The organism is Pseudomonas sp. BF-R-30 (genome assembly GCF_019956175.1).
GTDB lineage: Bacteria > Pseudomonadota > Gammaproteobacteria > Pseudomonadales > Pseudomonadaceae > Aquipseudomonas > Aquipseudomonas jessenii.
Map to the genome: position 1 here is coordinate 1 of NZ_JAHBDE010000005.1, position 57,248 is coordinate 57,248.

Below are 57,248 nucleotides of genomic sequence, written 5' to 3' on the forward strand. Positions count from 1 at the left end.
AAAGCGGTGTGTCAGTCAAAGCTGATGTCGACTGATGTACCGCTTTCGCGAGCAAGCCCGCTCCCACATTTGGTCGGTGCCGCTTGTTGTTAAGCAGTTTTCCAGGTGATTTCTTCTTCACCATCGGCGCTGATGCGGATCCAGCGGTCCGCCGTCTCTTCACCTTCTTCCTCGACCCAGGTGCCCGGTGCACAACGCACTTCCACGTTGAGCGCGGCAAACGCGGCGCGGGCGCAGGCGATGTCGTCGTCCCATGGGGTCTGGTCGCTTTCCAGATACAGGCTGTTCCATTTGCCGACGGCTTTTGGCAGCCAGGTCACTGGCACGTTGCCAGCCTTGCACTTGTAGGTCTGGCCCTTCTGGACCCAATCGGTGCACGGACCCAATGCCGCACCGAGCCAGGCGGCAATGGCTTTGTGGTCGACGTCGGCGTCTTTCAGGTAAATCTCGATATCGGGTTGGCGCATGGATGTCCTCACTGCGGGTCTGAAAAATCCATTCGCGGATTTAGCCGGTCTTGAGCATTTGCCCGAGACCAAAAATTAAGGTTATTGAAGTACGAAATAATCGTAGCGCATCGACACGGTGACCTCGAACGGCTCGGCCTGTTCGATAACGGCAGCACGGCGCTCGGCACTGGCGCGCCAGCCATGGGGCGTCATGGCCAGCAGGTTCGCCCGGTCCTGACCGCTTTGCAGCGTCAGTTTGAATTCCAGGGTTTCGCTGTGGGCCAGCGCCATGCCTTCCGGCACCAGGGCCAGGTGCTTGTCGTCAGTGTATTCACGGACTTCGTCGTACAGCCGCTCACGCAGTTCCATCAGGTGGCCGCTGGTCGGCCCGACTTTCATCAGGCCGCCGCCAACACTGAGCAGGCGCTTGGCTTCTTCCCAATCCAGCGGGCTGAAGACGCTGGCCAGGAACTGGCAACTGCCGGAAGCCAACGGCACCCGCGCCATGCTGGCGATCAACCAGGTCAGCTGCGGGTTGCGTTTGCAGGCGCGTTTGACCGCTTCGCGGGAGATGTCCAGGGCATAACCTTCGGCATCTGGCAGGGCCTCGGCGATTTGCGCGGTGTAGTAACCCTCGCCACAACCGATGTCCAGCCAGTGCTGTGGTGCTACACCTGCCGCCAGCTCCGCCAGACGCTTGGCCACCGGGGCGTAGTGCCCGGCGTTCAAGAAGTCGCGACGGGCTTCGACCATTGCCTGGTTATCCCCAGGGTCACGGCTGTTCTTGTGCTGCACCGGCAACAGGTTCAAGTAACCCTGGCGCGCACGGTCGAAACGATGCCCGGCGGGGCAGGCCACGCCGTTGTCCACCGCATTGAGCGGCTCACTGCAGATCGGGCACGCAAGCATCAGGCGAGCAACTTGATCAGGGTCTGGTAGTAGATTTCGGTCAGTACGTCGAGATCGGCTGCCAGCACGCGTTCGTTGACCTGGTGGATGGTCGCGTTGACCGGGCCCAGCTCAACAACCTGGGTACCCATGGTTGCGATGAAACGGCCGTCGGAGGTACCACCGCTGGTGGACGCCTTGGTTTCACGACCGGTGATGTCCTTGATGCTCGACGATACCGCGTCGAGCAGCGCGCCAGGTTCGGTGAGGAACGGCAGGCCGGACAGCGCCCAGTCGATGTGCCAGTCCAGGCCATGCTTGTCGAGGATGTCGGCGACGCGCTTTTGCAGGCCTTCGACCGTCGATTCGGTGGAGAAACGGAAGTTGAACACCGCCACCAGGTCACCCGGGATCACGTTGGTCGCACCGGTGCCGGAGTTGACGTTGGAGATCTGGAAACTGGTGGGCGGGAAGAAATCGTTACCGTGATCCCAGTGCTCGGCAGCCAGTTCGGCCAGGGCCGGGGCAGCGAGGTGGATCGGGTTCTTGGCCAGGTGCGGGTAGGCCACGTGGCCTTGCACACCGCGCACGGTCAGCTTGGCGCCGAGGGAGCCGCGACGACCGTTCTTGACCACGTCACCCACCAGGGTGGTGCTCGACGGTTCGCCGACGATGCACCAGTCCAGACGTTCCTTGCGCGCAGCGAGGCGTTCGACCACGGCCTTGGTGCCGTGATGCGCCGGGCCTTCTTCGTCGCTGGTGATCAGGAAGGCGACTTTGCCCTTGTGATTCGGGTAGTCGGTGACAAAACGCTCGGAGGCGACGGTCATGGCGGCGAGGCTGCCTTTCATGTCGGCGGCGCCACGGCCGCAGAGCATGCCGTGTTCGTCGATCAGCGCGTTGAACGGTTCGATCTGCCAGGCCGCCACCGGGCCGGTCGGGACCACGTCGGTGTGGCCGGCGAAGCACAGCACCGGACCGTCGTCCTGGCCGTGTGTGGCCCAGAAGTTATCTACATCTTCGATGCGCATCGGTTCCAGGGTGAAACCGGCATCGCCCAGGCGCTGCATCATCTGCTTCTGGCAATCGGCGTCGATCGGCGTCACGGACGGACGGCGGATCAGGTCGATGGCGAGTTGGAGGGTCGGCGAAAGGTCGGCGTGGGCCGTCATGGAAAACTCCGGAATCATTAGATATGGGCTTTGGCTTTTAATGTGGGAGCGGGCTTGCTCGCGAATGCGGTGTGTCAGTCAACATACTCCTCGACTGTTACAACGCATTCGCGAGCAAGCCCGCTCCCACAGAAATTGTGTGCGGTCAGTACGACCTGTATCACGCCAAGCCCTGCAAAATGGCGCTTATCTTAAAGCAAAACGGCGACCATTGGCCGCCGTTTAGTGCATCCGCGCAGATTTAGACGACAGGTGCCGTTTCAGGCTCGGCGGCCGGTTTCGGCAGCGACGACAGGAACGCCATGATCAGCGCCGCGACGTACGGCAGCGACTGCACCAGCAGCATGGTGACCCAGAAGCGCATGTCGTTGCTCGGCATGCCGTTCACCAGGTAGATCCCCAGGGCCGCGCTCCACAACAGCAGCATGATGAACATCTCTTCCCGGGCTTCGGAAATCGCCACCCAGAAGCCGTGGTTGTCGGCATTCTTCGGCGTACGGAAGAACGGAATGCTGCTGGTGAAGAAGCCGTACAGCACCGCTTTGGCGATGGTGTGGGACAACGCCAGACCGGCCAGCGCCGCGCAGAAGGCGTCCTTCAGATTCACCCCGACCGCACGACGGTAGAGGAAGATGATCTTGGCGACCTTGAACACGAACAACGCCAATGGCGGGATTGCGAAGATCAGCAGCGGCGGATCGACCCGTTGCGGCACGATGATCATCGCCGCCGACCACAACAGCGCGCCGACGGTGAAGAAGATGTTCATGCCGTCCGCCACCCATGGCAACCAGCCCGCGAGGAAGTGGTAGCGCTGGCCACGGGTCAGCTCGGTGTCCTTGCCGCGCAGCAGGCTGGCGGTGTGGCGCTTGATGATCTGGATCGCTCCGTAGGCCCAGCGGAAACGCTGTTTCTTGAAGTCGATGAAGGTATCGGGCATCAGGCCCTTGCCGTAGCTGGTGTGGTAGTACGCTGCCGACAGGCCTTTTTCGAATACCCGCAGGCCCAGTTCGGCGTCTTCGCAGATGCACCAGTCGGCCCAGCCCAGTTCTTCGAGCACCGAGCGACGGGTCATGGTCATGGTGCCGTGCTGGATGATCGCGTCGCGGTCGTTGCGGGTGACCATGCCGATGTGGAAGAAGCCTTTGTATTCCGCGTAGCAGAGCTTCTTGAAGGTGCTTTCGTTCTGGTCGCGGTAATCCTGCGGCGACTGCACCACGGCGATTTTCGGGTCGGCGAAGTGCGGCACCATGTGCTTGAGCCAGTTCGGGTGCACGCAGTAATCGGAGTCGATCACCGCGATCACTTCGGCGTCCTTGGCGGTGTGCGGGATCAGGTAGTTCAGCGCACCGCCCTTGAAGCCGGCCAGTGGTGCCACGTGGAAGAACTTGAAGCGCGGGCCGAGGGTTTCGCAATAATCGCGCACCGGCTCCCAGACCGCCGGGTCCTTGGTGTTGTTGTCGATGATCAGGACTTCGAAGTCCGGATAGTCGAGGTTGGCCAGGGCGTTGAGGGTCTGTTTGACCATCTCCGGCGGCTCGTTGTAGCAGGGCACGTGAATCGACACTTTCGGGCGGTAGCTGGAGTCGCCTTCCACCGGCAGGAACTCGCGCCGGCGCTTGTGCACCCACACCGCTTCGGCCAGTTCATGGGCTTCGGTCAGCAGCACGATAAACACCCCGAGCGCACCGAGGGCGAGCAAGAAGCCCACCGTCAGGCTGAACCAGGTGCTGTATTGCTGGCTGTAGTCGTAACCGATCCACACCAGCACCGAACCACACAGGAACGCAATGAAGGTCAGGAAGGTACGGCCACGCTGGCGCAGGGCCGAGCCGTCGATCATCAGCAGGGTCAGCGACAACAGCGCCAATACCACCGAACCAATGGCCAACACGCGCCATTGCGGAATCGCCACCACCGGGCCTTCGAAGTTGAACTTCTGCTGGCGCGCGGCGTTGAACACGCCCCAGTAGGCGCCGACGGAACCTTCGTCGCTGGCTTTCCACGGCTGGTCAAACGCTTCGATCACGAAGTAGTTGAAGCCCTGGCGATTGAGCTTGTTGACCAGGGTTCGCAGATAAATCGCCTGGTCCGCCGGGGAGGCGTCGGCGCCACCACGCATGCGGCCGTTGCTCGGCCAGCCCACCTCGGACAGCAGCAGTGGTTTTTTCGGGAACATCTTTTTCAGGTCGCGGGCGCGGTCGAGGACGAACTGCCCGGCCTTGTCCATCGGGACGAATTCCCAGTAAGGCAGGACGTGCGCGGCAATCAGGTCGACGTGCTTGGCCAGTTCCGGGTGTTCTTCCCACACGTGCCACTGTTCGGACGTGGTCACCGGCACTTTCACGGCGGCACGCACGCGATCGAGCATGACGCTGAGTTCCTGGGCGGTGATTTCCTTGCGGTAAATGGCCTCGTTGCCGACCACCACGCGAACCACGCTGCGCGAGGAGTTGGCGATTTCAATGGCGCGGGTGATTTCCCGTTCGTTGCGTTCCAGGTCCGGGCTGATCCAGATCCCTAGGGTCACCCGCAAGCCGAACTCTTCCGCCAGCTTCGGGATGTTCTGCAGCGTGCCATCGACCGAGTAGATGCGGATGTTGTCCGTCAGCTTGCTCATGATCTCCAGGTCGCGACGCATTTGATCGTCGGTCGGGAACTGGTCTTTCTGCGGGAACTGGCCCTGCTGGAATGGCGAGTACGAGAAGCCGGAGATCTGTTCAGGCCAGTTGGGGGCGGTGACCGGGCGGTTGATCAGCGCCCAGAAGCCGGTAAACAAGGCTGCGATGGCGAGCACCACGACCAGGTTGAGTCCAAATTTACGCGATGACATAGTTATTTCGGGTTCCAAAGACTGTGGAACGAAGGAACGGTTGGCGGTCGCCAAGGGGCGCGCATCCTACACCGGGCATTCTCTGGTCGTACAGCGGACAGGGAATTGCCGGACATTGGGCAATCCAAGTCGGTTTAAGTTCTTTCTTTAGAGCGTGTAGGACGAATCTTTGTTCGATTTAGTTTTCGTGGATGTTGCCCGTTCATAGCGCAATGATGCTCTTGGGCGTCGACGGCCCTATAATGCGCGCCGGTTTTTGGGGTAATGGTCATGAGTACAGAAGATCCGCGGTTTGCTGGCATCGCCCGCTTGTATGGCATCGAAGGCCTTGAGCGTCTGAAAGCGGCCCATGTGGCGATCGTGGGCGTCGGTGGCGTCGGTTCCTGGGCGGCGGAAGCCATGGCCCGTTGTGGCGTTGGCGAAATTTCGCTGTTCGACCTCGATGATGTCTGCGTCAGCAACGCCAACCGCCAGTTGCACGCGCTGGACAGCACGGTGGGCAAGCCCAAGGTCGAGGTGATGGCCGAGCGTCTGCGCGGGATCAACCCGGACTGCACGGTGCATGCGGTGCCTGACTTCGTCACCCGCGACACCATGGCCGAGTACATCACGCCGAACATCGACTGCGTGATCGACTGCATCGACAGCGTCAACGCCAAGGCCGCGTTGATCGCCTGGTGCAAGCGGCGCAAGATCCAGATCATCACTACCGGCGGCGCGGGCGGGCAGATTGACCCGACGTTGATCCAAGTCTGCGACCTCAATCGCACGTTCAATGATCCATTGGCGTCGAAGGTGCGCTCCACGCTGCGCCGCGACTACGGCTTCTCACGCACCGTGACCCGCCACTACAGCGTGCCGTGCGTGTTTTCCACCGAGCAACTGCGCTACCCGAAACCGGACGGCAGCATTTGCCTGCAGAAGAGTTTTGTAGGTGATGGCGTGAAGCTCGACTGTGCCGGCGGGTTTGGCGCAGTGATGATGGTGACGGCGACGTTTGGCATGGTCGCGGCGACCAAGGCTGTGGACAAGATTGTCGCGGGTGTGCGGCGGCCGGCGGAGCGGGTCAAGTCGCAGGCCTGAGGTTGTTGCTGATGGCCTCTTCGCGAGCAAGCCCGCTCCCACATTTGATCTTCAGTGAATACAGTTTTTGTGTACGACCGAAGTCCAATGTGGGAGCGGGCTTGCTCGCGAAGGCGATTAACCGGCCAACTCCCGCATTTGCTGAAGCACCGCATTCAAGCCATTGCTGCGGGACTCGGATAACTGCCGTCCCAACCCCAGCTGATTGAACCAGTCCGGCAAATCCACCTGTTGCAACTCGGCTGCGGACAAGCCGTTGACCCGCGCCAGCAGCAACGCCACCAACCCGCGAATCAACCGTGCATCACTGTTGGCGCTGAACTGCCAATGACCGTCGCGCAACTCGCCCACCAGCCACACCTGGCTTTCACAGCCGTGTACCCGATTGGCGTCGCACATTTGCGTGTCGCTCAACGCGGGCAGGCGCTCGCCCCATTGCATCAGCAGGCGCGCGCGTTGTTCCCAGCCTGCCGCTTTCTGAAAGATATCGAGTGCCGTCACGGCATCGGCAGGCAGTTTCATCGCAATAGCTCCAGCGCCTGATCCAGGGCTTCAAAGAACCGCTCCAGGTCTTCGGAATCGTTGTACAGCGCCAACGACACCCGAATCGCTCCGGCCAGTTCGAAGCGTTTGAGCAGCGGCATCGCGCAGTGGTGGCCGGCACGCACCGCGATCCCTTGTTCGGTCAGCAAATGCGCGAGATCGGAGTTATGCACACCCTCGACGGTGAAACTGGCCAGTGCCACTTGCGGCTTGCCCAACAGGCGAATGCCGTTGCGCGCCTCCAGGCCCTTGAGCAGACAGGCATGCAACGCAGCTTCATGGGCAGACACGGCGTCCTGATCGAGCCCGGCGAGGTAGTCCAGGGTCGCTCCCAGGCCGATCACGCTGGCAATCGGCGGCGTACCGGCCTCGAAACCCAGCGGTGCCGGGCGAAAGCGTGCGTCGTGATAATTGGCATCGAGCACCATTTCACCACCGAACTGCCAGGGACGCAGTTGTTGCAGTGCTGTGTTGCGCCCGAACAGCACACCCAGGCCATCGGGGCCGTAGAGCTTGTGGCTGGAGAACACATAGAAATCGCAGCCCAGCGCCTGCACGTCGTGGCGACCATGGACCACGCCCTGGGCGCCGTCGATCACGGTCAGGGCGTTGTGCGCCTTGGCCAGTGCCAGCAATTGCGGCAGCGGCTGCCATGCGCCAATCACGTTGGACAGCTGGCTGACCGCCAACAGACGCGTGCGTGCGCCGATCAAACCGGCGGCGGCTTCAAGGTCGATCACGCCGTCGGCATCCAGCGGCAGGATCACCAGTTTCAGGTCGCGACGGTGCGCCAGTTGCTGCCAGGGCAGCAGGTTGGCGTGATGCTCCAGGGCGCTGATGACAATCTCGTCGCCCGGATTGAAAAGATGTTCCAGGCCATAGGCCAGGAGATTCAGCGCGGACGTCGCGCCGTGGGTAAATATGATCTGCCCGCAATCGCCAGTATTGAGCCATTGCGCGACTTTGCGGCGGCTGTCCTCGAACGCCTGGGTGGCGTGGGCGCCGGGCAAATGCTGCGCCCGATGCACGTTGGCCGCGCCGTTGGCATAGTAGTGCGCCAGGGCATCGAGCAGGGCTTGAGGTTTTTGCGTGGTGGCAGCGTTGTCCAGATAGGTCTGGTCTTGCCGTTGCAGGGCGGCGATGGCCGGAAAATCGACACGCCAGGGGGAGAGAATCATCATGCTGTTCGGCCTATGCACTTGATCCCTGTAGGAGCGAGCTGGCTCGCGATGATCGCTTGGACGACACGGGCTGTCTGATGCCCCGCGTTATGGTTGACGTCCATCGCGAGCAGGCTCGCTCCTACAGGAACAGGGATCGTGTGGCTTAGTTGTGAGCGTGCAGCGCTTCGTTCAGTTCGATGGCCGATTTGTGGGTTTTGCATTCCACGGCACCGGTCTCCGAATTGCGACGGAACAGCAGGTCTGGCTGGCCGGCCAGTTCACGGGCCTTGACCACTTTGACCAGCTGATTGTTTTCGTCCAGCAGCGCCACTTTGGTGCCGGCGGTCACGTACAGGCCCGACTCGACGGTGTTGCGGTCGCCCAACGGGATACCGATACCGGCGTTGGCGCCGATCAGGCAGCCTTCGCCGACCTTGATCACGATGTTGCCGCCGCCCGACAGGGTACCCATGGTCGAGCAGCCGCCGCCCAGGTCCGAACCCTTGCCGACGAATACGCCAGCGGATACGCGGCCTTCGATCATGCCCGGGCCTTCGGTGCCGGCGTTGAAGTTGATGAAACCTTCGTGCATCACGGTGGTGCCTTCGCCCACGTAGGCACCCAGACGCAGGCGCGCAGCGTCAGCGATACGCACGCCGGCCGGAACCACGTAGTCGGTCATTTTCGGGAACTTGTCCACCGAGAACACTTCCAGCAGCTCGCCGCGCAGGCGGGCTTCGAGTTGCAGTTCGGCCAGTTCGCTCAGGTCGACAGCGCCCTGGCTGGTCCAGGCCACGTTCGGCAGCAGCGGGAAGATCCCGGCCAGGTTCAGGCCGTGTGGCTTGACCAGGCGATGGCTCAGCAGGTGCAGCTTGAGGTAGGCCTCAGGGGTGGACGACAGCTGGGCGTCTTCGGCCAGCAAGGTGGCAACCAGCGGTTTGTGGCTCTCGGCGAGGCGGGTCAGCAGTTTGCCTTGTACCGCGTCGATGCCTTTCACGGCTTCAGCCAGTTGCGCGGCCTGCGCGGTGGTGAAGGTGATGGCCTGGTTGCCTTCGCTGTAACCGAGGATCGGCGCAATGGCGGCGACCAGTTCGGCGGACGGGTTGAGCAGTGGCTGGGCGTAGAACACTTCCAGCCATGCGCCTTGACGGTTTTGAGTGCCGACACCAAAGGCCAGGCTGAACAGGGTAGTAGACATGTTGATACCTCTAGCAAATTGAAACGGGCTGCTTACTTGAGCGCGGCCGCGTAGATATCTGGCTTGAAGCCAATCAGGGTTCGGTCACCGAGATCAAGCACCGGGCGCTTGATCATCGAGGGTTGTGCGAGCATCAGTTCGATGGCTTTCGTCTGGTCGAGATCGGCTTTGCATTCGTCGTCGAGCTTGCGAAAGGTCGTGCCTGCACGGTTCAACACCACTTCCCAGCCGTGCTCGTTGCACCATTGGGTCAGGTGTTCACGGTCGATACCGACCGCTTTGTAATCATGAAAGTCATAACTGACAGCGTGTTCATCGAGCCAGGTGCGCGCCTTTTTCATGGTGTCGCAGGCTTTGATGCCGAAAAGGTGCAACGTTTTACTTGAAACGGTCAAGGAATTGCCCCCTTTGCAGGTGCCGTAAATAAAAGGTGACGGATTATGCCATGGAAGCGCAAATCCTGTGGGAGCGAGCTTGCTCGCGATGGCGCAATAACATTCAACATCCATGTCGATAGACCCTCCGCTATCGCGAGCAAGCTCGCTCCCACAGGGAATACGGTGCTCGGCGACCTGCGTGCGACATAGGTGCAAGGGTCGCCCGAAGTCTAAGCGGCTAATATGGCACTTCAATGCTGTCGATTGTCCGGGAACCACGCTTTATGCAAACCGCTTATACCGTTCTGATCCTGTTGATGCTGGTTGGCGTTTCGCGCCTGATCGGACGGGTGGTTCCGCTGCCGTTGCCATTGGTGCAGATTGCCGCTGGGGCCTTGCTTGCCTGGCCGACGCTCGGCCTCCATGTAGCCCTCGATCCCGAACTGTTCCTGTTTCTGTTCCTGCCACCACTGTTGTTCTCCGACGGCTGGCGCATGCCCAAACGCGAATTCTGGCACTTGCGCGGCCCGATCCTGACCCTGGCAGTGGGCCTGGTGCTGTTCACCGTGGTCGGCGCCGGGTATTTCATTCACTGGTTGCTGCCCGGTGTGCCGTTGCCGGTGGCGTTCGCCCTGGCAGCGGTGCTGTCACCGACGGATGCGGTGGCGGTGTCGGCCATTTCCCGCAACAGACTGCCGACGCCCTTGATGCACATCTTGCAGGGCGAGGCGCTGATGAACGACGCCTCGGGCCTGGTGACATTCAAGTTTGCCCTGGTGGCGGCGGTGACCGGTGTGTTCTCGCTGGCCAATGCCAGCCTGACGTTCGTGTTGGTCGCTGTCGGTGGCCTGGCGGTCGGGGTGGCTTTGAGTTGGCTGGTCGGCCGTCTGCGGGCGTGGATGATCGAGCGGGGCTGGGATGATCCGGCGACGCATGTGGTGTTCATGTTGCTGCTGCCGTTTGCGGCCTACGTGCTGGCCGAGCGCATGGAAGTGTCGGGCATCCTCTCGGCGGTGGCGGCGGGAATGATGCAGAGCTGGCTCGACCTGTTGCCGCGCCAGACCAACACGCGCTTGCTCAACCGAAGTGTCTGGTCGCTGCTGGAGTTCGCGTTCAACGGTTTGATCTTCCTGCTGTTGGGTTTGCAGTTGCCGGACATCATCAAGGCGGTGGCCAGTCACGAAACTTCGCTATGGCCGACGTTGTTGTATCGCGGGCTCGACGTGGTGGCGATTTTCCTGGTGCTGCTGGTTTTGCGGTTCGTCTGGGTGCAAAGCATCTGGCGATTGTCGGTACTGCTGCGGCGCTTGCGTGGCAAGGGTGAAGTGACCCGGGTGCCGACGGCGCGATCCTGTTGGTTGCTGACCGTGGGCGGCGTGCGCGGGGCCGTGACGCTGGCGGGTGTGATGTCGGTGCCGATGCTCATGGGCGAGAGCGCATTTCCCGAGCGCGATCTGCTGATTTTCATCGCCGCCGGGGTGATTCTGCTTTCGTTGATTGCGGCCTGCATCGCGCTGCCACTGTTGTTGCGTGGCATCGAAGCCAGTCCGGACGACAAGCGGCGCAACGAAGTGCGCGATGCCTGGCGCAAGACCGCCGAGGCGGCCATTCATGCGCTTGAGACAGAAGAGGTCAATCCGCAGGACGCCGCCCAGTCCGCACTGGCCGTCGAGCTCAAGGCGCGGATCATGTCCGAGTACCGACATCAGTTGGAGGTGTTCAACGACTCCGCTGAGGCGCAAGCCCTGGCGTTTCAGATGGATTTGCTGGAGCGGCGCTTGCGCTTGAAGGCGCTGCGGGCGCAGCGCCTGGAGTTGTACAGCCTCAGTCGTCATCACCAGATTGGTGATGACGTGTTGCGTGAGGTGTTGGGGGAGTTGGACCTGAGCGAGGCGAAACTCGGTCAGGTGAAGTAACACCTGCCCCCCGTGGGGGAGTTATTTGCGGCGCTGGATGAAATCGCGAATCCGCTCGGCGGCTTCAACGCACTCTGCCAACGGCGCAACCAGCGCCATGCGCACACGCCCGGCCCCTGGATTGACGCCATCGACGTCCCGCGACAGGTAAGAACCCGGCACCACGGTCACGTGCTCCTGCTCGAACAGGTCTCGGCAGAACGCAGCGTCGTCACCGGCGACATTCGGCCACAGGTAGAAACTGCCATCCGGACGCTGTACGTCCAGCACCGGGCTGAGGATTTCCAGCACCGCATCGAACTTCTCGCGATACAGCGCCCGGTTGGCGCGCACGTGCACTTCGTCATTCCACGCGGCTACGCTGGCCAGTTGGGTTTGAACCGGCATCGCACAGCCATGGTAGGTGCGATAGAGCAGGAAGCCCTTGAGGACGTCGGCATCACCGGCCACAAAGCCCGAGCGCAGGCCTGGCAGGTTCGAACGCTTGGACAGGCTGTGGAACACCACGCAACGCTTGAAGTCCTTGCGACCCAGTTCCGCGCAAGCGCTGAGCAGGCCTGGCGGCGGCGTTTGTTCGTCGAAGTACAGCTCGCTGTAGCACTCATCGGCGGCAATGACGAAGTCGTATTCGTCGGCCAGGGCGATCAGCTTTTTCAGGGTCTCGACCGGGATCAGGGCGCCGGTCGGATTGCCCGGAGAGCACAGGAACAGGATCTGGCAGCGTTGCCAGATGTCCGGCGATACGGCGTCGAAATCCGGGTTGAAGCCGTTTTCGTCCAGGCATGGCAGGTAATGCGGCTTGGCCCCGGCGAGGAACGCCGCGCCTTCGTAGATCTGGTAGAAGGGGTTCGGGCTGACCACCAGCGCATCATCGCCACGGTTGACCACGGTCTGGGTGAAAGCGAACAGCGCTTCGCGGGTACCGTTGACCGGCAGCACGTTGCGCGCCGGGTCGATCCAGCCCTTGGGCACATCGAAGCGACGCTCGCACCATGCCGCGATGGCTTCACGCAGCTCCGGGATACCGAGTGTGGTCGGGTACACGGCCATTTTTTCCAGATTGCCGGCCAGGGCCTCGGCGACAAAGCTTGGTGAACGGTGTTTCGGCTCGCCGATGGACAGCGCGATCGGACGCTTGTCCGGATTGGGCGTCACGCTGCCGAGCAGGGCGCGGAGCTTCTCGAACGGGTAGGGCTGGAGCTGGGACAGAGCGTTGTTCATGGTGGCCTCGTTCAATGTGGGAGCAGGCTTGTGTGGCGAGGGGGCTTGCCCCCGTTCGGCTGCGTAGCAGTCGTAAAACCATGGTGTGCGGTGTACCTGATACGCCGCGTTTGCAGGTTTTGGGGCCGCTCCGCGACCCAACGGGGGCAAGCCCCCTCGCCACAGGAAGTCCGTTGCCACAGGGGGAAATTTGTTGATTCAGATGCTGATGCGCGACAGTTTGATATCGGGTTCCTGGTTGACGCTCAGTTGTTCGACGATCGCATCCTGCAGGCGGCTGCACAGCAGCGGGTCGGACAACGGCTGATTGTTGGCGTCGGTGATGAAGAACACGTCTTCCACGCGTTCGCCGAGGGTGGCGATCTTGGCGTTCTGCAACGACAGATCGAACTCCAGGAAGATCGTGCCGATCCGCGCCAGCAGGCCCGGGCGGTCGGGCGCGGTGAGTTCCAGTACCGTCACCGGGCGCTGGGCGTCGTTGTGGATCGTCACTTGTGGTGCAAAGGCGAAATGCTTGAGCTGACGTGGCACCCGGCGCTGGATGATGGTCGGGTAGTTGTCCGGGTTGCGCAGGGCTTCGGTCAGACCCTCGCGGATCTGTTTGACCCGCGCCGGATTATCGCCAATCGAGTCGCCGTCGGTGTCGAGCACGATATAGGTGTCGAGGGTGAACTGGCTGCTGGAGGTGATGACCCGGGCGTCGTGAATGTTCAGGTTGAGCTGGTCCATCGTTGCCACGGTCACGGCAAAGAAGTCGTGCTGGTCCGGGGCATAGATGAAGATCTGCGTGCCACCTTCGAACTCGCGCTGGGTGGTTTCCTTGATCAGCACCAGTGGTCCGCCGTCGGCCGGTTGCTGGAGTATCGCGTCGCTGTGCCAGGCCACGTCGCCGGCGGTGTGGCGCAGGAAATAGTCATCACCCAACTGCGCCCACAACTGCTCGACATCGTCCGGGTCGGTGCCGCCGCGCACCAGGATATCCAGGGCGGCGCTCTGGGTCTGGCGGATCTGCTCTTCGCGATCCACCGGGTTCTCCAGGCCACGGCGCAGGGCGCGCTTGGTCTCGGTGTAGAGCTGGCGCAGCAGGCTGGCGCGCCAGGAGTTCCACAGGGTCGGGTTGGTGGCGTTGATGTCGGCGACAGTCAGCACATACAGGTAGTCGAGGCGGGTTTCGTCGCCAACGATCTGGGCGAAATCGTGGATCACCTGCGGGTCGGACAAGTCCTTGCGCTGGGCGGTGGTCGACATCACCAGGTGGTTTTGCACCAGCCACACGATCAGGCGACTGTCCCACGTGGGCAGTTGATGACGCTGGCAAAAGGCCTCGGCATCCACGGCACCGATGTCCGAGTGATCGCCATGCCGGCCTTTGCCGATGTCGTGGTACAGGCCGGCCATGTAGATCAGCTCGGGCTTGGGCAGCTTGCCCATGACTTTGCTGGCCAGCGGGAACTTTTCCGACACCTGGGTGTACTGCAACTTACGCAGGTGTTTGATCAGGTTCAGGGTGTGGGCATCGACCGTATAGATGTGGAACAGATCGTGTTGCATCTGCCCGACGATAAAACCGAATTCGGGCAGATAACGCCCAAGGATGCCGTAACGGTTCATTCGCCGCAGGTTGCGGTGGATGCCGATCTTGCATTTGAACAATTCGATAAACAGGCTGGTGTTGCGAATATCGTTGCGGAAGTCGTCGTCGATCAGGTGGCGGTGTTCCCGCAGCAGGCGAATGGTGTCGGCGCGCACACCCTTGATTTCGGGCTGCTGGGCCATCAGCACGAAGATTTCGAGCATGGCGAACGGCGTGCGGCGAAAGACGTTGTCGTTGCGTGCCTCGATGTAGCCGTCATGCAACTGGAAACGCGAGTTGATCGGCTGCGGTGGCGCTTCGTCTTCCGGTGCGAGGATGACTTCCTCGAAGTGCTGGATGATCAGGTCGCTGAGTTGGGCGATGCTCATGACCACCCGATAATACTGTTGCATGAAGTTTTCGATGGCTTGCTTGGCGTCGTCGCCTTTGAAGCCCAGCAGCCCGGCAATGGTGCGCTGGTGATCGAACAGCAGGCGGTCTTCGGCGCGGCCGGCCAGCATGTGCAGGGCATAGCGAACCTTCCACAGGAACTCCTGGGAGGAGGCGAGCAGGGCGTTTTCGCTCTCTACCAGGAATCCTTCGCCTGCCAGTGCCCGCAGGTTCAGGGTGCCGTACTCGCGACGGGCCACCCACAGAATCGTCTGGATATCCCGCAGGCCGCCGGGTGAGCCTTTGACGTTGGGTTCCAGGTTGTATTCGGTGTCGTTGTACTTGTGGTGGCGAGCCTTTTGTTCGGCATGCTTGGCCAGGAAGAAGTCCTTGCTCGGCCACATGTGCCCGGTGCTGGTGACATCCAGCATGCGCTGGCGCAAACGCTCGGGGCCCGCGATGGTGCGGCTTTCCATCAGGTTGGTGACGACCGTCAGGTCGGCGCGGGCCTCGACGGCGCATTCTTCGACCGAGCGAACGCTCTGACCGACCTCCAGGCCGATGTCCCACAACAGCGTCAGAAAACGCTCGATGGAATCGCGGAAAACCTCGTGGTCGGCGCTGTCCAGAAGGATCAGCAGGTCGATATCGGAATAAGGGTGCAATTCGCCACGGCCGTAGCCGCCGACCGCGACCAGCGCGATGTCGGCGTCCTCGCTCCAGCTGAACTGCTCCCAGGCCTTTTGCAGGATGTTATCGACGAACCAGGCGCGATCCTCGATCAGCCGGCGAATGTCCCGGCCATTGCGAAAACGCGTGTCGAGCACTTCGCGGGCCTGACGGATCGCCTTCTTGAAGGCCGCGATCGGGCTTGCCTTCAGGGCCAGTTCAGCCTGGAACTGGCCGCGGTCGAAGAGTTCGGGATCCACCTGCGGCATCGATTGGCTTTCCTTTCTATAGGCGATGTACGGTAGCGGGATCAGGCCGAAACGCGAGGGATGGTGTCATCGCTGCGCAAGGTGAAGATCTCGTAACCGGTTTCGGTCACCAGCAGGGTGTGTTCCCACTGTGCCGAGAGCTTGCGGTCCTTGGTGATCGCGGTCCAGCCGTCGCCCAGTACCTTGGTGTCGGCGCGGCCCTGGTTGATCATCGGCTCGATGGTGAAGGTCATGCCAGCCTTGAGTTCCATGCCGGTGCCAGCGCGGCCGTAATGCAGGATCTGCGGCTCCTCGTGGAACACCTTGCCGATACCATGGCCGCAGAATTCGCGAACCACCGAGAAGCCGTTCTTTTCCGCGTGCTTCTGGATGATTTCGCCGATGTCGCCCAGGCGGCAGCCGGGTTTGACGATCTCGATCGCCTTGTACATGCATTCCTGGGTCACCTGGGACAGGCGCTCGGCCCAGACCGGTACGTTGCCGACGTGGAACATCCGGCTGGTATCACCGTGGAAACCGTCCTTGATGACGGTGACGTCGATGTTCAGGGTGTCGCCATCTTTGAGCGGCTTGTCGTTTGGAATGCCATGGCAGACCACATGGTTGATCGACGTGCAGATCGACTTTGGATAGCCCTTGTAATTGAGCGGGGCCGGGATGGCTTTCTGCTCATTGACGATGTAGTCGTGGCAGATCTGGTTCAGTTGATCGGTGGTAACGCCCGGCTTGACGTATTCGGCAATCATTTCCAGCACATCGGCGGCCAGTTTGCCGGCGATACGCATTTTGGCGATATCCTCGGGGGTTTTGAGGGTGACGGTCATACAGGCTCTCTCTGCGCCAGGCGGCGCTTTCTAAACGGAAAGGGCAGCGCGCGATCGAACTTCGCAGCCCTGAAAAATACGATTCTACCAGACGATCAGCGCAAATCTGCGGCTGTGTGCATCGCTTCTCTCTATAGAATGGTGCATTCTTGGCGGATTCCAAGGGGTGGAACAAAACGCTCGCCAGGATTTCAGAATCCGGGTTCCGTTTTGCCCTGTCTTGTGATATAAAATGCGCCGCTTTCCGGGGATGTCCCGGGAAGCCTAAATCCACACACGTGTCGACACGATGACCTGGGTGCCTTCAGCTGATGCTGCTGGTTGGTCATTGGGATACGTGGAGGCCAAACCCGACTTATTAAGGAACTATCATGTCCCAAGTCAACATGCGCGATATGCTGAAGGCCGGTGTGCACTTCGGTCACCAGACCCGTTACTGGAACCCGAAAATGGGCAAGTACATTTTCGGTGCGCGTAACAAGATCCACATCATCAACCTTGAAAAAACCCTGCCAATGTTCAACGAAGCTCTGACTTTCGTAGAGCGTCTGGCCCAGGGCAAAAACAAGATTCTGTTCGTCGGCACCAAGCGTTCCGCTGGCAAGATCGTTGCTGAAGAAGCAGCACGTTGCGGTTCGCCGTACGTCGATCACCGCTGGTTGGGCGGCATGCTGACCAACTTCAAGACCATCCGTGCTTCCATCAAGCGTCTGCGTGACCTTGAAGTACAAGCCGAAGACGGTACTTTCGCCAAGCTGACCAAGAAAGAAGCGCTGATGCGCACTCGTGACCTGGAAAAGCTGGATCGTTCCCTGGGTGGTATCAAGGACATGGGCGGTCTGCCAGACGCTCTGTTCGTTATCGACGTTGATCACGAGCGCATCGCGATCACCGAAGCCAACAAGCTGGGCATCCCGGTTATTGGCGTAGTCGATACCAACAGCAGCCCGGAAGGCGTTGACTACATCATCCCAGGCAACGATGACGCAATCCGCGCTATCCAGCTGTACATGGGTTCGATGGCTGACGCTGTCATCCGCGGTCGCAACAATGTTGCCGGCGGCACCGAAGTTTTCGTTGAAGAAGCTCCGGTAGCAGCAGCTGAGTAATTGACGCCTTGGCGTTGACTCAGTAAGCAAAAAGGGGGCTTGGCCCCCTTTTTGCCACCTCGAAAACCATTTGTCGGCGCCCACTGCTCTATCTGTAACGTGCGGCAGCTAACAAGGGTGGTTCGGGAAGAATTGATCGCCCGTTCGATCGGGTGGAATGGTTGAAAACCTATCCAAGAGGATTTTGAAATGGCAGAGATTACTGCAGCGTTGGTCAAAGAACTGCGCGAGCGTACTGGCGAAGGCATGATGGACTGCAAAAAGGCCTTGACCAAGGCTGGCGGCGACATCGAGAAAGCCATTGATGACATGCGTGCTTCGGGCGCCATCAAGGCTGCCAAGAAAGCTGGCAACGTTGCCGCTGAAGGCGCTATCGCCATCAAGGCTGACGACAAGGCAGCCGTGCTGCTGGAAGTTAACTCGCAGACCGACTTCCTGGCCCTGCAAGACGACTTCAAGAACTTCGTTTCTGCCTGCGTAGAAAAAGCCTTCGACGAAAAACTGACCGACGCAGCTCCGCTGATCGCCGCTCAGGAATCGGCTCGTGAAGCTCTGGTCGCCAAAGTAGGCGAGAACGTCAACATTCGTCGCCTGGTACGCGTAGAGGGCGACGTTGTCGGCACCTACCTGCACGGTAACAAGATCGGTGTTGCTGTTGTTCTCAAGGGCGGCGATGTTCAGCTGGCCAAAGAGATCGCCATGCACGTGGCGGCAAGCAACCCTGAGTTCCTGCTGCCATCGCAGGTTTCGCCAGAAGCCATCGAGCGCGAGAAGGGCGTTTTCCTGACCCTGAACGAAGACAAGATGAAAGGCAAGCCAGCTGAAATCGTCGAGAAGATGATTGCCGGCCGTATCACCAAGTTCCTGGCTGAAGCCAGCCTGGTAGAGCAAGCTTTCGTGATGAACCCGGAAGTCACCGTTGGTGCCCTGGCCAAGAAAGCCGGCGCTGAAATCGTTTCCTTCACTTACTTCAAAGTAGGCGAAGGCATCGAGAAGCCAGTGGACAACTTCGCAGAAGAAGTTGCTGCCCAGCTGGCTGCCGCCAAGCAATAAGACGGTTTTTTAACTGTCGCCCAGAAGAGGCTGCCCGCTCACGCGCGCAGCCTCTTTTCAGATGGGGTATCAATTTTTATTTGGTTTCCCTTTGGAACTGGCTTACAAAGCCGTGTTCCGATGGCGCTGAAGCAGTGCCAAGCTAGAGTGAGCGTCAGCTGTAAACAGCTCGCAAAGAATTTTTTTTAAAATACGCCGCAGGAGAGATTCGCAATGGCTCAGCAGGGCAGTGGTTATCAGGCTCGCTATAAACGCATTCTACTCAAGCTTAGCGGCGAGGCCCTGATGGGCTCGGAAGAGTTCGGGATCGATCCGAAAGTTCTGGATCGCATGGCATTGGAAGTTGGCCAACTGGTCGGCATCGGCGTTCAGGTTGGCCTGGTTATCGGTGGTGGCAACCTGTTCCGCGGTGAAGCGCTGAGCAAGGCTGGCATGGACCGGGTCACCGGCGACCACATGGGCATGCTGGCCACTGTGATGAACGCCCTGGCCATGCGCGACGCCCTTGAGCGCGCCAACATCTCGGCCATCGTGATGTCCGCTATTTCCATGGTTGGCGTGACCGATCACTACGATCGTCGCAAGGCCATGCGTCACCTGAACTCCAAGGACGTGGTGATTTTCGCGGCCGGTACCGGCAACCCGTTCTTTACGACGGATTCGGCAGCCTGCCTGCGTGCAATCGAAATCGATGCCGATGTCGTGCTCAAGGCGACCAAAGTCGATGGTGTCTACACCGCTGACCCGTTCAAAGACCCGCATGCCGAGAAGTTCGATCATCTGACTTATGATGAAGTGCTGGATCGCAAGCTGGGTGTGATGGATCTGACGGCCATTTGCCTGTGCCGCGACCACAAGATGCCACTACGCGTATTTAACATGAACAAGCCCGGCGCCCTGCTGAATATCGTACATGGCGGCGCGGAAGGGACCCTGATCGAGGAAGGCGCACAATGATCAACGAAATCAAGAAAGACGCTCAAGAGCGCATGCAGAAGTCCGTGGAGTCGCTCGCGCACAACTTCGGCCGTATTCGTACCGGCCAGGCGCACCCGAGCATCCTGGAAGGTGTGATGGTGCCGTACTACGGCTCCGACACCCCGATCAAGCAAGTGGCCAACATCACCGTCAAGGACGCCCGTACCCTGCAAGTCGTTGCTTTCGAGCGCAACATGCTGGGTGCCGTCGACAAGGCGATCGGTAGCGCAGGTTTGAACCTGAACCCGACCAACCTCGGCGAGCTTCTGCTGATCTCCATGCCTGCCCTGACCGAAGAAACCCGTAAGGGCTTCACCAAGCAGGCTCGTGACGTTGCAGAGGATGCCCGTGTTGCCGTGCGCAACATTCGTCGTGATGCCAACAGTCAGCTCAAGGATCTGGTCAAGGAAAAAGAGATCAGTGAAGACGAAGAGCGTCGTGCGACTGGCGAGATCGACGACCTGACCAAAAAATTCGTGGCTAAAATCGACGCGGACCTGGCGCAGAAAGAAAAAGACCTGATGGCCGTATAAAGGGTTGTGTTTTCATGGAAAAGACTAAGCAGACAGCACCGTCCGCGGTGCCGCGCCATGTCGCGATTATCATGGATGGTAACAATCGCTGGGCGAAGAAGCGCTTTATGCCTGGTGTCGCCGGGCATAAAGCGGGCGTGGATGCGGTACGTGCAGTCATTGAAGTCTGCGCCGAGGCCAAGGTCGAGGTGCTGACCCTGTTCGCCTTCTCCAGTGAGAACTGGCAGCGTCCTGCCGATGAGGTCAGCGCTTTGATGGACCTGTTCTTCAGGGCGCTGCGTCGTGAGGCCAAACGCCTCAACGACAACAACATCAGCCTGCGCATCATTGGTGACCGCTCGCGTTTTCATCCTGAGCTGCAGGCTGCCATGCGTGAAGCCGAGGCCATGACGGTTGGTGCCAATCGTTTTGTTCTGCAGATCGCCGCCAATTACGGCGGTCAGTGGGATATCGCGCAAGCTGCGCAACGACTGGCGCGAGAAGTTCAGGCCGGGCACTTGCGTCCGGAAGACATCACGCCTGATCTGCTGCAGACCTGCCTGGTCACAGGCGATCTGCCGTTGCCGGACCTGTGCATCCGCACCGGTGGCGAGCACCGCATCAGCAACTTCCTGCTCTGGCAACTGGCCTATGCCGAGTTGTATTTCTCCGACCTGTTCTGGCCGGACTTCAAACACGACGCCATGCGCAATGCGCTGGCCGATTTCGCTTCCCGCCAGCGCCGCTTCGGTAAAACGAGCGAGCAGGTCGAGGCTGGGGCCCGGGTTTAATGCTTAAACAACGAATCATCACCGCACTGATCCTGTTGCCGATTGCCTTGTGCGGATTTTTCCTGCTTGAAGGTTCCGGTTTTGCACTGTTCATCGGGCTGGTCGTGACCCTTGGTGCCTGGGAATGGGCGCGTCTGGCGGGTTTTGCCGCTCAAGCGTACCGCGTCGGCTATGCCGCTGTGGTCGCTTTGGTGCTGTTCCTCATGTACATCCTGCCCGGCCTTGCGCCTTGGGTGTTGGGCGCTTCAGTGCTGTGGTGGGCAGTGGCGACGTATCTGGTGCTGACCTATCCGCGCTCGAGCGAGCAATGGTCCAGTGCGGCGACCAAGTTGGTGATCGGTCTGTTGATTCTCCTGCCAGCCTGGCAAGGTCTGGTGCAGATCAAGCAATACCCGCTGGGTAACTGGCTGATCATGGCGGTGATGGTGTTGGTCTGGGGTGCCGATATTGGCGCCTACTTCTCCGGTCGCGCTTTCGGCAAACGCAAGCTCGCACCACAGGTCAGTCCGGGCAAAAGCTGGGAGGGCGTGTACGGTGGTCTGGCGCTGAGCCTGGTGATTACCACAATCGTTGGTCTGGTACGCGACTGGACGGTGGCCGAGCTGCTCAAAGGGTTGATCGGTGCCGCGCTGATCGTGTTCATTTCGGTGGTGGGCGATCTCACTGAAAGCATGTTCAAGCGTCAGTCCGGGATCAAGGACAGCAGTAATCTGCTTCCGGGTCACGGCGGCGTTCTGGATCGTATCGACAGCCTGACGGCAGCGATTCCGGTGTTTGCGGTGCTGCTGTGGATGGCTGCCCCATGAGCCGCCCGCAACAGATTACCGTTTTGGGGGCGACCGGCTCGATTGGCCTGAGCACGCTCGACGTCATCGCTCGTCACCCTGATCGGTATCAGGTCTTTGCCTTGACTGGCTTCACCCGCTTGAGTGAATTGCTGGCGCTCTGCGTGCGCCATGTCCCACGATTTGCCGTGGTGCCTGAGGTCGCAGCTGCCCGCACCCTGCAAGATGATTTGCGCGCGGCGGGTCTCTCGACCCGTGTTCTGGTGGGTGAGGAAGGTTTGTGTCAGGTCGCTTCCGATCCGGAAGTCGATACGGTCATGGCGGCCATCGTCGGTGCGGCGGGTTTGCGCCCGACACTGGCGGCGGTGGAGACCGGCAAGAAGATACTGCTGGCCAATAAAGAAGCGCTGGTCATGTCCGGCGCGCTGTTCATGCAGGCCGTGCGCAAGAGCGGTTCGGTGTTGCTGCCGATCGATAGCGAGCACAACGCCATTTTCCAGTGCATGCCGCTCGATTATGCCCGTGGCCTTGAGGCGGTTGGCGTGCGTCGGATTCTGCTGACGGCTTCCGGCGGTCCGTTCCGACAGACGCCCATGGCTGAGCTGGCGCATGTTTCTCCCGATCAGGCGTGTGCTCATCCGAATTGGTCCATGGGGCGAAAAATCTCCGTTGACTCGGCCAGCATGATGAACAAGGGGCTTGAGTTGATCGAAGCCTGCTGGCTGTTCGATGCCAAGCCTTCGCAGGTCGAGGTGGTGATTCACCCGCAAAGTGTGATCCATTCGCTGGTCGACTACGTCGATGGTTCTGTTCTGGCACAGCTGGGTAATCCGGATATGCGCACGCCCATCGCCAATGCCCTGGCCTGGCCGGAGCGGATTGACTCGGGCGTGGCGCCGCTGGACCTGTTTGCCATTGCGCGGCTGGACTTCCAGGCGCCCGATGAAAAACGTTTCCCGTGCCTGCGTCTGGCTCGTCAGGCGGCCGAAGCGGGTAACAGCGCGCCAGCCATGCTCAATGCGGCGAACGAAGTGGCTGTAGCGGCATTTCTCGACGAACGGGTTCGTTACCCGGAAATCGCGAGTATCATCGAGGAAGTACTGAATCTGGAGCCCGTAGTGGCAGTGGATGATCTCGATGCGGTGTTCACGGCAGACGCGAAGGCCCGATTGCTGGCCGGACAATGGTTGAGCCGTCACGGGCGGTAAATGCTGCGGATAGTTGGCCCAGGCAGCAGCGGATAGGAATGCGGAGAAAGTAGATGAGCGCGCTCTATATGATTGTCGGCACCCTGGTCGCTCTGGGTGTGCTGGTTACCTTCCACGAGTTCGGCCATTTTTGGGTCGCGCGTCGCTGTGGGGTCAAAGTGCTGCGTTTCTCCGTAGGCTTCGGCATGCCTTTGCTGCGTTGGCACGACAAGCAGGGCACCGAATTTGTCGTCGCCGCCATCCCGTTGGGCGGCTACGTCAAGATGCTCGACGAGCGCGAAGGTGAAGTACCGCTCGATCAGCTTGATCAATCCTTCAATCGTAAATCCGTTCGTCAGCGCATTGCCATCGTAGCGGCGGGGCCGATTGCCAACTTCCTGCTGGCATTGGCGTTCTTCTGGGTATTGGCAATGCTCGGCAGCGAGCAGGTGCGTCCGGTCATCGGCGCTGTCGAGTCCGGGAGTATTGCGGCCAAGGCAGGTTTGAGCCCCGGCCAGGAAATCGTGGCCATTGATGGTGAGGCGACTTCCGGCTGGGCTGCGGTGAACCTGCAGCTGGTGCGTCGCCTGGGCGAAAGCGGTTCGTTGCAGATAGTGGTGCGCGAACAGGGTTCCACGGCCGACTCTCCTCGTGAACTTGTGCTGGACAAGTGGCTCAAAGGGGCTGACGAGCCCGACCCTATCCATTCGTTGGGGATTCGTCCGTGGCGTCCGGCATTGCCGCCTGTCCTGGCCGAACTCGATCCAAAGGGGCCGGCCAAGGCTGCCGGCCTGAAGACCGGTGACCGGTTGCTCGCGCTCGATGGTCGTACGCTCGATGACTGGCAGCAGGTTGTCGATACCGTCCGTATGCATCCTGATACCAAAATCATGCTGCGGGTTGAGCGCGACGGTGCTCAGATCGACGTCCCGGTAACACTTGCCGCTCGTGGCGAGAGCAAGTCACCCAGCGGTTATTTGGGGGCAGGGGTGAAAGCGATCGACTGGCCGCCGGAGATGATCCGCGAGGTCAGCTACGGGCCATTGGCAGCAATTGGCGAGGGGGCTCGACGCACCTGGACCATGAGCGTGTTGACCCTCGATTCACTGAAGAAAATGTTGTTCGGCGAGCTCTCGGTAAAAAACTTGAGTGGACCGATAACCATTGCTAAAGTGGCGGGCGCTTCGGCCCAGTCGGGTGTTGCTGATTTCCTGAATTTCCTTGCTTATCTGAGTATTAGCTTGGGCGTTCTGAATTTGTTGCCCATTCCGGTACTGGATGGGGGGCATTTGTTGTTTTATCTGATCGAGTGGGTGCGTGGTCGTCCCTTGTCAGATCGGGTGCAAGGTTGGGGGATACAGATCGGTATCAGTTTGGTGATCGGGGTGATGTTGCTTGCTCTGGTTAATGATCTGGGTCGACTGTAACGCTTCGCTGAATTGCGAATCTGCCGCATTTTGCGGCAGTTTGTTTATTGCCAGTTGGAATAAGAAAGGACTTCATGAAACGTCTGCTGCTAACTGCGGTTCTCACCGTATTGATGATCGCCGAAGTTCACGCCGAGTCCTTCACTATCTCTGATATTCGCGTCAATGGCCTCCAGCGGGTCTCCGCGGGTAGCGTCTTTGGTGCTTTGCCGTTGAACGTCGGTGAACAGGCGGATGATCGTCGCCTGGTGGAATCCACTCGTGCGTTGTTCAAAACCGGTTTCTTTCAAGATATCCAGCTGGGCCGCGATGGCAACGTCCTGGTCATCACGGTAGTCGAGCGCCCGTCGGTCGCCAGTATCGAGATCGAAGGCAACAAGGCGATCTCTACCGAAGACCTGATGAAAGGCCTCAAGCAATCCGGTCTGGCCGAAGGCGAGATCTTCCAGCGTGCCACCCTCGAAGGTGTGCGTAACGAGCTGCAACGTCAGTACGTCGCCCAGGGTCGCTACTCGGCTACCGTCGACACCGAAGTGGTGCCGCAGCCGCGTAACCGCGTCGGCCTGAAGGTCAACATCAACGAAGGCACCGTTGCGGCTATCCAGCACATCAACGTGGTGGGCAACACGGTCTTCCCTGACGAAGACCTGATCGACCTGTTCGAACTCAAGACCACCAACTGGTTGTCGTTCTTCAAGAACGACGACAAGTACGCCCGTGAAAAGCTGTCCGGTGACCTGGAGCGCCTGCGTTCCTACTATCTGGACCGTGGCTACATCAACATGGATATCGCTTCGACTCAGGTCTCCATTACGCCAGACAAGAAACACGTCTACATCACCGTCAACGTCAACGAAGGCGAGAAGTACACCGTTCGTGACGTCAAGCTCAGCGGTGACCTGAAAGTCCCTGAAGACCAGATCAAGTCCCTGTTGCTGGTGCAAAAAGGCCAGGTGTTCTCGCGCAAGCTGATGACCACCACCTCCGAACTGATCACCCGTCGCCTGGGTAACGAGGGTTACACCTTCGCCAACGTCAACGGTGTGCCTCAACCGCACGACGAAGATCACACCGTAGACATCCTGTTCGCGGTCGATCCGGGCAAGCGTGCCTACGTGAACCGCATCAACTTCCGTGGCAACACCAAGTCCGAAGACGAAGTGCTGCGTCGTGAAATGCGTCAGATGGAAGGCGGCTGGGCTTCCACTTACCTGATCGACCAATCCAAGACCCGTCTTGAACGTCTGGGCTTCTTCAAGGAAGTCAACGTTGAGACCCCGGCCGTGCCGGGTGTCGATGACCAGGTGGACGTCAACTACAGCGTTGAAGAACAAGCCTCCGGTTCGATTACCGCCAGCGTCGGTTTCGCCCAGAGCGCCGGTCTGATCCTCGGTGGTTCGATCACCCAGAACAACTTCCTGGGTACCGGTAACAAGGTCAGCGTCGGCTTGACCAAAAGCGAATACCAGACCCGCTATAACTTCGGCTTTGTCGACCCCTACTGGACCGCCGACGGCGTGAGCCTGGGTTACAACGCGTTCTACCGCACGACTGACTATGACGAGCTCGATACTGACATCGCCAGCTACGCCGTAGACAGCCTGGGTGCAGGCGTGAGCGTTGGCTACCCGATCAGCGAGACTTCGCGTCTGACCTTTGGCCTGACGGCTCAGCAGGACGAGATCAAGACAGGTGTGTACACCGTTGACGAGATCTTCGACTTCGTTAACAAGGAAGGCGACAAGTACCTGAACTTCAAGGCTTCGGCCGGTTGGTCCGAGTCCACCCTGAACAAGGGTGTGCTCGCTACCCGTGGTCATTCCCAGAGCCTGGTGCTGGAATCCACGATTCCAGGCAGCGACCTGTCGTTCTTCAAGCTCGACTACCGTGGCCAGTTGTTCCAGCCATTGAGCGAGAACTACACCATGCGCCTGCACACCGAGCTGGGTTATGGCGATGGCTACGGGTCGACGGATGGCTTGCCATTCTATGAAAACTACTATGCTGGTGGTTTCAACTCGGTTCGTGGCTTCAAGGACAGCACTCTGGGGCCTCGCAGTACACCAAGTACCGGCAAGAACCCTGGTACAGCGGTCGATCCGGACCAGGATCCGCTGCCGTTCGGTGGTAACGTCCTGATCCAGGGTGGTGTGGAGGTTCTGTTCCCGCTGCCGTTCATCAAGGATCAACGCTCCCTGCGGACCTCGGTATTCTGGGATGTGGGTAACGTGTTCGATTCATCTTGCTCGGATACCACAAACGCGGATGGCTCGAAGTCCAACACCAAGTGCAACGATATCAGTCTGAGCAACATGGCCAGTTCCGTCGGTGTGGGTGTGACCTGGGTCACCGCACTGGGTCCTCTGAGTTTCGCCCTGGCCATGCCAGTCAAGAAACCGGATGACGCTGAAACTCAAGTGTTCCAATTCTCTCTCGGCCAGACGTTCTAAGCGTCTGACCCAGATAACGACAATGAATTTTGTAGGGGTGCATCGTGCGTAAGTTGACTCAATTGGTTCTCCTGGCCAGCGTACTGGTCGCTGGTCCGGCGTTCGCCGACATGAAAATTGCTGTTCTGAACTATCAGATGGCTCTGCTGGAGTCCGACGCGGCCAAGAAATACGCCGTGGATGCCGAGAAGAAGTTCGGTCCTCAGCTGACCAAGCTCAAGACGCTGGAAAGCAGCGCCAAGGGCATTCAGGACCGCCTGATGGCCGGTGGCGACAAAATGCAGCAGGGCGAGCGCGAGCGTCTGGAGCTTGAATTCAAGCAAAAGGCCCGTGACTTCCAGTTCCAGTCCAAGGAACTGAACGAAGCCAAAGCCGTTGCCGACCGTGAAATGCTGAAGCAGCTCAAGCCGAAACTGGACAGCGCTGTGGAAGAAGTCATCAAGAAAGGTGCTTTTGACCTGGTCTTCGAGCGTGGCGCAGTGATTGATGTCAAGCCTCAGTACGACATCACTCGCCAGGTTATCGAGCGCATGAATCAGCTGAAGTAACTATGACCGCGACTATAAAGCTCGGCCAATTGGCCGAGTTCCTCGGCGCCACGCTACGTGGCGACCCGGAGAAAGAAATTACTGGGCTAGCCACTTTGCAAGAGGCTGGCCCAGCTCAGTTGAGCTTTCTCGCAAACCCTCAATACCGTAAGTACCTGGCAGATAGCCAGGCCGCAGCTCTGTTACTGAAGGCTGCTGATGCCGAAGGTTTTGCCGGTAATGCGCTGATGGTGCCTGATCCGTATCTGGCCTACGCGCGTGTTTCCCACCTGTTCGATCCAAAGCCGAAAGCGGCTGCCGGCATTCACCCGACAGCCGTTGTGGCCGAGGACGCGGTGGTTGACCCGGCTGCGAGTATTGGTGCCTTTGCGGTGATCGAAAGCGCGGCACGTATTGCTGCGGGTGTGACCATCGGTGCGCATTGCTTCATCGGTGCCCGTTGCGAAATTGGCGAAGGCGGCTGGCTGGCCCCGCGGGTCACGCTGTACCACGACGTGCGCATCGGCAAGCGTGTGGTCATTCAGTCAGGTGCCGTGCTTGGTGGCGAAGGTTTCGGTTTTGCCAATGAGAAAGGTGTCTGGCAGAAAATTGCCCAGATCGGTGGTGTGTTGGTCGGTGACGATGTAGAGATTGGCGTGAATACCGCTATCGACCGCGGCGCATTGGCCGATACCGTTCTCGGTAATGGTGTGAAGCTCGACAACCAGATCCAGATCGCCCACAACGTTCAGGTCGGTGATCACACCGCCATGGCCGCCTGCGTCGGGATCTCCGGCAGCACCAAAATCGGCAAGCATTGCATGCTCGCTGGCGGTGTAGGGCTGGTGGGGCATATCGAAATTTGCGACAACGTTTTCATCACCGGAATGACCATGGTGACCCACTCGATTACCGAAAAGGGTTCCTATTCTTCCGGAACGGCAATGCAGCCAGCAGCCGAATGGCGCAAAAGCGCGGCTCGCATCCGTCAGCTCGATGACATCGCGCGGCGCCTGCGACAGCTGGAAAAGCGTGTAGGGGAAGTGACCCCTGACGGTAATGCTTCATCAGATGGCTGATACCATTTCCATATCAAGTGTGCACAGCCGTTAGACGGCCTGCTTGATTTGCTAGAGGGGCGTGTGTCAGTCGTGCGCTCCCAATCTTTACATAGGCTTCCCCCCGAAATGATGGACATCAACGAGATTCGCGAATACCTGCCTCACCGTTACCCGTTCCTGCTGGTGGACCGGGTAGTGGAGCTGGATGTTGAAGGCAAGCGCATTCGCGCCTACAAGAATGTCAGCATCAACGAACCGTTCTTCAATGGTCACTTCCCTGCGCATCCAATCATGCCGGGCGTATTGATCATCGAGGCAATGGCTCAGGCTGCCGGGATCCTTGGTTTCAAAATGCTTGACGTGAAACCGGCTGACGGCACGCTCTATTACTTCGTCGGGTCCGACAAGCTGCGCTTCCGCCAGCCGGTTTTGCCGGGCGATCAGCTGATCCTTGAGGCCAAGTTCATCAGCTGCAAGCGTCAGATCTGGAAGTTCGAGTGCCAGGCTTCGGTCGATGGCAAGCCTGTCTGCTCGGCTGAAATCATCTGTGCGGAACGCAAGCTATGAGTTTGATTGACCCTCGTGCAATCATCGATCCGGCAGCCGTTCTGGCTGACGGCGTCGAAGTCGGCCCGTGGTCGATCGTCGGCGCAGGTGTGGAAATCGGCGAGGGGACAATCATCGGGCCACACGTGATTCTCAAGGGCCCGACCCGAATCGGTAAGCACAATCGCATCTACCAGTTTTCCTCGGTGGGCGAAGACACACCCGACCTGAAGTACAAGGGCGAGGAAACCCGCCTGGTGATCGGTGACCACAACGTCATCCGTGAAGGTGTGACGATTCACCGTGGCACCATCCAGGACCGCTCGGAAACGACCCTGGGCGACCACAACCTGATCATGGCCTATGCCCACATAGGCCACGACAGCGTTATCGGCAACCATTGCATCCTGGTGAACAACACCGCACTGGCGGGCCATGTGCATGTGGAAGACTGGGCGATCCTTTCCGGTTTTACCCTGGTTCACCAGTATTGCCACATTGGCGCCCACAGCTTTTCAGGTATGGGTACAGCGATCGGCAAGGATGTTCCTGCGTATGTCACGGTGTTCGGCAACCCAGCCGAAGCCCGGAGCATGAACTTCGAGGGCATGCGCCGTCGGGGCTTCAGCGAAGATGCGATCCACGCGCTGCGTCGTGCCTACAAGGTGGTGTACCGCCAGGGCCTGACCGTGGAGCAGGCGCTCGCCGAACTGGCGGAGCCATCTGCGCAGTTCCCGGAAGTAGCGGTGTTCCGTGACTCCATCCAGTCTTCGACCCGCGGCATCACCCGCTAACCATGGCCAATCTGCGTATTGCGCTGGTAGCGGGTGAGGCTTCCGGTGACATTCTGGGTGCGGGTCTCATGCGCGCGCTCAAGACTCGCCACCCGGCGGTCGAGTTCATCGGTGTCGGTGGTCCGTTGATGCAGGCTGAAGGCCTGACCTCGTATTTCCCGATGGAGCGTCTGTCCGTCATGGGCCTGGTGGAAGTGCTGGGCCGATTGCGCGAGTTGCTGGCTCGGCGCAAGAAGCTGGTCGCCGACCTGATCGACGCGAAACCCGATGTATTCATCGGTATCGACGCGCCGGACTTCAACCTCAATATCGAACTCAAGCTGCGCCAGGCCGGGATCAAGACGGTGCATTACGTCAGCCCGTCGGTTTGGGCCTGGCGTCAGAAACGCGTGCTGAAGATTCGCGAAGGCTGCGACCTGATGCTCACGCTGTTCCCGTTCGAAGCCAGATTCTACGAAGAGAAAGGCGTGCCGGTGCGTTTCGTCGGCCATACCCTGGCCGATGCCATTCCACTGCAGGCCGATCGCGCTGCTGCGCGGGCCGAACTCGGTTTGCCTGACGGGCCGCTGGTGGCGTTGATGCCAGGCAGCCGTGGCGGTGAAGTTGGCCGGCTCGGTTCATTGTTTCTCGATACGGCGCAGCGCCTGCGGGCATTGCGCCCGGGGGTGCGGTTTGTCATGCCGTGCGCCAGTGCGCAACGTCGCGCACAGCTCGAAGAACTGTTGGCCGGTCGCGATCTGCCGCTGACCCTGCTCGACGGGCAATCTCATCTGGCCCTGGCAGCGTGCGATGCGGTGTTGATCGCCTCCGGTACCGCGACGCTTGAAGCGCTGCTGTACAAGCGACCGATGGTGGTCGCCTATCGCCTGGCGCCGCTGACGTTCTGGATTCTCAAGCGCATGGTGAAAAGCCCCTACATTTCGTTGCCGAACCTGTTGGCCCAACGTCTGTTGGTGCCCGAGTTGTTGCAGGACGATGCCACGGTCGAAGCGCTGGCCCAGACCTTGTCGCCACTGATCGAGGATGGGGAAGAGCAGACCCGCGGTTTTGACGAGATTCACCGGACCCTGCGTCTGGATGCCTCCAACCAGGCTGCGGACGCAGTGCTGAACCTGATCGGCCAAGTAAAATGAGTAAAACGAATATGCAGATGGGGCTGGATTTCACCTTGGTCGCTGAAATCGAAGAGTTGGTTGCCGGTGTCGATGAGGTGGGTCGCGGTCCGCTCTGTGGTGCGGTGGTGACAGCGGCGGTGATCCTCGATCCGAACCGTCCGATCCTCGGCCTGAATGACTCGAAGAAACTCACCGAAGCCCGTCGCGAAAAGCTCTACGACGAAATCTGCGAAAAAGCCCTGAGCTGGTGCATCGCTCGCGCCGAAGTCGAAGAAATCGACGAACTGAATATCCTGCACGCCACCATGTTGGCCATGCAGCGCGCGGTCGCCGGGCTGCACGTTCAGCCGAAGCTGGCGATGATCGACGGTAATCGTTGCCCGAAACTGCCGATGCGCTCCGAAGCCGTGGTCAAGGGCGATAGCAAGGTTCCAGCCATCGCCGCCGCATCGATTCTGGCCAAGGTCAGCCGTGATCGTGAAATGGCCGCGTTCGAATTGATCTACCCGGGTTACGGCATCGGCGGGCACAAAGGCTACCCGACGCCTGTTCATCTGGAAGCGCTTGCACGGCTTGGGCCGACCCCGATTCATCGGCGTTCGTTTGCCCCGGTGCGGCTGGCGTATGAGGCGCTAGAGAGCGCCGTAGAGAGTTAGTCGCAAGGCTGATTTTTTTTACCAAGGCCCGGTACAATCCGGGCCTTGTTGTCTTCATGTTTATAGACAGGATCACTATGCCGGCTTCATTCGTTCACCTACGCCTGCACACTGAATACTCTCTGGTCGACGGTCTGGTGCGGATCAAACCGCTGGTCAAGACCCTGGTGGGCATGAACATGCCTGCCGTGGCGGTCACCGACCAGAACAACATGTGTTCCCTGGTCAAATTCTATAAAAACGCCATGGGTGCCGGGATCAAGCCGATCTGCGGCGCCGACCTGTGGCTGTCGAACAAGGATCCGGACAACCCCCTGAGCCGGATCAGCCTGCTGGTGATGAACGCCGAAGGCTATCGCAACCTCACCGAACTGATTTCCCGCGGCTTTATCGATGGTCAGCGCAACGGCGCGATCATCATCGAGCGCGAATGGGTCGCTGAAGCCAACTCGGGCTTGATCATGCTGTCGGCGGCCAAAGAAGGCGAGATCGGCCAGGCCATGCTCAGCGGCAACCCCGCCGAGGCCGAAACCCTGGCCCGCGAATGGATGGACGTGTTTCCGGATCGTTTCTATCTGGAAATCCAGCGCACCAACCGCCCCAACGATGAAGAACAACTGCACGGTGCCGTGGCCCTGGCCGAGAAGCTCGGTGCGCCGCTGGTGGCGACCAACGACGTGCGCTTCATCAAGCAGGAAGACTTCGCTGCCCACGAAACCCGCGTTTGCATCGGTGAGGGCCGCGCCCTCGACGATCCGCGGCGTTCGAAGAATTACAGCGATCAGCAGTATCTCAAAAGCGCCGAGGAAATGGCCGAGCTGTTCAGCGACATTCCCGAAGCGCTGGAAAACACCGTCGAGATCGCCAAGCGCTGCAACATTGAAGTGAAGCTGGGCACGCACTTCCTGCCCAACTTCCCGATCCCCGATGGCATGACCATCGACGAGTACTTCCGCAAGGTGTCCTTCGACGGTCTGGAAGAGCGCCTTGCCGTTCTGCTGCCCAAGGACACCACCGAAGACTACGAGGCCAAGCGCCAGGTCTATGTCGACCGGCTGAATTTCGAGCTGGATATCATCATCCAGATGGGGTTCCCCGGTTACTTCCTGATCGTGATGGACTTTATCCAGTGGGCCAAGAACAACGGCGTACCGGTGGGTCCTGGCCGTGGATCGGGTGCCGGGTCGCTGGTGGCCTATGTGCAGAAGATCACCGACCTCGACCCGCTGGAATATGACCTGCTGTTCGAACGATTCCTCAACCCGGAACGGGTATCCATGCCCGACTTCGACGTCGACTTCTGCATGGACGGTCGCGACCGGGTAATCGACTACGTAGCCGAGAAGTACGGCCGCAACGCCGTGAGCCAGATCATCACCTTCGGTTCCATGGCGGCAAAGGCGGTGGTCCGCGACGTGGCGCGGGTGCAGGGCAAGTCCTATGGCCTGGCGGATCGTCTGTCGAAGATGATTCCGTTCGAAGTCGGCATGACCCTGGAAAAGGCCTATGAGCAGGAAGAGATCCTGCGCGATTTCATCAAGGTCGATGAAGAGGCCGCAGAAATCTGGGAGATGGCCCGCAAGCTCGAAGGCGTTGTGCGTAACGTCGGCAAGCACGCCGGTGGTGTGGTAATCGCCCCGACCAAGCTGACCGACTTCTCGCCGATCTATTGCGACGAAGCCGGTGATGGCCTGGTAACCCAGTTCGACAAGGATGACGTCGAGGCGGCCGGCCTGGTGAAGTTCGACTTCCTCGGCCTGCGGACCCTGACGATCATCGACTGGGCGCTGAAAACGATCAACCGCGACCGTGCCAAGGTCAACGAACCGCCGCTGGATATCGCGTTCATCCCGCTGGATGACAAACCGACCTACACCTTGCTGCAAAAAGCCGAAACCACGGCGGTGTTCCAGCTTGAATCCCGGGGCATGAAGGAGCTGATCAAAAAGCTCAAGCCCGACTGCCTGGAAGACTTGATCGCACTGGTGGCACTGTTCCGTCCGGGCCCGCTGCAATCGGGCATGGTGGACGACTTCATCAACCGTAAGCACGGTCGCGCCGAGCTGGCGTATCCGCACTCGGACTACCAGTACGAAGGCCTCAAGCCGGTACTGGCACCGACTTACGGCATCATCCTGTACCAGGAACAGGTGATGCAGATTGCCCAGGTCATGGCCGGTTACACCCTCGGTGGTGCGGACATGCTGCGTCGAGCCATGGGTAAGAAAAAACCCGAGGAAATGGCCAAGCAGCGCGGTGGCTTCATTGAAGGTTGCGCCACCAACAATATCGACGCGGACCTCGCCGGTAACATTTTCGACCTGGTGGAAAAATTCGCCGGTTACGGCTTCAACAAATCCCACTCCGCCGCCTATGGCCTGGTGTCGTACCAGACCGCATGGCTGAAGGCGCACTACCCGGCGCCGTTCATGGCCGCGGTACTCTCTGCGGATATGCACAACACCGACAAGGTCGTGACCTTGATCGAAGAAGTGCGGACGATGAAGCTGCGTCTCGACGCGCCGGACGTGAACACGTCCGAGTTCAAGTTCACGGTGAACGACGAAGGCCGGATCATTTACGGCCTGGGCGCCATCAAGGGCGTGGGTGAAGGTCCGGTCGAGGCGATCACCGAAGCGCGTCTGGCCGGTCCGTTCAAGGATCTGTTCGATTTCTGCGCACGGGTCGACCTCAAGCGCATCAACAAGCGCACCCTCGACGGTTTGATCCGCAGCGGCGCCCTGGATCGCCTCGGGCCGTATTTCCACGACGAGCAGAAAGCCTACCAGGCCAACATCGACCGCAATCGCGCGGTGCTGCTGACGGCCATGGAAGAGGCGATCAAGGCGGCCGAACAGACCGCGCGCACCCAGGACAGCGGTCACTCCGACCTGTTTGGCGGTCTGTTTGTCGAAGAAGACGCCGACGTCTACGCCAATCACCGCAAGGCCAAGGAACTGACCCTCAAGGAGCGCCTGAAGGGGGAGAAAGATACCCTCGGCCTGTACCTGACCGGTCACCCGATCGACGAGTACGAAGGTGAAATCCGTCGCTTCGCCCGCCAGCGCATCATCGACCTGAAACCGGCGCGTGATACCCAGACCGTTGCCGGGATGATCATCGCCTTGCGGGTGATGAAGAACAAAAAGGGCGACAAGATGGGGTTCATCACCCTCGACGACCGCTCCGGACGAATCGAGGCCTCGCTGTTTTCCGAGGCGTTCCATTCCGCGCAATCGTTGTTGCAGACCGACGCGATGGTGGTGGTCGAAGGCGAGGTCAGCAACGACGACTTCTCCGGTGGCCTGAAATTGCGGGTCAAGCGGGTGATGAGCATGGAGGATGCGCGCACCAATCTGGCCGAAAGCCTGCGCCTGAAGTTGCATACCAAGGACCTCAAGGGCGATCAGCTACGCTGGCTGGGTGAACTGTTGAAGCGTCACCGCGGCGCGTGCCCGATCACCTTGGACTACACCAGCCCCGATGCGAAGGCCTTGTTGCAGTTCGGCGAAGGCTGGCGAATCGATCCGGCGGATGCGTTGATTCAAGCCCTGCGTGACCAGTTCGGGCGAGACAACGTCTTCCTCCAATACCGTTGACGGTCAGTGCTATCAGATTGCCCTGACCTTGACCTGAATTTTTAATCTCGACCTCAACGCGCCTGTCCCTTAAGGTAGGGCGCGAATAGACAACCGGCCGGCCCAAGAACCCTTGGGACTCGACCCAAGACGGACGCCTATGAACCCGAATTTTCTAGATTTCGAACAGCCGATCGCCGACCTGCAAGCCAAGATCGAAGAGTTGCGCTTGGTCGGTAATGACAATTCGCTGAATATCGGCGATGAGATCTCCCGCCTGCAGGACAAGAGCAAAACGCTGACCGAAGACATCTTCGGCAAGCTGACCAGCTGGCAGATCGCACGTCTGGCGCGTCACCCGAAACGTCCGTATACCCTGGACTACATCGAACACATCTTCACCGAGTTCGACGAACTGCACGGTGACCGTCACTTCTCGGACGACGCTGCCATCGTTGGCGGTATTGCCCGTCTGGACGACAAGCCGGTGATGATCATCGGTCACCAGAAAGGCCGTGAAGTGCGCGAGAAAGTTCGCCGCAATTTCGGCATGCCGCGTCCGGAAGGCTACCGCAAGGCTTGCCGCCTGATGGAAATGGCCGAACGTTTCAAAATGCCGATCCTGACCTTCATCGACACTCCGGGCGCTTACCCTGGCATTGACGCTGAAGAGCGCAACCAGAGCGAAGCGATTGCCTGGAACCTGCGTGTCATGGCCCGCCTGAAAACCCCAATCATCGCCACCGTGATCGGTGAGGGTGGTTCCGGTGGTGCACTGGCGATCGGTGTCTGCGACCAGTTGAACATGCTGCAATACTCCACCTACGCGGTGATTTCGCCGGAAGGTTGCGCTTCGATTCTGTGGAAAACCTCCGAGAAGGCACCGGATGCCGCAGAAGCGATGGGCATCACCGCCGAGCGCCTCAAAGGCCTGGGCATCGTGGACAAGGTGATTGGCGAGCCACTGGGCGGCGCGCACCGCGACCCGGCCGCCGCAGCCGCATCGATTCGCGCCGAGCTGAGCTCGCAACTGGCGATGCTGAAGAAGTTCGATAACGACGCGCTGCTCAAGCGCCGCTACGATCGACTGATGAGCTACGGTCTCTAAGCCGTACACGCAGTGCCCATGTGGGAGCGGGCTTGCTCGCGAAAGCGGTATAACAGTCAACGGGTGCGTTGAATGTTGATCCGCCTTCGCGAGCAAGCCCGCTCCCACATTTGATTTGTGCAAGGTGATGGATATGAGTCGGTCCAATATTGATTTGCCCGCCAGACTCTTGTTGAATCTTGCCTCGTGGCGCAATGCTGCGACCTGGCGCATCGCCTTCTCCGGCGGCCTCGACTCCACTGTCCTGCTGCACCTTCTGGCAACACTCTCCCAAACCGAATCCCTGCCGGCGCTCAACGCCATCCATGTGCATCACGGCCTTCAAGCCGTAGCCGATACGTGGCCGGAACATTGTCGTGCCGTGTGCGCTGCGCTGGGCGTGCCGCTGCAAGTGGTTCGCGTGCAGGTGCAACCGGGTGCCAGCCTTGAACGTGCAGCCCGGGATGCGCGGTATCACGCCTTCACTGAAGCCCTTCAGGCCAACGAAGTGCTGCTGGCGGCCCAGCACCGCGACGATCAGGCGGAAACGCTGCTGTTTCGCTTGTTGCGCGGAGCGGGCGTGCGCGGACTGTCCGGGATGCCGCGTCAGCGCCCTTTGGGCAAGGGGCATTTGCTGCGGCCAATGCTTGATGTCACGCGGGCTGAGTTGGAGGCTTATGCCAGTGCGCATGGCTTGAGCTGGGTCGAAGATCCCTCGAATCAGGATCGGCAGTACTCGCGCAATTACCTTAGGCATCAAGTCTTGCCCGTGCTGATCCAGCGCTGGCCGCAAGCGGTGGCGACCATGGCCCGCAGCGCGACGCATTTGAGTGAGGCTCAGGGACTGCTTGAAGAACTGGCGGACATGGATTTGCGTGAGGCCAGCTCTGCCAGTGAGTTTGCCTGGCTGGGCTTGCGGTCGCTTGAGCTGGCGCCGCTTGCGCAAATGTCCGGTGCCCGGCAGCGCAATGCCTTGAGTCATTGGCTCGAACCGCTGACCCGCTTGCCGGACACTGACCATTGGTCGGGTTGGGAGGATTTGCGCGATGCCACCGGCGATGCCTGCCCGGTGTGGCGGCTGGCCGATGGCGAACTGCATCGGGCGGGCGGGCGGATCTGGTGGCTGTCCGGCCACTGGCTGAGGCCTCTGCCCGGCGCCGGGGTGTGGCTGGATCCGGCTTCACCGCTGGTTATCCCGGGCAACGGCGTGCTTTCGCTGACCGGGCAAATCCCCGATGGCCCGCTGCATATCCGCTATCGTGAAGGGGGAGAGGTCATGGCATTGCCAGGCCGCGGCCATAGGGACCTGAAACGTTTGCTCAATGAAAGCGCTGTACCGTCCTTCGTACGCGGCAGATTGCCGCTGCTCTACAAAGACGGGCAACTGCTGGCGGTAGCGAACCTCAAGGGGCTCGATGGTGGTGCACTCGGCGACTGGCATTTGCATTGGCAGCCACTGAACGAAGATCAAGGTTTGAGCTGAAAGGGGCTTTCCGGTAGACTACGCTCCCTTCTTGATACAACTTCTGTGGATTCGCCTGAATTGCAGGAGTTGCCGATTACCAAGCAGTCTTTGCTGGGCGATTCCAAAAAATGTGTAGCGAGCAACGAACCGGTGTTTCATTTTCCGGTCTGTCCCAACGCGGCGGTTTTTTCGAAAGGTGCACTGTGATTAATGCAGGTGATCGGGGGCTTCGGCCTTCCTTCGCTTTCCCCGGCGGCTCGGACCGCTTTAACGCAGACTTCTAGGGTTTTTCATGACGCGCTACATATTCGTCACGGGCGGTGTTGTTTCTTCATTGGGGAAAGGCATTGCATCGGCATCATTGGCGGCCATCCTGGAGGCGCGGGGACTTAAGGTCACCATGCTGAAGCTGGACCCGTACATCAACGTCGACCCGGGCACGATGAGCCCGTTCCAGCACGGTGAAGTGTTCGTCACTCACGACGGCGCCGAGACCGACCTGGACCTGGGTCACTACGAGCGGTTCATCCGCACGACCATGACCCAGAACAACAACTTCACCACGGGCCGTGTCTACGAACACGTCCTGCGCAAGGAGCGCCGTGGTGACTACCTGGGTGCAACCATCCAGGTGATCCCGCACATCACCGACGAAATCAAGCGCCGCATCATCAAGGGTGCCGGCGACGCTGACGTGGCAATGGTCGAAATCGGTGGCACCGTGGGTGACATCGAGTCGCAACCGTTCCTCGAGGCGATCCGCCAACTGCGTTTCGAAGTCGGCGCCAAGCGCGCGATGCTGATGCACCTGACACTGGTGCCGTACATCGCCACTGCCGGCGAAACCAAGACCAAGCCTACCCAGCACTCGGTGAAGGAACTGCGTTCGATCGGCCTGCAACCAGACGTGCTGGTCTGCCGCTCCGACCACCCGATCGATGTGTCGTCGCGTCGCAAGATCGCGCAGTTCACCAATGTCGAAGAACGTGCGGTAATCGCGCTGGAAGACGCCGATACCATCTACAAGATCCCGGGCATCCTGCACTCCCAGGGCCTGGACGATTTCGTCGTCGAGCGTTTCGGCCTGCAATGCGGCGGTGCCGATCTGTCCGAGTGGGAAGCCGTGGTCGACGCCAAGCTCAACCCTGAGCACGAAGTCACCATCGCCATGGTCGGCAAGTACATGGAGCTGCTGGACGCCTACAAGTCGCTGATCGAAGCGATGAGTCACGCGGGCATCAGCAACCGTACCAAGGTCAACCTGCGCTACATCGATTCCGAAGACATCGAGAACCAGGGCACCGCGCTGCTCGAAGGCGTCGATGCCATCCTGGTACCGGGCGGCTTCGGTCTGCGTGGCGTTGAAGGCAAGATCACTGCCGTTCAATACGCTCGCGAAAACAAGGTTCCGTACCTGGGTATCTGCCTGGGCATGCAAGTGGCCGTTATCGAGTTCGCACGTAACGTGATGGGCTGGAAAGACGCCAACTCCACCGAGTTCGATCGTGCAAGCGGTCACCCGGTCGTGGGCCTGATCACCGAGTGGGAAGATGCCACCGGCGCCGTCGAAACCCGTACCGAAACCTCCGACCTGGGCGGCACCATGCGCCTGGGCGCGCAGGATTGCCTGCTGGAGCCGGGTTCCCTGGTCCACGGTTGCTACGGCAAGGACGTGATTGTCGAGCGTCATCGTCATCGCTACGAAGTGAACAACAACCTGCTGCCGCAAATCATGGAAGCCGGTTTGAAAATCTCCGGTCGTTCCGGTGATGGCGCACTGGTTGAAGTGGTTGAAGCTCCGGATCACCCATGGTTCGTCGCTTGCCAGTTCCACCCTGAGTTCACCTCGACGCCACGCGACGGTCACCCGCTGTTCAGCGGTTTCGTCAAGGCCGCGTTGGCTCAACACCAGAAGAAGGCGTAACCCCGATGGCACAGAAGATCATCCGCGTCGGCGACATCGAGATTGCCAACGACAAACCCATGGTGCTGTTCGGCGGCATGAACGTGCTGGAAAGCCGTGACATGGCCATGCAGGTTTGCGAAGAGTATGTGAAGGTCACCGAAAAGCTCGGTATCCCTTACGTGTTCAAGGCCAGTTTCGACAAGGCCAACCGGTCTTCTGTGACCTCCTATCGTGGTCCTGGCCTGGAAGAAGGCATGCGCATCTTCCAGGACATCAAGCAAGCCTTCGGCGTGCCGATCATCACCGACGTCCACGAGCCTGACCAGGCCGCGGTCGTCGCTGAAGTCTGCGACATCATCCAGTTGCCGGCATTCCTGTCGCGCCAGACCGACCTCGTGGTCGCGATGGCCAAAACGGGCGCCGTGATCAACATCAAGAAAGCCCAGTTCCTCGCCCCCCAGGAAATGAAGCACATCCTGAACAAGTGCGTGGAAGCGGGTAACGATCAGTTGATCCTCTGCGAGCGTGGTTCGAGCTTCGGCTACAACAACCTCGTCGTCGACATGCTCGGCTTCGGCATCATGAAGCAGTTCGAATACCCGGTGTTCTTCGATGTGACCCACGCGCTGCAAATGCCTGGTGGTCGCTCCGATTCCGCCGGCGGTCGTCGCGCCCAGGTCACCGACCTGGCAAAAGCCGGTATGAGCCAGTCGCTGGCCGGCCTGTTCCTGGAAGCCCACCCGGATCCGGACAACGCCAAGTGCGACGGTCCTTGCGCCTTGCGCCTGGACAAACTGGAGCCATTCCTGGCCCAGCTCAAAGCTTTGGACGAACTGGTGAAGAGTTTTCCGACGGTAGAAACCGCGTAATCCTCAATTCTCCGGTAAAGTACCGCACGATTTAACGCTCAGGCCCTCGGGCCTGAGCCTTATCGTCTGCAAGACTGCCCGCTGCACATCACTTGCCGACGATCAAAGATTTCCTACAGCTGCGTCGTTTTCGTCAACTTTGGAGTGTTTACAACAATGGCTAAAATCGTCGACATCAAAGGTCGTGAAGTTCTCGACTCCCGTGGCAATCCCACCGTGGAAGCGGACGTGCTTCTCGACAACGGCATCATCGGCAGTGCCTGCGCGCCGTCCGGTGCTTCCACTGGCTCGCGTGAGGCGCTCGAGCTGCGCGATGGCGACAAGAGCCGTTACCTGGGCAAGGGCGTTCTGAAGGCCGTAGCCAACATCAACGGTCCGATCCGCGACCTGTTGAAAGGCATGGACCCAAGCGACCAGAAAGCGCTCGATCTGGCAATGATCAAGCTCGACGGTACTGAAAACAAAGGTTCCCTGGGCGCCAACGCGATCCTCGCCGTTTCCCTGGCCGCGGCCAAGGCAGCAGCACAGGACCAGGACCTGCCGCTGTACGCTCACATCGCCAACCTGAACGGCACCCCGGGTGTCTACTCGATGCCGGTTCCGATGATGAACATCATCAACGGCGGCGAGCACGCCGATAACAACGTCGACATCCAGGAATTCATGGTTCAGCCGGTTGGCGCCAAGTCTTTCTCGGAAGGTCTGCGCATGGGCACCGAGATTTTCCACCACCTCAAAGCCGTGCTGAAGGCCCGTGGCCTGAGCACTGCCGTCGGTGACGAAGGTGGTTTCGCGCCGAACCTGGCCTCCAACGAAGACGCTTTGAAAGTGATCTCCGAAGCCGTGGCCAACGCCGGTTACAAGCTGGGCACCGACGTGACCCTGGCCCTGGACTGCGCAGCCAGCGAATTCTACGAAGACGGCAAGTACAACCTGTCCGGCGAAGGCCAGGTGTTCACCGCCGAAGGTTTCGCTGACTACCTCAAAGGCCTGACCGAGCGTTACCCGATCATCTCCATCGAAGATGGCCTGGACGAGTCCGACTGGGCTGGCTGGAAGATCCTCACCGACAAGATCGGCGAGAAGACTCAGCTGGTAGGCGACGACCTGTTCGTCACCAACACCAAGATCCTGAAAGAAGGCATCGACAAGAAGATCGCCAACTCGATCCTGATCAAGTTCAACCAGATCGGCACCCTGACCGAAACCCTGGAAGCCATCCAGATGGCCAAGGCCGCCGGTTACACTGCCGTGATCTCGCACCGCTCCGGCGAAACCGAAGACTCGACCATTGCCGACCTGGCCGTGGGCACTTCGGCTGGCCAGATCAAGACCGGCTCCCTGTGCCGTTCCGACCGCGTATCCAAGTACAACCAACTGCTGCGTATCGAAGAGCAGTTGAACGGCAAAGCCAAGTACAACGGTCGCGGCGAGTTCCGCGGTTAAGCGGTAACTGGTAAAAAGACACCGGATTGTGTCGGAAAAATCGCTACAGCGACGTTTTTGCCACTAATCTGATGCCTTATATGCACAAGCCTGGTTCTTCCAGGCTTCGTGCTATCAGAAGCTTCACGTTTGGCATGGCTGTCTTTTTTCACTGGATACCTGATATTCGATGCGCAGTCCCAATTGGTTGTTCCTCATCCTGCTTTTGTTGCTGGCTGGCCTGCAGTACCGCCTGTGGGTGGGAAATGGCAGTCTGGCGCAAGTGGCCGAGTTGACTCAGCAGATTGCGGATCAGCAGGCTGAGAACCAGGCATTGCTGGAACGCAACCGGGTGATGGACGCCGAGGTCAGTGAGTTGAAAAAGGGCATGGAGACCGTCGAAGAACGGGCTCGCCATGAGTTGGGTATGGTCAAGGACGGTGAAACCCTTTACCAGTTGGCCCAATGATTAATTCGTTACCGGCCTTCTGGGCCGTGATTCCTGCCGCGGGCGTCGGTGCCCGTATGGCCGCGGACCGTCCCAAGCAGTATCTGCAACTGGGCGGGCGCACTATTCTCGAACACAGCCTTGGCTGTTTCCTTGATCATCCATGCCTGAAAGGTTTGGTGGTCAGTGTTGCTGTGGACGATCCTTATTGGCCGAACCTGGCGTGTGCCAGTGATCCGCGTATTGCCCGGGTCGAGGGCGGCTCGGAGCGTTCCGGGTCGGTGCTCAACGCCTTGCTGCACTTGCATGCGCAGGGCGCTGATGATGAGGATTGGGTACTGGTTCACGATGCCGCACGGCCGAACCTCAGCCGTGACGATCTGGACAAATTGCTGGCTGAACTGGCTGACGATCCTGTCGGCGGGCTGCTGGCGGTTCCTGCGCGGGATACGCTCAAGCGGGTCGACAAGCACGGTCGTGTGGTCGAAACCGTGGATCGCAGTGTGATCTGGCAGGCCTACACGCCGCAGATGTTCCGCCTTGGGGCGTTGCATCGGGCTTTGGCGGACAGTCTGGTGGCTGACGCGGTGATCACCGACGAGGCGTCGGCCATGGAGTGGGCGGGGCTGGCGCCACGCTTGATTGAAGGTCGAGCTGACAACCTCAAAGTCACTCGGCCGGAGGATCTGGAATGGTTGAAGCAGCGTTGGGCTAACCGCCGCTAGAGGGTTTTGGGGGTAACTGCTGGACTGCGTCGCGTCTTTCGCGAGCAAGCCCGCTCCCACATTTGATCGGCGTTACCCGCAATACTAGTGAACAACCCTAATCCCCTGTGGGAGCGGGCTTTCTCGCGAAAGCGGTGGTCCAGGCAGCTGACATCTCGCTGACACACCAACAAAACACTAGCACTGGTACTCCGGCCGTTCGGCCAACCCTTCCTTCAAATAATCCACCAACTTGCGCACCTTCGGCGACAGATGCCGCTGCTGCGGATACAGCGCCCAAACCGCTGTGTTCGGTGGTTGATGCGCCTCCAGCAGCGAAATCAGCGCACCGCTCTTCAGATGCTCCAGCACGTAATAGTCCGGCAACTGACACAGCCCCACGCCTTGTAGCGCCGCGTCCAACACCGCTTGCCCACTGTTGCAGCGCCAGTTTCCCTGCACCCGTTGCGAATATTCCCGCCCGTTCTGTTCCAGCTGCCACAGGTCCGAACTGCCGATGAGGCAGTTGTGGCGGCTCAGTTCCGACAAACTGTGTGGGCGACCGTACCGTTCAAGGTAGGACGGAGAGGCACAGAGAAACATGCGTCGCGGCGCGAGGCGGGTGGCGACCAGCCGTGAGTCCTGCAAGCGCCCGAGGCGAATCGCCAGGTCGAGGCCTTCATGCACCAGATCAAGCTGGCGGTTGCTCAATTCGATATCGACGCGCAATTGCGGATACAGGCCCATGAAGCGGGTCACCAGCGGCACGATGAACCGTTCGCCATAGGCCACGGCACAGGTCATGCGTAGCATGCCTTTGGGCTCGCTGGTCAAATCGCCGACCGCGCGCAACGCCTCTTCGCGGCCATCCTGCAAGCGTTGGCAATGTTGCAGGAAGGTTTGCCCGGCCTCGGTCAGCGTGACCCGGCGGGTGCTGCGGTAGAGCAGGCGGGTTTGCAGGCGCTCTTCGAGGCGTACGATTTGTCGACTGATATGGGAGGAAGAAACCCCCAGGCGTTGCGCGGCAGCGGTGAACTGGCTGCATTCGGCAACGGCGACAAACTCGTCGATCCCTTCCCAGCGATTTTCGGACATCAATGATTATCCCCGTGTGGCAATAATATTTTGCATTTGCATCGATTATTCATCGTTGAGCCATGTATTACACTCCTTGTCTCGTTTTAATTCACTGGAGAATCACCATGATCAAGTCGCGCGCCGCCGTTGCCTTCGAGGCCAAGAAGCCCCTCGAAATCGTTGAAGTCGATGTCGCCATGCCCAAGGCCGGCGAAGTCTTGCTGCGCGTGGTGGCCTCCGGTGTTTGCCATACCGATGCCTACACCTTGTCCGGCGCTGATCCGGAAGGCATCTTCCCGTCGATCCTCGGCCATGAAGGTGGTGCGATCGTGGAAGCGATCGGCGAGGGTGTGACCTCCGTTGCAGTCGGTGATCATGTGATCCCGCTGTACACCCCGGAATGCCGTCAGTGCAAATTCTGCCTGTCGGGAAAAACCAACCTCTGCCAGGCGATTCGCGCGACCCAGGGCAAAGGCTTGATGCCCGACGGTACTTCGCGTTTTTCCTACAAGGGCGAAACGATTTTCCACTACATGGGCACTTCCACGTTCTCCGAGTACACCGTGCTTCCGGAGATTTCCGTTGCGAAAATCGCCAAGGAAGCGCCACTGGAAAAAGTCTGCCTGCTGGGCTGCGGTGTCACTACCGGTATCGGTGCAGTGCTCAACACCGCCAAGGTGAAACCGGGTGATACGGTCGCCATTTTCGGTCTTGGCGGCATCGGTCTGTCGGCTGTTATCGGCGCCGTAAAAGCCAAGGCTGCCCGCATCATCGCCATCGACATCAACCCGGCCAAATTTGAGATCGCCAAGCAACTGGGTGCAACCGATTGTGTGAACCCGAAAGACTTCGATCGTCCGATCCAGGAAGTCATCGTCGACATGACCGATGGCGGCGTGGATTTTTCCTTCGAGTGCATCGGTAACGTGCAACTGATGCGTGCCGCACTGGAGTGCTGCCACAAGGGTTGGGGCGAGTCGGTGATCATCGGCGTTGCCGGTGCCGGCCAGGAAATCTCGACCCGTCCGTTCCAGCTGGTCACCGGCCGCGTCTGGCGCGGTTCGGCGTTCGGCGGCGTGCGCGGCCGTACCGAGTTGCCAAGCTATGTGGAAATGGCCGAAACCGGCGAGATTCCGCTGGATACCTTCATCACCCACACCATGGGCCTGGAAGATATCAACAAGGCGTTTGACCTGATGCACGAAGGGAAAAGCATTCGCTCCGTCATCCATTTCTGAGGTCCGCCATGAGCCTGGAAAACATCTCCTGCCAGAAAAGCTTCGGCGGCTGGCACAAACGCTATCGCCATCGCTCGGAAGTACTCGGCTGCGACATGGTGTTCGCCGTCTACCTGCCGCCGCAAGCGGAGCAGGGCGGCAAGCTGCCGGTGTTGTACTGGTTGTCCGGCCTGACCTGCACCGACGAGAACTTCATGCAGAAGGCCGGCGCCATGCGCATGGCCGCGGAGCTCGGGCTGATCATCGTCGCACCGGACACCAGCCCTCGCGGTCCTGAAGTGCCGGGCGATCCGGATGGTGCCTGGGACTTTGGCCTCGGCGCCGGGTTTTACCTGAATGCCACTCAGGAGCCTTGGTCGCGTCACTATCGGATGCATGACTATGTCGTGCAGGAATTGCCGACATTGGTCGAAGCCCATTTCCCTGCGTCGGACAGGCGCGGTATCAGTGGCCATTCCATGGGCGGCCACGGTGCGCTGGTCTGCGCCTTGCGCAATCCGGGGCGCTATCTGTCGGTGTCGGCGTTCTCGCCAATCAACAACCCGATGGATTGCCCGTGGGGGCAGAAAGCCTTTTCCCGCTATCTGGGAGAGGACCGTTCGAAATGGCGCGAATGGGATGCCTGCGCGTTGATTGCCGAGGCCGATGAACAGCTGCCGCTGTTGGTCGACCAGGGTGATCGCGACGATTTCCTCGCCAACCAGCTCAAGCCGGAAGCCTTGCAGCAGGCGGCCAAACTGGCCGGTCACCCGCTGACGTTGCGCCTGCAACCGGGCTATGACCACAGCTATTTCTTCATTGCCAGTTTCATCGATGAGCACTTGCGGCATCACGCGCATGCTCTGGTTGGCTAATGCAGGTAGAATCACGCCCTGACAAAAATCGGGGCGTTTTTTTATGCGTATTGGCCACGGCTATGATGTGCACCGTTTCGCTGAAGGCGATTTCATCACTCTGGGCGGTGTGCGCATTGCACACAGCTTCGGGCTGCTCGCCCACTCTGACGGTGACGTCCTCTTGCACGCCTTGAGCGATGCCTTGCTCGGCGCCGCGGCGCTGGGCGACATCGGCAAGCATTTCCCGGATACCGACCCGCAATTCAAGGGCGCCGACAGCCGTGCGCTGTTGCGTCACGTCGTCGCACTGGTCCATGCCAAAGGCTGGAAAGTCGGCAACGTCGATAACACCATCGTCGCCCAGGCGCCGAAAATGGCCCCGCATATCGAATCGATGCGCGCGCTGATTGCCGCGGATCTTCAAGTAGAGTTGGATCAAGTGAACGTGAAAGCTACCACCACCGAAAAGCTCGGCTTTGTTGGTCGCGAAGAAGGCATTGCCGTGCACTCCGTTGCCTTGTTGCTGCGCGCATGAACGAACTGCAATTGCTCGGCCCGCGGGCGTACGGTGAGGCCCTCGGCACGGCGGTCCTGAAAGCGATCGCCGAAGATTTCCAGGTCGACGAAGTCCTCGACATTCCCCTCAGCGGCGAGGGCGAACACCTGTGGATCTGGGTGGAAAAGCGTGGTCTGAATACTGAAGAAGCGGCGCGACGGATTGCCAAGGCTGCCGGCGTGCCATTGCGCACCGTCAGTTATGCCGGGCTCAAGGACCGTCAGGCGTTGACTCGCCAGTGGTTCAGCGTGCAATTGCCGGGCAAGGCCGACCCTGATCTGTCGGCTGCGGAAAACGATACGCTGAAGATCCTCAAGACCGCCCGCCACAAGCGCAAACTGCAACGCGGTGCCCACTCGGCCAACGGCTTTACTTTGCGCCTCACCCAGTTCGCTGGCGACAAGGCTGCTATCGAAGAACGCCTGCAACTGATCGTTAAACACGGCATCCCTAACTATTTCGGCGCACAGCGCTTCGGCCATGACGGCGGCAACGTCGTCGATGCTCGCGCCTGGGCCGCGCGCAAGGCCTTGCCGGAGCAGCGCAACGTGCGCTCGCGTCTGCTCTCCACGGCGCGCAGTTTTCTGTTCAATCAGGTGCTGGCCGCCCGCGTCGCCGATGGCACCTGGCAGCGTGCCCAGGTCGGTGACCTGCTGGCGTTCACCGACAGCCGCAGCTTTTTCCCGGCAGGCGAAGCCGAGTGCAGCGACCCGCGCCTGGCGATTCTCGATCTGCACCCGACCGGCCCGCAGTGGGGCGAAGGTGACTCGCCGGCCACGGGTGTTGTCCATGAACTGGAGCAGGCAATCGCCGCGCGCGAAGCGGACCTTCGCGATTGGTTGATTAACGCCGGTATGAGCCACGAACGTCGCATCCTGCGGCTGCCCATTGGCGGGTTGACGTGGCATTATCCCGAGCCTGACATTCTGCAACTGGAATTCGTCCTGCCGGCCGGATGCTTCGCCACCGTATTGGTGCGCGAGCTTGTTGATCTGGTGCCGGTGGGGCAGACGGACAGCCCATGCGTATTCTGATTTCTAACGACGATGGGGTAACCGCACCCGGTCTCGCCGCGCTTTATGCTGCGCTGGCGGATTACACCGAGTGCGTGGTTATCGCCCCGGACCAGGACAAGAGCGGCGCCAGCAGTTCGCTGACGCTCGACCGTCCGTTGCACCCGCAAACCCTGGCCAACGGCTTTATCAGCCTCAACGGCACGCCAACCGATTGTGTGCACCTGGGCCTCAACGGCCTGCTGGAGCGCGAAGCGGACATGGTGGTTTCCGGAATAAACCTGGGTGCGAACCTGGGGGACGATGTCCTGTATTCCGGCACGGTGGCGGCGGCCCTCGAGGGGCGTTTCCTGAATCACCCCTCGTTTGCCTTTTCGCTGGTCTCACGCCAGGTAGAGAACCTTCCCACAGCTGCCCATTTCGCGCGCAAACTGGTTGAAGCCCATGCTGACCTGGATCTGCCACCGCGTACGGTACTGAACGTGAACATTCCCAATTTGCCGCTGGACCGCATCCGCGGTATCCAGCTGACCCGCCTGGGCCATCGCGCCCGAGCCGCGGCACCGATGAAAGTGGTGGATCCGCGGGGCAAGTCCGGTTACTGGATCGCGGCGGCCGGGGATGCCGAAGATGGCGGCCCGGGTACCGATTTCCATGCAGTGATGCAGGGTTATGTTTCGATCACGCCGCTGCAACTGGATCGCACCTTCAATGATGCCTTCAGAAGTCTGGACGGCTGGCTGGAGGGGCTGCGCTGATGGGTCGCGAACAAGACGATATGCTGCGTCGCGGCATCGGCATGACCTCCCAGCGAACCCGGGAGCGGCTGATCCAGCGCCTGTACGAAGAAGGCATCTCCAATGCCAGGGTACTGGAGGTCATTCGCCGGACCCCGCGCCACCTGTTCGTCGACGAAGCGCTGGCGCACCGTGCCTATGAAGACACCGCGCTGCCGATTGGCAACAACCAGACAATCTCCCAGCCTTATATGGTGGCGCGCATGAGCGAGCTGCTGCTGGAGGCCGGTCCCCTCGACAAGGTGCTGGAGATCGGCACCGGGTCGGGTTATCAGACGGCGGTGCTGTCGCAACTGGTCGAGCGTGTGTTCTCGGTCGAGCGCATCAAGGTTCTGCAGGATCGGGCAAAGGAACGCCTGGTCGAACTGAACCTGCGCAACGTGGTGTTCCGCTGGGGCGATGGCTGGGAGGGTTGGCCGGCACTGGCACCATACAACGGGATTATCGTCACCGCAGTGGCAACCGACGTGCCCCAGGCATTGCTTGACCAGTTGGCACCGGGAGGCCGAATGGTGATCCCGGTCGGGGCCGGCGAAGTCCAGCAATTGATGCTGATCATCCGCGAGGAACAAGGTTTTTCCAGGCATGTCCTGGGGGCTGTGCGCTTCGTGCCACTGCTCAATGGGCCACTGGCCTGAGCATTTGTTTCGGCACGCTGAATTCTCTTCGATTGCCTTTGTCTTACAGCGGCATCGTTGTGTTAAACGGGATTCATCGTCAGGCAGCAAACGTGTGCGCGGCACCGATTCGCCACATTAAAGGTAAAGCGTGCACGGCCCGTTATACTTGCGACAGTTCATGCCGGACTCCGGCATTTCACATTTTCAGCCACCACAGAGGGAGCGGCGGGTGAGTCTCACAGTCATTGCGCAGCGTATGAGTAAAACGAGCTTTCAGCGCCTGGTGACTGGCCTTGTCTTGAGCACTTTGCTGGTCGGTTGTTCCAGCAACAAGTCCAGCGATGTTCGTGTCGTGGACCGTAACAATGCCGCGGCTCAGCGTCCAGCCGTGACCACCGGGCAATACATTGTTCGGCCCAAGGACACCCTGTTCTCCATCGCCTTCCGTTACGGCTGGGACTACAAGGCCCTGGCGGCACGCAACAACATTCCTGCGCCTTACACCATCCGTCCGGGTCAGACGATTCGCTTTGATGGTCGTACCAATTCAACGTCGACGGCGGTGGTCAGCTCGTCCAGTTCAACACCTTCGTCGTCGAGTAAAACCACGGTCATCCGTCGTTCGGCAAACGGTACGACCACCAGCACAACGACGGTTGTACCGTCCGTCGCGAGCAAGCCAGCCCCTGCTCCTTTGCCACCTCCCGGGCCAGCCCCGACCGGCTGGGGATGGCCATCTAATGGCATTCTGATTGGAAAATTCTCTTCAAACGGTAGTTTGAATAAAGGAATTGATATCGCCGGAGATTTGGGACAGCCTGTTTTAGCTGCGTCTGATGGGACGGTGGTATACGCCGGGAGTGGCTTAAGGGGCTACGGCGAATTAGTGATCATCAAGCACAGTGAAACCTACGTCAGTGCCTACGGACATAACCGCAGGCTGTTGGTTCGGGAGGGGCAGCAGGTCAAGGTCGGACAGACAATTGCCGAAATGGGGTCAACGGGTACAGACCGGGTGAAACTGCATTTTGAGATTCGCCGCCAAGGTAAACCTGTAGATCCGCTGCAATTCCTGCCACGCCGTTGATCGCTACCAGCCTGTTCCGTCGCGTAGAGGGGACAGGCTCCAGCGTTGCCAGGGAGAAAGGCGCCGCTTGAGCTTGAGGTCGAACTCACCAAAGGACTATAACAATGGCTCTCAGTAAAGAAGTGCCGGAGTTTGACATCGACGATGAGGTTCTCCTGATGGAGAGCAGCATCGATACGGATTCGATGTCGAATGATGAAGGGGCGGCTCCACCTTCCGTTCGTGCCAAATCCAAACACTCCGCATCCTTGAAACAGCACAAGTACATTGACTACACGCGGGCACTTGATGCCACGCAGTTGTATCTCAATGAAATTGGTTTCTCTCCCCTGCTATCACCCGAAGAAGAAGTTCATTTTGCGCGCCTGTCGCAAAGTGGCGATCCGGCCGGGCGCAAACGCATGATTGAAAGCAACCTGCGACTGGTGGTGAAAATCGCCCGACGCTACGTCAATCGTGGGCTGTCGCTGCTGGACCTGATCGAAGAGGGCAACCTCGGCTTGATCCGGGCGGTGGAGAAGTTCGATCCGGAACGCGGTTTCCGCTTCTCGACCTACGCGACCTGGTGGATTCGCCAGACCATCGAACGCGCAATCATGAATCAGACCCGGACCATCCGGCTGCCGATCCATGTGGTCAAGGAGCTGAACGTGTACCTGCGGGCTGCGCGGGAGCTGACGCAAAAACTCGACCATGAACCCTCACCCGAAGAAATCGCCAACCTGCTGGAAAAACCGGTGGGAGAGGTCAAGCGTATGCTCGGCCTTAACGAACGGGTTTCTTCGGTCGACGTCTCGCTGGGTCCGGATTCGGATAAAACCCTGCTGGACACCCTGACTGACGATCGTCCAACCGATCCATGCGAGTTGTTGCAGGACGACGACCTGTCCCAGAGCATCGATCAATGGCTCTCGGAACTGACCGACAAGCAACGCGAAGTGGTTGTACGCCGCTTCGGCCTGCGCGGCCATGAAAGCAGCACCCTTGAAGACGTCGGCCTGGAAATCGGCCTGACCCGGGAGCGGGTCAGACAGATTCAGGTGGAGGGCTTGAAGCGGCTACGCGAGATCCTGGAAAAAAATGGTCTGTCGAGCGAGTCGCTGTTCCAATAAGGCACTCACTGCGATGGCATGAAAAACCCCGACTGGCTCGGGGTTTTTTATTGCCTGGCCAGGAGACCGAGCCCCCTCGGGATTTTGGTTTCGTGCTGTAAGCCTAGGCTTACTCTTGCGTAAGTGTTCGTTATTTTTACACCCCGGCAGTCGTCCATTCGGAGCGCTGACCGCATATATATGTTTGATTTATATTAATATTTTTTAGTATTAATGATGTGTGACACCAGAATCTCGCGCCAGGGGCCGATTGATCCCGGAGGGGAACACTCTAGTATTGAGGTTGTGTCGACGGACAGACACGTCCTTCATGGATGAGGGATATGGATATCGCAGGACGCGATTCATCAGGACGATGAAAAGGAACACAGGGAATAGGGAAAAAATGTGGGCGGGTCAAACCGCCCCTTTTTTTTGCCCGCAGAAAAGCAAAAAGGCCCTTGTGGGGCCTTTTTCGCGAACGCGGGGGTAATCAGCGTTCGAGGTCTGCGATCTTGCCTGGCTTGCCGTCCCATTCTGCGGAATCGGGCATTGGATCTTTGCGTTCGGTGATGTTTGGCCAGATATCGGCCAACTCAGCGTTCAGCTCAATGAAGTTTTCCATGCCGGCCGGAACTTCATCTTCAGAGAAGATAGCCACGGCAGGGCATTCAGGTTCGCACAGCGCGCAATCGATGCACTCATCCGGGTGGATCACCAGGAAATTCGGGCCTTCGTAAAAGCAGTCCACCGGACAGACTTCTACGCAGTCGGTGTACTTGCACTTGATGCAGTTGTCGGTGACGACGAAGGTCATTTCTAATTTTCTCCTCAGGCGCGGCTTGCTGCGCCCCTTCTCGTAGGGGTCGCCAGGTTCGGGAGCGATAGTCTGCTGGCCAGGCTATTAGCCAGCAGCATCCCAAACCGCGCGAGATTCTAACAGCTTGCAAGCCGCTGCGTTAGATCCGTGTCTTTAGTGTATAGAGCATTTCGAGAGCACGACGTGGCGTCATGTCGTCCAGGTCGAGCTTGGCCAGGTCATCCAGCACCGGGTGCGGCAGGCTGGCAAACAGGTCGCTTTGCTGCGGCGCGGCCGGTTTGCCTTTGGCCGGTGCCGGTGTTTCGTGGGGCAAGGCGGTGTCTTCCAGGCGGCTCAGATGCTCGCGAGCACGGGTGATGACCTCGCTCGGTACGCCTGCCAGCTGCGCAACTGCCAGGCCATAACTCTGGCTGGCCGGCCCGGGCAGCACGTGGTGCAGGAACACGATGCGCTCGTTGTGCTCGGTGGCATTGAGGTGCACGTTGGCCACCAGCGGCTGGGCTTCCGGCAGGACGGTCAGTTCAAAGTAGTGGGTGGCGAACAGCGTGTAGGCACGCAGATGCGCCAGGCGCTCGGCCGCCGCCCATGCCAGGGACAGACCGTCGAAGGTGCTGGTGCCGCGCCCGACTTCATCCATCAGCACCAGGCTGCGCTCGGTGGCGTTGTGCAGGATGTTCGCGGTTTCGCTCATTTCCACCATGAAGGTCGAACGCCCGCCGGCCAGGTCATCGCTGGAGCCGATCCGGGTGAAGATGCGGTCGACCAGCGACAATTCGCAACTGGCCGCTGGCACGAAGCTGCCGATGTGCGCCAGGAGCACAATCAATGCGGTTTGACGCATGTAGGTGGATTTACCGCCCATGTTCGGACCGGTGATCACCAGCATGCGGGTGTTGTCGTCCAAGCTCAGGTCGTTGGCCACGAACGGCGTGGTCAGCACTTGTTCGACCACCGGGTGACGACCCTGGCTGATGCGCATGCACGGCTCACTGACGAAGCGTGGGCAGTTCAGATCGAGGTTCAGTGCACGTTCGGCCAGGTTGCTCAAGACGTCCAGCTCGGCCAGGGCACCGGCGGTGTCCTGCAAAGGTGGCAGCTGGCTGATCAGATCTTCGAGCAACGCTTCGTACAGCATCTTCTCGCGGGCCAGGGCGCGGCTCTTGGCTGACAGTGCCTTGTCTTCGAACGCCTTGAGTTCCGGCGTAATGAAACGCTCGGCGCCTTTGAGCGTCTGGCGGCGAATGTAGTCGGCCGGTGCCGATTCCGCCTGCTTGCTTGGCAGCTCGATGAAGTAACCATGGATGCGGTTGTAACCAACCTTCAGATGCGACAGGCCGGTGCGGGCCTTTTCCCGTGCCTCGAGGTCGATCAGGAATTGTCCGGCGTTTTCGCTCAGCGACTGCAATTCGTCGAGTTCGCTGTCGTAGCCGGTTTTTAGCACGCCCCCATCACGAATGACCGCGGGCGGGTTGTCGATGATGGCTTTTTCCAGCAGTGCCGCCAGTTCCGGGTAGGTGCTGGTGATGGTGGCGAGTTGCTGGAGGTGTGGGGCTTCGAGCTCCGTCATTGCCACTTGCAGTTCGGGCAGTGCGCCGAGGGCGTCACGCAACCGGGCGAGGTCGCGGGGGCGGGCATTACGCAGGCCGATCCGCGCAAGAATCCGCTCGATGTCGCCGATTTCCTTGAGCTGCGGTTGCAGTCTTTCGAAGCGATAACCGTCGAGCAGGCAAGTGATCGAGCTTTGGCGTGCCAACAGCACCGTCAAGTCGCGCAATGGGCGATTCAGCCAGCGGGTCAGCAGGCGGCTGCCCATGGCGGTCTGGCAACGGTCCACCACCGATTGCAGGGTGTTGTCGCGGCCCCCGGCCAGGTTGATGTCGAGCTCCAGGTTGCGACGGCTGGCGCCATCGAGCACCACGGTGTCGTCCAGGCGTTCATGACGCAGGCTGCGCAAGTGGGGCAGGGCGGTGCGCTGGGTTTCCTTGGCGTAGGCCAGCAGGCAACCGGCGGCACCGATCGCCAGGGTCAGGTTTTCGCAGCCAAAGCCCTTGAGGTCCTGGGTCGAGAATTGCTGGCACAGGCTTTTGAGCGCCGAATCGCGCTCGAAATCCCACGGCGCACGGCGACGCACGCCGCGGCGTTTTTCCGCCGGCAAGTCCTTGGGCCAGTCATCCGGGATCAGTAACTCCACCGGGTTGACCCGCTCCAGTTCCGCCAGCAGGTTTTCCCAGCCCTTGATTTCCAGCACGCTGAAGTTGCCGCTGGTGATGTCCAGCACCGCCAGGCCGAACAGGCGCTCATCGCCCAGGACAGCGGCGATCAGGTTGTCCCTGCGCTCGTCGAGCAGCGCCTCGTCACTCACCGTCCCCGGCGTGATGATGCGTACCACCTGCCGCTCCACCGGCCCTTTGCTGGTGGCCGGGTCGCCGACCTGCTCGCAGATCACCACCGATTCGCCAAGCTTCACCAGTTTTGCCAGGTAACCCTCGGCGGCGTGGTAAGGAATCCCGCACATCGGAATCGCCTGGCCAGCCGACTGCCCGCGGGCCGTCAGGGTGATGTCCAGCAACTTGGCGGCCTTCTTCGCGTCTTCATAGAAGATCTCGTAGAAGTCGCCCATGCGGTAGAACATCAGCTGGTCCGGGTGCTGGTTTTTCAGGCGCCAGTACTGCTGCATCATCGGGGTGTGGGAGGACAGGTCGGAGACGGCTTTATTCATCGGATTGTCAGGAAGCTCGTTGAAAGAGGTGGGGCAAAAGCAGGGCAACGGCCGGGCTTTTCCGCGATGGGCGCAAGGTTACCATGGGCGGTCTGCCCGACGCAGGCGCCACGGCCGGGTGACATCCTTTACGATGCAAAATCATGTTATGCATCGATTATGCAAATCGGCATTGTCTTCTTCGAAAAGTGCAAGCACTATGCGCGTTATGCAAAAGCGCAACGTATCTACTGTATTAAGGGCATTGCTCGATCAGCACGGGATCTCCCCCACGGAGCTTCACCGTCGCACCGGCGTGCCTCAATCCACGCTCTCGCGCATTCTCAGCGGGAAGATCGTCGATCCTTCGGATAAACATATTTCGAAGATTGCCGAGTATTTCGCCTTGAGCACCGACCAGTTGCGTGGTCGCGCGGACGTCTCGTCTGCCGCCAATGCCGGGCGTGCTCCTGTGCATTCGGAACTCAAGGATATAAGTCTGTGGGACGACGATACCCCAGTCGATGACGACGAGGTGTCGGTCCCCTTTCTTCGCGAGGTTGAATTGGCTGCGGGATCGGGAAGATTCGTTATCGAGGAGAGCGAGCGCTCTAGCCTGCGCTTCGGCAAGCGGAGCCTGCGCCATAACGGCGTGCAGTTCGACCAGGCCAAATGCGTGACAGTGCGGGGCAACAGCATGTTGCCGGTGCTGCGCGACGGCGCCACGGTCGGGGTCAATGCCGGCAAGTGCGGCATTGGCGATATCGTTGACGGCGACCTTTATGCAATCAATCACAACGGCCAATTGCGGGTGAAGCAACTCTATCGCCTGCCGACCGGGATTCGCCTGCGCAGCTTCAACCGTGACGAGCATCCGGACGAAGATTACACCTTTCAGGAGATCCAGGAGGAGCCGATTGTTATCCTCGGACATGTCTTCTGGTGGGGTATGTACGCCCGCTAACACTCATCCGTTTAGATAAAACCCGCTTCCCGAGCGGGTTTTTTTCGTGTGCCGAAAGCATTGGACATCCTTTGATCATGCGTTTGTGCATTGACTGATTATGCATAAGTGCATAATGTTGCTGCCTGACTATTAAAGAATGCGCTGTGATCACTACTCAAGGAGGCATGAAATGACCGCTGAGCAATATGCGTTGCTGGACATGCCTCTGTGGCTGGTCATCAGTCTGCCAATACTTGGTGGCGTTACCGGTGAAATGTGGCGTGCCGAAAAAGAGGGCGTTCGTGGCTGGTCCCTTGTCCGGCGCCTGAGCCTGCGGTCTGGATCCAGCATGATCTGCGGCGCTTCGGTCATCATGCTGCTGCACGCTGCCAATGTTTCCATCTGGGCTGCTTGTGCGGGTGGTTGTTTAGCGGCGATGGCCGGGACAGACGTCGTTCTGGGGTTGTATGAGCGTTGGCTGGCCAAGCGCATGGGTATCGGCCATACCCCCTCCGGTGACGTGGAGGATTGATTCTCCGACAGGCCTTTTCCAGAGCCTCCGGTTCTTTACATTTTGATCGTTCCTGTCGCTTGCAAGTGCGGTCTGCTCGTGTACGGTTAACCTCATCCCGCCCGATCAGGAGATGACCGTGAACGAAATCACCCAGCTCGCCGCCGAACTCGGCAGACGCCTGCAGGTTCTCAATGCCCACGTCACCACGGCGGAGTCCTGCACCGGCGGAGGCATCGCCGAGGCAATCACCCGTATCCCCGGGAGTTCGGCCTGGTTCGAGGCCGGTTATGTCACTTACTCCAACCGACAGAAAACCCTGCAACTGAATGTCCCGGTGGAGTTGTTCACCACCGTGGGCGCGGTCAGCCGCGAGGTGGTCGAGGCGATGGTCCGGGGGGCGCAGGAGAAAAATAGCGCGTATTTCTCCGTGGCGGTCAGTGGCATCGCCGGGCCGGATGGTGGAACGGCGAACAAGCCGGTTGGCACGGTGTGGCTGGCCTGGGGCGTCGGAGATCAGGTGTTCTGCGAACGGCAGCACTTCCCGGGTAATCGCGATGACGTCCGCCGACAAACGGTGAAGGCCGCGCTAGAGGGGCTGCTGCGCTATGCCACGGCAGAAATCTCAAATCAGGGGTAGGCGATCCGGAAACGCTGTGGAATAATACTGGCTACTTATACAGGTGTTGGCCGTCAGGCCTTATTGATTACGTGAGGACTTTAATGGACGACAACAAGAAGAAAGCCTTGGCTGCGGCCTTGGGTCAGATCGAACGTCAATTCGGCAAGGGTGCCGTAATGCGTATGGGCGATCAGGACCGTCAGGCGATCCCGGCCATTTCCACTGGCTCTCTGGGGCTGGACATCGCTCTCGGCATTGGCGGTCTGCCAAAAGGCCGTATTGTTGAAATCTACGG

General features: G+C 59.8%; 51 protein-coding genes (1 of these 51 running past the window's edge). 37 read left to right on the forward strand and 14 right to left on the reverse strand.

Annotated features, from left to right (window positions below; translation table 11 throughout):
* Positions 1 to 89 precede the first annotated feature (89 nt).
* From KGB20_RS03480 to KGB20_RS03495, 4 genes are all read right to left on the reverse strand, one after another.
* On the reverse strand, positions 90 to 467 hold the full coding sequence (locus KGB20_RS03480) for a hypothetical protein (protein ID WP_057716183.1): 378 nt from the start codon (positions 465 to 467) through the stop codon (positions 90 to 92).
* An 81-nt stretch (positions 468 to 548) separates the two neighbouring features.
* Entirely contained in the window at positions 549 to 1,358 is an 810-nt protein-coding gene (locus KGB20_RS03485) for a putative RNA methyltransferase (protein ID WP_150812894.1), read from the reverse strand.
* Complete coding sequence (dapE, locus tag KGB20_RS03490; protein ID WP_102669819.1) at positions 1,358 to 2,509, reverse strand: succinyl-diaminopimelate desuccinylase; 1,152 nt, start codon at positions 2,507 to 2,509, stop codon at positions 1,358 to 1,360. Before dapE ends, KGB20_RS03485 begins: the two co-directional genes overlap by 1 nt.
* A gap of 241 nt (positions 2,510 to 2,750) precedes the next feature.
* Positions 2,751 to 5,342: a glycosyltransferase gene (locus tag KGB20_RS03495; RefSeq protein WP_154861818.1), complete on the reverse strand. Its 2,592-nt coding sequence runs from the start codon at positions 5,340 to 5,342 to the stop codon at positions 2,751 to 2,753.
* 264 nt (positions 5,343 to 5,606) lie between these two features.
* Between KGB20_RS03495 and tcdA the strand changes: the two genes are divergently transcribed.
* Positions 5,607 to 6,425 carry a tRNA cyclic N6-threonylcarbamoyladenosine(37) synthase TcdA gene (gene tcdA, locus KGB20_RS03500; protein WP_154861817.1) on the forward strand — a complete coding sequence of 273 codons (819 nt, stop codon included), beginning with the start codon at positions 5,607 to 5,609 and terminating at the stop codon, positions 6,423 to 6,425.
* 117 nt (positions 6,426 to 6,542) lie between these two features.
* Here the strand turns inward: tcdA and KGB20_RS03505 are convergent, their stop codons facing one another.
* From KGB20_RS03505 to KGB20_RS03520, 4 genes are all read right to left on the reverse strand, one after another.
* Positions 6,543 to 6,947, reverse strand: a complete 405-nt coding sequence (locus KGB20_RS03505; protein ID WP_154861816.1) for a SufE family protein — start codon at positions 6,945 to 6,947, stop codon at positions 6,543 to 6,545.
* Positions 6,944 to 8,149: an aminotransferase class V-fold PLP-dependent enzyme gene (locus tag KGB20_RS03510; RefSeq protein ID WP_150812897.1), complete on the reverse strand. Its 1,206-nt coding sequence runs from the start codon at positions 8,147 to 8,149 to the stop codon at positions 6,944 to 6,946. The genes KGB20_RS03505 and KGB20_RS03510 overlap by 4 nt, the downstream gene beginning before the upstream one ends.
* 145 nt (positions 8,150 to 8,294) lie before the next feature.
* A complete protein-coding gene (gene dapD / locus KGB20_RS03515) occupies positions 8,295 to 9,329 on the reverse strand; it encodes a 2,3,4,5-tetrahydropyridine-2,6-dicarboxylate N-succinyltransferase (protein WP_008019559.1) in 1,035 nt (344 codons plus the stop codon).
* A gap of 32 nt (positions 9,330 to 9,361) precedes the next feature.
* Positions 9,362 to 9,724, reverse strand: a complete 363-nt coding sequence (locus tag KGB20_RS03520; RefSeq protein ID WP_154861814.1) for an ArsC family reductase — start codon at positions 9,722 to 9,724, stop codon at positions 9,362 to 9,364.
* 266 nt (positions 9,725 to 9,990) lie between these two features.
* On the opposite strand from KGB20_RS03520, the gene KGB20_RS03525 reads away from it, so the two are divergent.
* Positions 9,991 to 11,622, forward strand: coding sequence for a Na+/H+ antiporter (locus KGB20_RS03525; protein ID WP_154861813.1), 1,632 nt, complete (start codon positions 9,991 to 9,993; stop codon positions 11,620 to 11,622).
* Positions 11,623 to 11,643: 21 nt separating this feature from the next.
* On the opposite strand, the gene dapC is transcribed toward KGB20_RS03525, so the two are convergent.
* The 3 genes from dapC to map form a co-directional block, all read right to left on the reverse strand.
* The gene (dapC, locus tag KGB20_RS03530; RefSeq protein ID WP_150812901.1) at positions 11,644 to 12,843 is read right to left on the reverse strand and encodes a succinyldiaminopimelate transaminase; all 1,200 of its coding nucleotides are present in this window, start codon (positions 12,841 to 12,843) and stop codon (positions 11,644 to 11,646) included.
* A 198-nt stretch (positions 12,844 to 13,041) separates the two neighbouring features.
* On the reverse strand, positions 13,042 to 15,744 hold the full coding sequence (locus KGB20_RS03535) for a [protein-PII] uridylyltransferase (RefSeq protein WP_150812902.1): 2,703 nt from the start codon (positions 15,742 to 15,744) through the stop codon (positions 13,042 to 13,044).
* Positions 15,745 to 15,785: 41 nt separating this feature from the next.
* Complete coding sequence (map, locus tag KGB20_RS03540) at positions 15,786 to 16,568, reverse strand: type I methionyl aminopeptidase (RefSeq protein WP_057716174.1); 783 nt, start codon at positions 16,566 to 16,568, stop codon at positions 15,786 to 15,788.
* 371 nt (positions 16,569 to 16,939) lie between these two features.
* Here map and rpsB point away from each other — a divergent pair, with 371 nt between their 5' ends.
* The 23 genes from rpsB to ispD all read left to right on the forward strand — a co-directional run bounded on the left by rpsB (position 16,940) and on the right by ispD (position 43,062).
* Entirely contained in the window at positions 16,940 to 17,677 is a 738-nt protein-coding gene (gene rpsB / locus KGB20_RS03545) for a 30S ribosomal protein S2 (RefSeq protein WP_007978390.1), read from the forward strand.
* A gap of 189 nt (positions 17,678 to 17,866) precedes the next feature.
* Positions 17,867 to 18,730 (forward strand): translation elongation factor Ts, encoded by an 864-nt coding sequence (tsf, locus tag KGB20_RS03550; protein WP_150812903.1) that lies wholly within the window; start codon positions 17,867 to 17,869, stop codon positions 18,728 to 18,730.
* A gap of 213 nt (positions 18,731 to 18,943) precedes the next feature.
* Positions 18,944 to 19,687 carry a UMP kinase gene (gene pyrH, locus KGB20_RS03555; protein ID WP_056720982.1) on the forward strand — a complete coding sequence of 248 codons (744 nt, stop codon included), beginning with the start codon at positions 18,944 to 18,946 and terminating at the stop codon, positions 19,685 to 19,687.
* A complete protein-coding gene (frr, locus tag KGB20_RS03560) occupies positions 19,684 to 20,241 on the forward strand; it encodes a ribosome recycling factor (RefSeq protein ID WP_008000041.1) in 558 nt (185 codons plus the stop codon). The genes pyrH and frr overlap by 4 nt, the downstream gene beginning before the upstream one ends.
* Before the next feature lie 14 nt (positions 20,242 to 20,255).
* Positions 20,256 to 21,011 (forward strand): polyprenyl diphosphate synthase, encoded by a 756-nt coding sequence (gene uppS / locus KGB20_RS03565; RefSeq protein WP_150812904.1) that lies wholly within the window; start codon positions 20,256 to 20,258, stop codon positions 21,009 to 21,011.
* Positions 21,011 to 21,817 carry a phosphatidate cytidylyltransferase gene (locus tag KGB20_RS03570; protein ID WP_057716172.1) on the forward strand — a complete coding sequence of 269 codons (807 nt, stop codon included), beginning with the start codon at positions 21,011 to 21,013 and terminating at the stop codon, positions 21,815 to 21,817. The genes uppS and KGB20_RS03570 overlap by 1 nt, the downstream gene beginning before the upstream one ends.
* Positions 21,814 to 23,004 carry a 1-deoxy-D-xylulose-5-phosphate reductoisomerase gene (gene ispC / locus KGB20_RS03575; protein WP_150812905.1) on the forward strand — a complete coding sequence of 397 codons (1,191 nt, stop codon included), beginning with the start codon at positions 21,814 to 21,816 and terminating at the stop codon, positions 23,002 to 23,004. Before KGB20_RS03570 ends, ispC begins: the two co-directional genes overlap by 4 nt.
* 53 nt (positions 23,005 to 23,057) lie before the next feature.
* Entirely contained in the window at positions 23,058 to 24,410 is a 1,353-nt protein-coding gene (rseP, locus tag KGB20_RS03580) for a sigma E protease regulator RseP (RefSeq protein ID WP_150812906.1), read from the forward strand.
* A 74-nt stretch (positions 24,411 to 24,484) separates the two neighbouring features.
* A complete protein-coding gene (bamA, locus tag KGB20_RS03585; protein WP_057716169.1) occupies positions 24,485 to 26,860 on the forward strand; it encodes an outer membrane protein assembly factor BamA in 2,376 nt (791 codons plus the stop codon).
* 44 nt (positions 26,861 to 26,904) lie between these two features.
* Complete coding sequence (locus KGB20_RS03590) at positions 26,905 to 27,408, forward strand: OmpH family outer membrane protein (RefSeq protein ID WP_007990260.1); 504 nt, start codon at positions 26,905 to 26,907, stop codon at positions 27,406 to 27,408.
* A gap of 2 nt (positions 27,409 to 27,410) precedes the next feature.
* Positions 27,411 to 28,466: a UDP-3-O-(3-hydroxymyristoyl)glucosamine N-acyltransferase gene (lpxD, locus tag KGB20_RS03595; RefSeq protein WP_090453388.1), complete on the forward strand. Its 1,056-nt coding sequence runs from the start codon at positions 27,411 to 27,413 to the stop codon at positions 28,464 to 28,466.
* Positions 28,467 to 28,574: 108 nt separating this feature from the next.
* A complete protein-coding gene (fabZ, locus tag KGB20_RS03600) occupies positions 28,575 to 29,015 on the forward strand; it encodes a 3-hydroxyacyl-ACP dehydratase FabZ (protein WP_007978374.1) in 441 nt (146 codons plus the stop codon).
* Positions 29,012 to 29,788: an acyl-ACP--UDP-N-acetylglucosamine O-acyltransferase gene (lpxA, locus tag KGB20_RS03605; RefSeq protein ID WP_150812908.1), complete on the forward strand. Its 777-nt coding sequence runs from the start codon at positions 29,012 to 29,014 to the stop codon at positions 29,786 to 29,788. Before fabZ ends, lpxA begins: the two co-directional genes overlap by 4 nt.
* 2 nt (positions 29,789 to 29,790) lie before the next feature.
* Positions 29,791 to 30,921: a lipid-A-disaccharide synthase gene (gene lpxB / locus KGB20_RS03610; RefSeq protein ID WP_150812909.1), complete on the forward strand. Its 1,131-nt coding sequence runs from the start codon at positions 29,791 to 29,793 to the stop codon at positions 30,919 to 30,921.
* Between the two features lie 11 nt (positions 30,922 to 30,932).
* Entirely contained in the window at positions 30,933 to 31,559 is a 627-nt protein-coding gene (rnhB, locus tag KGB20_RS03615) for a ribonuclease HII (protein ID WP_150812975.1), read from the forward strand.
* 77 nt (positions 31,560 to 31,636) lie between these two features.
* On the forward strand, positions 31,637 to 35,158 hold the full coding sequence (gene dnaE, locus KGB20_RS03620) for a DNA polymerase III subunit alpha (RefSeq protein WP_057716164.1): 3,522 nt from the start codon (positions 31,637 to 31,639) through the stop codon (positions 35,156 to 35,158).
* A 139-nt stretch (positions 35,159 to 35,297) separates the two neighbouring features.
* Positions 35,298 to 36,245, forward strand: a complete 948-nt coding sequence (locus KGB20_RS03625) for an acetyl-CoA carboxylase carboxyltransferase subunit alpha (protein WP_057716163.1) — start codon at positions 35,298 to 35,300, stop codon at positions 36,243 to 36,245.
* A gap of 133 nt (positions 36,246 to 36,378) precedes the next feature.
* Positions 36,379 to 37,707 carry a tRNA lysidine(34) synthetase TilS gene (gene tilS, locus KGB20_RS03630; RefSeq protein WP_154861812.1) on the forward strand — a complete coding sequence of 443 codons (1,329 nt, stop codon included), beginning with the start codon at positions 36,379 to 36,381 and terminating at the stop codon, positions 37,705 to 37,707.
* A gap of 274 nt (positions 37,708 to 37,981) precedes the next feature.
* On the forward strand, positions 37,982 to 39,613 hold the full coding sequence (locus KGB20_RS03635) for a CTP synthase (protein ID WP_057716161.1): 1,632 nt from the start codon (positions 37,982 to 37,984) through the stop codon (positions 39,611 to 39,613).
* Between the two features lie 5 nt (positions 39,614 to 39,618).
* Complete coding sequence (gene kdsA, locus KGB20_RS03640; protein ID WP_015093773.1) at positions 39,619 to 40,464, forward strand: 3-deoxy-8-phosphooctulonate synthase; 846 nt, start codon at positions 39,619 to 39,621, stop codon at positions 40,462 to 40,464.
* Positions 40,465 to 40,620: 156 nt separating this feature from the next.
* Positions 40,621 to 41,910: a phosphopyruvate hydratase gene (gene eno / locus KGB20_RS03645; RefSeq protein WP_008019783.1), complete on the forward strand. Its 1,290-nt coding sequence runs from the start codon at positions 40,621 to 40,623 to the stop codon at positions 41,908 to 41,910.
* A 169-nt stretch (positions 41,911 to 42,079) separates the two neighbouring features.
* Positions 42,080 to 42,358, forward strand: a complete 279-nt coding sequence (gene ftsB, locus KGB20_RS03650; RefSeq protein ID WP_007970710.1) for a cell division protein FtsB — start codon at positions 42,080 to 42,082, stop codon at positions 42,356 to 42,358.
* Positions 42,355 to 43,062 (forward strand): 2-C-methyl-D-erythritol 4-phosphate cytidylyltransferase, encoded by a 708-nt coding sequence (gene ispD / locus KGB20_RS03655; protein WP_154861811.1) that lies wholly within the window; start codon positions 42,355 to 42,357, stop codon positions 43,060 to 43,062. Before ftsB ends, ispD begins: the two co-directional genes overlap by 4 nt.
* 177 nt (positions 43,063 to 43,239) lie before the next feature.
* Here ispD and KGB20_RS03660 read toward each other — a convergent pair whose 3' ends face one another.
* The gene (locus KGB20_RS03660; RefSeq protein ID WP_154861810.1) at positions 43,240 to 44,136 is read right to left on the reverse strand and encodes a LysR substrate-binding domain-containing protein; all 897 of its coding nucleotides are present in this window, start codon (positions 44,134 to 44,136) and stop codon (positions 43,240 to 43,242) included.
* A 107-nt stretch (positions 44,137 to 44,243) separates the two neighbouring features.
* On the opposite strand from KGB20_RS03660, the gene KGB20_RS03665 reads away from it, so the two are divergent.
* The 8 genes from KGB20_RS03665 (at position 44,244) to rpoS (ending at position 51,377) form a co-directional block, all read left to right on the forward strand.
* A complete protein-coding gene (locus KGB20_RS03665; protein WP_015093777.1) occupies positions 44,244 to 45,356 on the forward strand; it encodes an S-(hydroxymethyl)glutathione dehydrogenase/class III alcohol dehydrogenase in 1,113 nt (370 codons plus the stop codon).
* Between the two features lie 8 nt (positions 45,357 to 45,364).
* Positions 45,365 to 46,210 (forward strand): S-formylglutathione hydrolase, encoded by an 846-nt coding sequence (gene fghA / locus KGB20_RS03670; protein WP_154861809.1) that lies wholly within the window; start codon positions 45,365 to 45,367, stop codon positions 46,208 to 46,210.
* A gap of 43 nt (positions 46,211 to 46,253) precedes the next feature.
* Entirely contained in the window at positions 46,254 to 46,727 is a 474-nt protein-coding gene (gene ispF / locus KGB20_RS03675; RefSeq protein WP_007970721.1) for a 2-C-methyl-D-erythritol 2,4-cyclodiphosphate synthase, read from the forward strand.
* Entirely contained in the window at positions 46,724 to 47,782 is a 1,059-nt protein-coding gene (gene truD / locus KGB20_RS03680) for a tRNA pseudouridine(13) synthase TruD (protein ID WP_057716157.1), read from the forward strand. The genes ispF and truD overlap by 4 nt, the downstream gene beginning before the upstream one ends.
* Complete coding sequence (gene surE, locus KGB20_RS03685; RefSeq protein WP_057716156.1) at positions 47,770 to 48,519, forward strand: 5'/3'-nucleotidase SurE; 750 nt, start codon at positions 47,770 to 47,772, stop codon at positions 48,517 to 48,519. Before truD ends, surE begins: the two co-directional genes overlap by 13 nt.
* Positions 48,520 to 48,560: 41 nt before the next feature.
* On the forward strand, positions 48,561 to 49,196 hold the full coding sequence (locus tag KGB20_RS03690) for a protein-L-isoaspartate(D-aspartate) O-methyltransferase (protein ID WP_172435346.1): 636 nt from the start codon (positions 48,561 to 48,563) through the stop codon (positions 49,194 to 49,196).
* Positions 49,197 to 49,407: 211 nt separating this feature from the next.
* Complete coding sequence (locus KGB20_RS03695) at positions 49,408 to 50,265, forward strand: peptidoglycan DD-metalloendopeptidase family protein (RefSeq protein ID WP_090453404.1); 858 nt, start codon at positions 49,408 to 49,410, stop codon at positions 50,263 to 50,265.
* A gap of 104 nt (positions 50,266 to 50,369) precedes the next feature.
* Positions 50,370 to 51,377 (forward strand): RNA polymerase sigma factor RpoS, encoded by a 1,008-nt coding sequence (rpoS, locus tag KGB20_RS03700; protein WP_007990225.1) that lies wholly within the window; start codon positions 50,370 to 50,372, stop codon positions 51,375 to 51,377.
* Between the two features lie 472 nt (positions 51,378 to 51,849).
* Here rpoS and fdxA read toward each other — a convergent pair whose 3' ends face one another.
* A complete protein-coding gene (gene fdxA, locus KGB20_RS03705) occupies positions 51,850 to 52,173 on the reverse strand; it encodes a ferredoxin FdxA (RefSeq protein ID WP_007970729.1) in 324 nt (107 codons plus the stop codon).
* A 142-nt stretch (positions 52,174 to 52,315) separates the two neighbouring features.
* Positions 52,316 to 54,895 carry a DNA mismatch repair protein MutS gene (gene mutS, locus KGB20_RS03710; RefSeq protein ID WP_154861808.1) on the reverse strand — a complete coding sequence of 860 codons (2,580 nt, stop codon included), beginning with the start codon at positions 54,893 to 54,895 and terminating at the stop codon, positions 52,316 to 52,318.
* A gap of 208 nt (positions 54,896 to 55,103) precedes the next feature.
* Between mutS and KGB20_RS03715 the strand changes: the two genes are divergently transcribed.
* From KGB20_RS03715 to recA, 4 genes are all read left to right on the forward strand, one after another.
* Positions 55,104 to 55,838, forward strand: a complete 735-nt coding sequence (locus KGB20_RS03715) for a helix-turn-helix transcriptional regulator (RefSeq protein WP_150812917.1) — start codon at positions 55,104 to 55,106, stop codon at positions 55,836 to 55,838.
* Positions 55,839 to 56,010: 172 nt separating this feature from the next.
* A complete protein-coding gene (locus tag KGB20_RS03720) occupies positions 56,011 to 56,352 on the forward strand; it encodes a phage holin family protein (protein ID WP_150812918.1) in 342 nt (113 codons plus the stop codon).
* A gap of 118 nt (positions 56,353 to 56,470) precedes the next feature.
* Positions 56,471 to 56,971, forward strand: coding sequence for a CinA family protein (locus KGB20_RS03725; protein ID WP_223532020.1), 501 nt, complete (start codon positions 56,471 to 56,473; stop codon positions 56,969 to 56,971).
* 83 nt (positions 56,972 to 57,054) lie between these two features.
* A protein-coding gene (gene recA, locus KGB20_RS03730) for a recombinase RecA (RefSeq protein WP_007996915.1) crosses the window boundary here: on the forward strand, positions 57,055 to 57,248 show its 5' end (the start). The gene runs 865 nt beyond the window's last position; 194 of the gene's 1,059 nt are visible here — the first part of the coding sequence; its start codon is at positions 57,055 to 57,057; its stop codon lies off the right edge, out of view.

Excerpts from the sequence above, each read along its gene's own strand:
- KGB20_RS03480 (WP_057716183.1), bottom strand. The coding sequence starts at position 467 with ATGCGCCAACCCGATATCGAGATTTACCTGAAAGACGCCGACGTCGAC.
- KGB20_RS03485 (WP_150812894.1), bottom strand. The coding sequence starts at position 1,358 with ATGCTTGCGTGCCCGATCTGCAGTGAGCCGCTCAATGCGGTGGACAAC.
- dapE (WP_102669819.1), bottom strand. The coding sequence starts at position 2,509 with ATGACGGCCCACGCCGACCTTTCGCCGACCCTCCAACTCGCCATCGAC.
- KGB20_RS03495 (WP_154861818.1), bottom strand. The coding sequence starts at position 5,342 with ATGTCATCGCGTAAATTTGGACTCAACCTGGTCGTGGTGCTCGCCATC.
- tcdA (WP_154861817.1), top strand. The coding sequence starts at position 5,607 with ATGGTCATGAGTACAGAAGATCCGCGGTTTGCTGGCATCGCCCGCTTG.
- KGB20_RS03505 (WP_154861816.1), bottom strand. The coding sequence starts at position 6,947 with ATGAAACTGCCTGCCGATGCCGTGACGGCACTCGATATCTTTCAGAAA.
- KGB20_RS03510 (WP_150812897.1), bottom strand. The coding sequence starts at position 8,149 with ATGATGATTCTCTCCCCCTGGCGTGTCGATTTTCCGGCCATCGCCGCC.
- dapD (WP_008019559.1), bottom strand. The coding sequence starts at position 9,329 with ATGTCTACTACCCTGTTCAGCCTGGCCTTTGGTGTCGGCACTCAAAAC.
- KGB20_RS03525 (WP_154861813.1), top strand. The coding sequence starts at position 9,991 with ATGCAAACCGCTTATACCGTTCTGATCCTGTTGATGCTGGTTGGCGTT.
- dapC (WP_150812901.1), bottom strand. The coding sequence starts at position 12,843 with ATGAACAACGCTCTGTCCCAGCTCCAGCCCTACCCGTTCGAGAAGCTC.
- KGB20_RS03535 (WP_150812902.1), bottom strand. The coding sequence starts at position 15,744 with ATGCCGCAGGTGGATCCCGAACTCTTCGACCGCGGCCAGTTCCAGGCT.
- map (WP_057716174.1), bottom strand. The coding sequence starts at position 16,568 with ATGACCGTCACCCTCAAAACCCCCGAGGATATCGCCAAAATGCGTATC.
- rpsB (WP_007978390.1), top strand. The coding sequence starts at position 16,940 with ATGTCCCAAGTCAACATGCGCGATATGCTGAAGGCCGGTGTGCACTTC.
- tsf (WP_150812903.1), top strand. The coding sequence starts at position 17,867 with ATGGCAGAGATTACTGCAGCGTTGGTCAAAGAACTGCGCGAGCGTACT.
- pyrH (WP_056720982.1), top strand. The coding sequence starts at position 18,944 with ATGGCTCAGCAGGGCAGTGGTTATCAGGCTCGCTATAAACGCATTCTA.
- frr (WP_008000041.1), top strand. The coding sequence starts at position 19,684 with ATGATCAACGAAATCAAGAAAGACGCTCAAGAGCGCATGCAGAAGTCC.
- uppS (WP_150812904.1), top strand. The coding sequence starts at position 20,256 with ATGGAAAAGACTAAGCAGACAGCACCGTCCGCGGTGCCGCGCCATGTC.
- KGB20_RS03570 (WP_057716172.1), top strand. The coding sequence starts at position 21,011 with ATGCTTAAACAACGAATCATCACCGCACTGATCCTGTTGCCGATTGCC.
- ispC (WP_150812905.1), top strand. The coding sequence starts at position 21,814 with ATGAGCCGCCCGCAACAGATTACCGTTTTGGGGGCGACCGGCTCGATT.
- rseP (WP_150812906.1), top strand. The coding sequence starts at position 23,058 with ATGAGCGCGCTCTATATGATTGTCGGCACCCTGGTCGCTCTGGGTGTG.
- bamA (WP_057716169.1), top strand. The coding sequence starts at position 24,485 with ATGAAACGTCTGCTGCTAACTGCGGTTCTCACCGTATTGATGATCGCC.
- lpxD (WP_090453388.1), top strand. The coding sequence starts at position 27,411 with ATGACCGCGACTATAAAGCTCGGCCAATTGGCCGAGTTCCTCGGCGCC.
- fabZ (WP_007978374.1), top strand. The coding sequence starts at position 28,575 with ATGATGGACATCAACGAGATTCGCGAATACCTGCCTCACCGTTACCCG.
- lpxA (WP_150812908.1), top strand. The coding sequence starts at position 29,012 with ATGAGTTTGATTGACCCTCGTGCAATCATCGATCCGGCAGCCGTTCTG.
- lpxB (WP_150812909.1), top strand. The coding sequence starts at position 29,791 with ATGGCCAATCTGCGTATTGCGCTGGTAGCGGGTGAGGCTTCCGGTGAC.
- rnhB (WP_150812975.1), top strand. The coding sequence starts at position 30,933 with ATGCAGATGGGGCTGGATTTCACCTTGGTCGCTGAAATCGAAGAGTTG.
- dnaE (WP_057716164.1), top strand. The coding sequence starts at position 31,637 with ATGCCGGCTTCATTCGTTCACCTACGCCTGCACACTGAATACTCTCTG.
- KGB20_RS03625 (WP_057716163.1), top strand. The coding sequence starts at position 35,298 with ATGAACCCGAATTTTCTAGATTTCGAACAGCCGATCGCCGACCTGCAA.
- tilS (WP_154861812.1), top strand. The coding sequence starts at position 36,379 with ATGAGTCGGTCCAATATTGATTTGCCCGCCAGACTCTTGTTGAATCTT.
- KGB20_RS03635 (WP_057716161.1), top strand. The coding sequence starts at position 37,982 with ATGACGCGCTACATATTCGTCACGGGCGGTGTTGTTTCTTCATTGGGG.
- kdsA (WP_015093773.1), top strand. The coding sequence starts at position 39,619 with ATGGCACAGAAGATCATCCGCGTCGGCGACATCGAGATTGCCAACGAC.
- eno (WP_008019783.1), top strand. The coding sequence starts at position 40,621 with ATGGCTAAAATCGTCGACATCAAAGGTCGTGAAGTTCTCGACTCCCGT.
- ftsB (WP_007970710.1), top strand. The coding sequence starts at position 42,080 with ATGCGCAGTCCCAATTGGTTGTTCCTCATCCTGCTTTTGTTGCTGGCT.
- ispD (WP_154861811.1), top strand. The coding sequence starts at position 42,355 with ATGATTAATTCGTTACCGGCCTTCTGGGCCGTGATTCCTGCCGCGGGC.
- KGB20_RS03660 (WP_154861810.1), bottom strand. The coding sequence starts at position 44,136 with ATGTCCGAAAATCGCTGGGAAGGGATCGACGAGTTTGTCGCCGTTGCC.
- KGB20_RS03665 (WP_015093777.1), top strand. The coding sequence starts at position 44,244 with ATGATCAAGTCGCGCGCCGCCGTTGCCTTCGAGGCCAAGAAGCCCCTC.
- fghA (WP_154861809.1), top strand. The coding sequence starts at position 45,365 with ATGAGCCTGGAAAACATCTCCTGCCAGAAAAGCTTCGGCGGCTGGCAC.
- ispF (WP_007970721.1), top strand. The coding sequence starts at position 46,254 with ATGCGTATTGGCCACGGCTATGATGTGCACCGTTTCGCTGAAGGCGAT.
- truD (WP_057716157.1), top strand. The coding sequence starts at position 46,724 with ATGAACGAACTGCAATTGCTCGGCCCGCGGGCGTACGGTGAGGCCCTC.
- surE (WP_057716156.1), top strand. The coding sequence starts at position 47,770 with ATGCGTATTCTGATTTCTAACGACGATGGGGTAACCGCACCCGGTCTC.
- KGB20_RS03690 (WP_172435346.1), top strand. The coding sequence starts at position 48,561 with ATGACCTCCCAGCGAACCCGGGAGCGGCTGATCCAGCGCCTGTACGAA.
- rpoS (WP_007990225.1), top strand. The coding sequence starts at position 50,370 with ATGGCTCTCAGTAAAGAAGTGCCGGAGTTTGACATCGACGATGAGGTT.
- fdxA (WP_007970729.1), bottom strand. The coding sequence starts at position 52,173 with ATGACCTTCGTCGTCACCGACAACTGCATCAAGTGCAAGTACACCGAC.
- mutS (WP_154861808.1), bottom strand. The coding sequence starts at position 54,895 with ATGAATAAAGCCGTCTCCGACCTGTCCTCCCACACCCCGATGATGCAG.
- KGB20_RS03715 (WP_150812917.1), top strand. The coding sequence starts at position 55,104 with ATGCAAAAGCGCAACGTATCTACTGTATTAAGGGCATTGCTCGATCAG.
- KGB20_RS03720 (WP_150812918.1), top strand. The coding sequence starts at position 56,011 with ATGACCGCTGAGCAATATGCGTTGCTGGACATGCCTCTGTGGCTGGTC.